Source organism: Collinsella sp. CLA-ER-H8, assembly GCF_040092335.1.
Lineage (GTDB): Bacteria > Actinomycetota > Coriobacteriia > Coriobacteriales > Coriobacteriaceae > Collinsella.
The window spans coordinates 1-57,671 of record NZ_JBBNLU010000004.1 but is presented as its reverse complement, the minus strand read 5'-3'; the positions used below and the strand labels follow the sequence as shown (position 1 = coordinate 57,671).

General features: G+C 57.1%; 52 protein-coding genes and 6 tRNA genes (1 of these 58 running past the window's edge). 48 read left to right on the top strand and 10 right to left on the bottom strand.

Features of this window, described 5'->3' with window-relative positions; genetic code table 11:
- The 5 genes from glgA to glgB all read right to left on the bottom strand — a co-directional run.
- A protein-coding gene (gene glgA / locus AAAX72_RS03705) for a glycogen synthase GlgA (RefSeq protein ID WP_349129093.1) crosses the window boundary here: on the bottom strand, positions 1-496 show its 5' portion. 1,838 nt of this gene lie to the left of the window's left edge; only the first 496 of its 2,334 coding nucleotides appear in the window; the start codon lies at positions 494-496; its stop codon lies off the left edge, out of view.
- A gap of 90 nt (positions 497-586) precedes the next feature.
- Positions 587-1,714 carry a glucose-1-phosphate adenylyltransferase subunit GlgD gene (gene glgD, locus AAAX72_RS03700; RefSeq protein WP_349129091.1) on the bottom strand — a complete coding sequence of 376 codons (1,128 nt, stop codon included), beginning with the start codon at positions 1,712-1,714 and terminating at the stop codon, positions 587-589.
- 4 nt (positions 1,715-1,718) lie between these two features.
- Complete coding sequence (locus tag AAAX72_RS03695) at positions 1,719-2,867, bottom strand: glucose-1-phosphate adenylyltransferase (RefSeq protein ID WP_055310616.1); 1,149 nt, start codon at positions 2,865-2,867, stop codon at positions 1,719-1,721.
- A 108-nt stretch (positions 2,868-2,975) separates the two neighbouring features.
- Positions 2,976-5,402, bottom strand: coding sequence for a glycogen/starch/alpha-glucan phosphorylase (locus AAAX72_RS03690; RefSeq protein WP_349129089.1), 2,427 nt, complete (start codon positions 5,400-5,402; stop codon positions 2,976-2,978).
- A 94-nt stretch (positions 5,403-5,496) separates the two neighbouring features.
- A complete protein-coding gene (gene glgB / locus AAAX72_RS03685) occupies positions 5,497-7,758 on the bottom strand; it encodes a 1,4-alpha-glucan branching protein GlgB (protein WP_349129088.1) in 2,262 nt (753 codons plus the stop codon).
- Between the two features lie 332 nt (positions 7,759-8,090).
- Here glgB and AAAX72_RS03680 point away from each other — a divergent pair, with 332 nt between their 5' ends.
- From AAAX72_RS03680 to AAAX72_RS03450, 47 genes are all read left to right on the top strand, one after another.
- On the top strand, positions 8,091-8,780 hold the full coding sequence (locus tag AAAX72_RS03680; RefSeq protein WP_349129087.1) for an HAD family phosphatase: 690 nt from the start codon (positions 8,091-8,093) through the stop codon (positions 8,778-8,780).
- Between the two features lie 9 nt (positions 8,781-8,789).
- A complete protein-coding gene (locus AAAX72_RS03675) occupies positions 8,790-9,431 on the top strand; it encodes a thiamine diphosphokinase (protein WP_349129086.1) in 642 nt (213 codons plus the stop codon).
- Between the two features lie 159 nt (positions 9,432-9,590).
- Positions 9,591-9,666 (top strand) — tRNA-Ala (locus AAAX72_RS03670).
- Between the two features lie 766 nt (positions 9,667-10,432).
- The gene (gene loaP / locus AAAX72_RS03665) at positions 10,433-10,984 is read left to right on the top strand and encodes an antiterminator LoaP (RefSeq protein ID WP_349129084.1); all 552 of its coding nucleotides are present in this window, start codon (positions 10,433-10,435) and stop codon (positions 10,982-10,984) included.
- A gap of 66 nt (positions 10,985-11,050) precedes the next feature.
- Positions 11,051-11,800, top strand: a complete 750-nt coding sequence (locus tag AAAX72_RS03660; RefSeq protein WP_349129083.1) for a sugar transferase — start codon at positions 11,051-11,053, stop codon at positions 11,798-11,800.
- On the top strand, positions 11,801-12,268 hold the full coding sequence (gene pssD, locus AAAX72_RS03655) for a PssD/Cps14F family polysaccharide biosynthesis glycosyltransferase (RefSeq protein ID WP_055310622.1): 468 nt from the start codon (positions 11,801-11,803) through the stop codon (positions 12,266-12,268).
- Positions 12,269-12,279: 11 nt separating this feature from the next.
- On the top strand, positions 12,280-12,765 hold the full coding sequence (locus AAAX72_RS03650) for a glycosyltransferase (protein WP_349129082.1): 486 nt from the start codon (positions 12,280-12,282) through the stop codon (positions 12,763-12,765).
- 4 nt (positions 12,766-12,769) lie between these two features.
- Entirely contained in the window at positions 12,770-13,513 is a 744-nt protein-coding gene (locus AAAX72_RS03645; RefSeq protein ID WP_055310624.1) for a glycosyltransferase, read from the top strand.
- Positions 13,513-14,409, top strand: coding sequence for a glycosyltransferase family 2 protein (locus AAAX72_RS03640; protein WP_349129081.1), 897 nt, complete (start codon positions 13,513-13,515; stop codon positions 14,407-14,409). Before AAAX72_RS03645 ends, AAAX72_RS03640 begins: the two co-directional genes overlap by 1 nt.
- Complete coding sequence (locus AAAX72_RS03635; RefSeq protein ID WP_349129079.1) at positions 14,406-15,548, top strand: hypothetical protein; 1,143 nt, start codon at positions 14,406-14,408, stop codon at positions 15,546-15,548. The genes AAAX72_RS03640 and AAAX72_RS03635 overlap by 4 nt, the downstream gene beginning before the upstream one ends.
- A 75-nt stretch (positions 15,549-15,623) precedes the next feature.
- Positions 15,624-16,706, top strand: a complete 1,083-nt coding sequence (locus AAAX72_RS03630) for a hypothetical protein (RefSeq protein ID WP_349129077.1) — start codon at positions 15,624-15,626, stop codon at positions 16,704-16,706.
- Entirely contained in the window at positions 16,696-18,165 is a 1,470-nt protein-coding gene (locus AAAX72_RS03625) for a lipopolysaccharide biosynthesis protein (protein WP_349129075.1), read from the top strand. Before AAAX72_RS03630 ends, AAAX72_RS03625 begins: the two co-directional genes overlap by 11 nt.
- A 75-nt stretch (positions 18,166-18,240) precedes the next feature.
- Complete coding sequence (locus AAAX72_RS03620; protein WP_349129074.1) at positions 18,241-19,380, top strand: DegT/DnrJ/EryC1/StrS family aminotransferase; 1,140 nt, start codon at positions 18,241-18,243, stop codon at positions 19,378-19,380.
- Positions 19,377-20,588: an ATP-grasp domain-containing protein gene (locus tag AAAX72_RS03615; RefSeq protein WP_349129072.1), complete on the top strand. Its 1,212-nt coding sequence runs from the start codon at positions 19,377-19,379 to the stop codon at positions 20,586-20,588. Before AAAX72_RS03620 ends, AAAX72_RS03615 begins: the two co-directional genes overlap by 4 nt.
- A 2-nt stretch (positions 20,589-20,590) precedes the next feature.
- Complete coding sequence (locus AAAX72_RS03610) at positions 20,591-21,589, top strand: NAD(P)-dependent oxidoreductase (RefSeq protein ID WP_349129071.1); 999 nt, start codon at positions 20,591-20,593, stop codon at positions 21,587-21,589.
- 178 nt (positions 21,590-21,767) lie between these two features.
- Positions 21,768-22,655, top strand: coding sequence for a glucose-1-phosphate thymidylyltransferase RfbA (rfbA, locus tag AAAX72_RS03605; protein ID WP_349129237.1), 888 nt, complete (start codon positions 21,768-21,770; stop codon positions 22,653-22,655).
- 2 nt (positions 22,656-22,657) lie between these two features.
- Positions 22,658-23,677, top strand: a complete 1,020-nt coding sequence (rfbB, locus tag AAAX72_RS03600) for a dTDP-glucose 4,6-dehydratase (RefSeq protein WP_349129069.1) — start codon at positions 22,658-22,660, stop codon at positions 23,675-23,677.
- Complete coding sequence (locus AAAX72_RS03595) at positions 23,623-23,931, top strand: hypothetical protein (RefSeq protein WP_349129242.1); 309 nt, start codon at positions 23,623-23,625, stop codon at positions 23,929-23,931. Before rfbB ends, AAAX72_RS03595 begins: the two co-directional genes overlap by 55 nt.
- Positions 23,932-24,696: 765 nt before the next feature.
- Entirely contained in the window at positions 24,697-25,935 is a 1,239-nt protein-coding gene (locus tag AAAX72_RS03590; RefSeq protein WP_349129068.1) for a hypothetical protein, read from the top strand.
- A gap of 243 nt (positions 25,936-26,178) precedes the next feature.
- Entirely contained in the window at positions 26,179-27,006 is an 828-nt protein-coding gene (locus AAAX72_RS03585; RefSeq protein WP_349129067.1) for a DUF2971 domain-containing protein, read from the top strand.
- A gap of 325 nt (positions 27,007-27,331) precedes the next feature.
- The gene (locus AAAX72_RS03580) at positions 27,332-28,435 is read left to right on the top strand and encodes a hypothetical protein (RefSeq protein WP_349129066.1); all 1,104 of its coding nucleotides are present in this window, start codon (positions 27,332-27,334) and stop codon (positions 28,433-28,435) included.
- A gap of 269 nt (positions 28,436-28,704) precedes the next feature.
- Positions 28,705-29,214, top strand: coding sequence for a type II toxin-antitoxin system antitoxin SocA domain-containing protein (locus tag AAAX72_RS03575; RefSeq protein WP_195361985.1), 510 nt, complete (start codon positions 28,705-28,707; stop codon positions 29,212-29,214).
- A complete protein-coding gene (locus AAAX72_RS03570; RefSeq protein WP_195361984.1) occupies positions 29,214-29,711 on the top strand; it encodes a Fic family protein in 498 nt (165 codons plus the stop codon). Before AAAX72_RS03575 ends, AAAX72_RS03570 begins: the two co-directional genes overlap by 1 nt.
- A 522-nt stretch (positions 29,712-30,233) precedes the next feature.
- A tRNA-Val gene (locus tag AAAX72_RS03565) sits at positions 30,234-30,308 on the top strand.
- A 379-nt stretch (positions 30,309-30,687) separates the two neighbouring features.
- The gene (locus AAAX72_RS03560) at positions 30,688-31,845 is read left to right on the top strand and encodes a hypothetical protein (protein WP_349129065.1); all 1,158 of its coding nucleotides are present in this window, start codon (positions 30,688-30,690) and stop codon (positions 31,843-31,845) included.
- A 419-nt stretch (positions 31,846-32,264) separates the two neighbouring features.
- Positions 32,265-32,337, top strand: a tRNA-Ala gene (locus AAAX72_RS03555).
- Between the two features lie 198 nt (positions 32,338-32,535).
- Positions 32,536-32,611 (top strand) — tRNA-Ile (locus AAAX72_RS03550).
- A 491-nt stretch (positions 32,612-33,102) separates the two neighbouring features.
- Positions 33,103-33,175 (top strand) — tRNA-Ala (locus AAAX72_RS03545).
- Positions 33,176-33,250: 75 nt separating this feature from the next.
- A complete protein-coding gene (locus tag AAAX72_RS03540) occupies positions 33,251-35,284 on the top strand; it encodes an ABC-F family ATP-binding cassette domain-containing protein (RefSeq protein ID WP_349129063.1) in 2,034 nt (677 codons plus the stop codon).
- Positions 35,271-35,567, top strand: a complete 297-nt coding sequence (locus AAAX72_RS03535) for a hypothetical protein (protein WP_349129062.1) — start codon at positions 35,271-35,273, stop codon at positions 35,565-35,567. The genes AAAX72_RS03540 and AAAX72_RS03535 overlap by 14 nt, the downstream gene beginning before the upstream one ends.
- A gap of 9 nt (positions 35,568-35,576) precedes the next feature.
- Positions 35,577-36,260 (top strand): site-2 protease family protein, encoded by a 684-nt coding sequence (locus tag AAAX72_RS03530; protein ID WP_349129061.1) that lies wholly within the window; start codon positions 35,577-35,579, stop codon positions 36,258-36,260.
- Positions 36,261-36,344: 84 nt separating this feature from the next.
- A complete protein-coding gene (locus AAAX72_RS03525) occupies positions 36,345-37,157 on the top strand; it encodes a segregation/condensation protein A (RefSeq protein WP_349129060.1) in 813 nt (270 codons plus the stop codon).
- Positions 37,158-37,168: 11 nt separating this feature from the next.
- Entirely contained in the window at positions 37,169-37,888 is a 720-nt protein-coding gene (scpB, locus tag AAAX72_RS03520) for an SMC-Scp complex subunit ScpB (RefSeq protein ID WP_227790822.1), read from the top strand.
- Complete coding sequence (locus AAAX72_RS03515) at positions 37,875-38,849, top strand: pseudouridine synthase (protein WP_349129058.1); 975 nt, start codon at positions 37,875-37,877, stop codon at positions 38,847-38,849. Before scpB ends, AAAX72_RS03515 begins: the two co-directional genes overlap by 14 nt.
- A gap of 67 nt (positions 38,850-38,916) precedes the next feature.
- Entirely contained in the window at positions 38,917-39,603 is a 687-nt protein-coding gene (gene cmk / locus AAAX72_RS03510; RefSeq protein ID WP_349129057.1) for a (d)CMP kinase, read from the top strand.
- A 3-nt stretch (positions 39,604-39,606) separates the two neighbouring features.
- Positions 39,607-40,335, top strand: coding sequence for a lysophospholipid acyltransferase family protein (locus tag AAAX72_RS03505; RefSeq protein ID WP_349129056.1), 729 nt, complete (start codon positions 39,607-39,609; stop codon positions 40,333-40,335).
- A gap of 2 nt (positions 40,336-40,337) precedes the next feature.
- Positions 40,338-41,237 (top strand): 4-hydroxy-3-methylbut-2-enyl diphosphate reductase, encoded by a 900-nt coding sequence (locus AAAX72_RS03500; protein ID WP_349129055.1) that lies wholly within the window; start codon positions 40,338-40,340, stop codon positions 41,235-41,237.
- Positions 41,238-41,239: 2 nt separating this feature from the next.
- Positions 41,240-42,682, top strand: coding sequence for a DUF512 domain-containing protein (locus AAAX72_RS03495; protein WP_349129054.1), 1,443 nt, complete (start codon positions 41,240-41,242; stop codon positions 42,680-42,682).
- A 10-nt stretch (positions 42,683-42,692) separates the two neighbouring features.
- Positions 42,693-44,027, top strand: a complete 1,335-nt coding sequence (gene der / locus AAAX72_RS03490) for a ribosome biogenesis GTPase Der (RefSeq protein ID WP_349129053.1) — start codon at positions 42,693-42,695, stop codon at positions 44,025-44,027.
- Positions 44,020-44,703: a glycerol-3-phosphate 1-O-acyltransferase PlsY gene (gene plsY / locus AAAX72_RS03485; RefSeq protein WP_349129051.1), complete on the top strand. Its 684-nt coding sequence runs from the start codon at positions 44,020-44,022 to the stop codon at positions 44,701-44,703. Before der ends, plsY begins: the two co-directional genes overlap by 8 nt.
- Positions 44,704-44,712: 9 nt before the next feature.
- A complete protein-coding gene (locus AAAX72_RS03480) occupies positions 44,713-45,720 on the top strand; it encodes an NAD(P)H-dependent glycerol-3-phosphate dehydrogenase (RefSeq protein ID WP_271747758.1) in 1,008 nt (335 codons plus the stop codon).
- A gap of 18 nt (positions 45,721-45,738) precedes the next feature.
- Positions 45,739-46,410, top strand: coding sequence for a ribulose-phosphate 3-epimerase (rpe, locus tag AAAX72_RS03475; protein WP_195246682.1), 672 nt, complete (start codon positions 45,739-45,741; stop codon positions 46,408-46,410).
- A 6-nt stretch (positions 46,411-46,416) separates the two neighbouring features.
- Positions 46,417-47,595, top strand: coding sequence for a cysteine desulfurase family protein (locus AAAX72_RS03470; protein ID WP_217108097.1), 1,179 nt, complete (start codon positions 46,417-46,419; stop codon positions 47,593-47,595).
- On the top strand, positions 47,592-48,401 hold the full coding sequence (locus tag AAAX72_RS03465; RefSeq protein ID WP_152068190.1) for a Nif3-like dinuclear metal center hexameric protein: 810 nt from the start codon (positions 47,592-47,594) through the stop codon (positions 48,399-48,401). The genes AAAX72_RS03470 and AAAX72_RS03465 overlap by 4 nt, the downstream gene beginning before the upstream one ends.
- Positions 48,398-49,117 (top strand): zinc ribbon domain family, encoded by a 720-nt coding sequence (locus AAAX72_RS03460; RefSeq protein WP_022095087.1) that lies wholly within the window; start codon positions 48,398-48,400, stop codon positions 49,115-49,117. Before AAAX72_RS03465 ends, AAAX72_RS03460 begins: the two co-directional genes overlap by 4 nt.
- 2 nt (positions 49,118-49,119) lie before the next feature.
- On the top strand, positions 49,120-50,334 hold the full coding sequence (coaBC, locus tag AAAX72_RS03455) for a bifunctional phosphopantothenoylcysteine decarboxylase/phosphopantothenate--cysteine ligase CoaBC (RefSeq protein ID WP_349129050.1): 1,215 nt from the start codon (positions 49,120-49,122) through the stop codon (positions 50,332-50,334).
- An 80-nt stretch (positions 50,335-50,414) separates the two neighbouring features.
- Positions 50,415-50,491 (top strand) — tRNA-Pro (locus AAAX72_RS03450).
- A gap of 510 nt (positions 50,492-51,001) precedes the next feature.
- Here AAAX72_RS03450 and AAAX72_RS03445 read toward each other — a convergent pair.
- The 4 genes from AAAX72_RS03445 to AAAX72_RS03430 all read right to left on the bottom strand — a co-directional run bounded on the left by AAAX72_RS03445 (position 51,002) and on the right by AAAX72_RS03430 (position 54,841).
- The gene (locus AAAX72_RS03445) at positions 51,002-51,952 is read right to left on the bottom strand and encodes a DUF6273 domain-containing protein (RefSeq protein WP_349129048.1); all 951 of its coding nucleotides are present in this window, start codon (positions 51,950-51,952) and stop codon (positions 51,002-51,004) included.
- A 287-nt stretch (positions 51,953-52,239) separates the two neighbouring features.
- Positions 52,240-52,491: a DUF6290 family protein gene (locus AAAX72_RS03440; RefSeq protein ID WP_349088406.1), complete on the bottom strand. Its 252-nt coding sequence runs from the start codon at positions 52,489-52,491 to the stop codon at positions 52,240-52,242.
- Positions 52,492-52,728: 237 nt separating this feature from the next.
- Entirely contained in the window at positions 52,729-53,346 is a 618-nt protein-coding gene (locus AAAX72_RS03435) for a DUF6273 domain-containing protein (RefSeq protein ID WP_349129047.1), read from the bottom strand.
- 529 nt (positions 53,347-53,875) lie between these two features.
- Positions 53,876-54,841, bottom strand: a complete 966-nt coding sequence (locus AAAX72_RS03430) for a BspA family leucine-rich repeat surface protein (protein WP_349129046.1) — start codon at positions 54,839-54,841, stop codon at positions 53,876-53,878.
- A 188-nt stretch (positions 54,842-55,029) separates the two neighbouring features.
- Here AAAX72_RS03430 and AAAX72_RS03425 point away from each other — a divergent pair, with 188 nt between their 5' ends.
- Positions 55,030-55,656, top strand: coding sequence for a DUF1648 domain-containing protein (locus AAAX72_RS03425; RefSeq protein WP_349129045.1), 627 nt, complete (start codon positions 55,030-55,032; stop codon positions 55,654-55,656).
- A gap of 1,029 nt (positions 55,657-56,685) precedes the next feature.
- Here AAAX72_RS03425 and AAAX72_RS03420 read toward each other — a convergent pair.
- A complete protein-coding gene (locus AAAX72_RS03420; protein ID WP_349129043.1) occupies positions 56,686-57,087 on the bottom strand; it encodes a hypothetical protein in 402 nt (133 codons plus the stop codon).
- Positions 57,088-57,671 lie beyond the last annotated feature (584 nt).

Below are 57,671 nucleotides of genomic sequence, written 5' to 3'. Positions count from 1 at the left end.
TGACGCGGTCGTATAGCGGCAGGCCCTGGTAGAACTCGCGCAGGAACACGGGCGCCAGTGCCGTCTGCCAGTCATTGCAGTGCAGGATGTCGCACTCAAAATCGGCCGGCAGGTGCTGCAGGCTCTCGGTGATGGCCTTGGAGAAGAACGCAAAGCGCTCGCCGTCATCAAAGAAGCCATACGGATAGTCGCGCGCAAAGTAGCGCTCGTTGTCGATGAACATATAGGTGACGCCGTCGTGCTCGAGCTTCTCCAGCCCGCAGTACTCGTTGCGCCAGGCTAGGCTCACGTAAAAGTCGGCAAAGTGCTCCATCTGCGCCTTGTACTCGTCTTTGATGGTTGCGTACTTGGGCACCATCACGATGACTTCGGCGCCGGCGCGCACAAGCGCCGCAGGCAGCGAGCCCGCCACGTCGCCCAGGCCACCGGTCTTCACAAACGGTGCGCACTCGGCCGAGGCAAACACGATCTGCATCTTTTTGCTGGAATCAGCCATATTGTCTCCCATGTTGTTATTCGAGAATAGCCGCCTGGCGCAAACCGGGCGGCTATTCTGCATGCTACGAGCGATGTTGCGGTGCCAACGTTAACGTACGATGGTGGTATCGGAAGTTAACGGAGCCTTGCCCAGCACCAGGATGTTCTCGGGCGTGCCGCGAAGCTCGGTGTTGGTGGGAACCATGTTGTTCTTGTCCAGGATGGCGTTCTCAACGCGTGCGCCGCTCTTGATGATGCAGCTCTGGTTGATGATCGAGTTGGTCACCGAGGCGCCTTCCTCGACCACAACGCCGCGCGACAGGATCGAGTTGCGCACGGTGCCCTTGATGATGCAGCCGGCCGAGATGATCGAGTTGCACGCGTGGCTGCCGGTCGCGTAACGCGAAGGCGGCACGTCGTGAGCCTTGGTCAGGATCGGACGCTCGGGGTCGAAGAGCTGGTCGGCCACGGTCTGGTCTAGCAGGTCCATGCTGCGGCGATACAGCGACTTCTCGCTAAAAACGCCCACGACCTCGCCCTTGTACTCGTAGCTGCACACGTCGATGTTGCCAAAGTCGCCCTGGAGTGCCTCGAGCAGGTCCAGATAGTCGGCGGCCTGGTAGTGGTCGATGATCTCGAGTAGCGTCTCGCGGTTGACGATGCAGCAGTCCATAGAGGCGTTGTCGCCGTACACGACGCCGGCGCTCACGCCCGTCAGGCGGCCGTTCTCGTTGATCTGCAGCTTGGTCTCGTCATCGACGTTGCGCGTGGCCTTGCAGTACACCACGGTCATCTGGGCACCGGAGTTCTCGTGCGCGTCGATGATAGTATTGAGGTCCATGTTAAAGATGATGTTGGTGCCCATCATCACAACGTAGGGCTTGTCCGAGCGCTGGAACAACGTCTTGTTGGAGATGATGTCGCGCAGCAGGAAGCGCATGCCGCCCTTGGTGGTGCCATACGCGTTGCCGGGCACCATGAACAGGCCGCCCTTCTTGCGGTCCAGGCCCCAGTCCTTGCCCGAGCCCACGTGGTCGATCAGCGAGCGGTAGTTGCCCGGCATGACAACGCCGACGGTCTTAATACCGGCATTCATCATGTTGGACAGCGGGAAGTCGATCAGGCGGTAGCGGCCCAAAAACGGAACGGACGCGATGGGGCGATCCTTGAGCAGAACGCTGCCGTAGGTCGAAGAGTAGTTAGCGGTGATATAACCGATGGCCTTGCGATTGATCATCGGATCATTCCCCCTTCCCGATAACGACGTCATTTCCAACGACGGCCGTATCCTTGGTGGTATCGACAGAGCCGAGCTTCACGCCCTCTTCGACCGTGGAGTTCTCGCCCAAAATAGCGCGGCAGATGTGCGCTCCGCTCTTAACGTGCGCACCCGGCAGCAGCACGGAGTCCTCGACCACGGCGCGCTCCTCGATAATGACATCGGTCGAAAGGATCGAGTGGCGAGCGGTGCCGTAGATCTTGCAGCCGTTGGAGACCAGGCAGTCGTCCAGGCGGCCGTCCGGGCCAATGTAGTGCGGCGGTCGCGTGGTGATGTTGGACATGATGGGGAAGTGCTTGTCGAACAGATCGAACTCGGGGTTGTTGCCCAGCAGGTCCATCGAGGTCTCGTGGAAACTGGCGATGGTGCCAACATCCTTCCAAAAGCCGTGGAACTCGTAGCTGTACAGGCGCTTGTTCTCGCCGAGCAGCTTGGGGATGATGTCCTTGCCAAAGTCGTGGCTCGAGCGCTGGTCCAGAGCGTCCTCCTCGAGCGCCTCGATCAGCACGTCGGCCGAGAAGATGTAGATGCCCATGGACGCGAGGTTCGAATCGGGCTTATCGGGCTTCTCGGTGAACTTGGTGATGCGGCCGTCCTCGGGGTCGGTGGTCAGGATGCCGAAGCGGCTGGCCTCCTCCCACGGCACGGGCATAACGCTTACCGTGAGGTCGGCGTTGTTCTCAATGTGCGTCTTGAGCATCTTGCGGTAGTCCATGCGATACAGGTGATCGCCCGAAAGAATCAGGACGTACTTGGGGTCGTTGGCCTTGATGTAGTCGAGGTTCTGCGTAATGGCGTCGGCCGTGCCCGCATACCAGGCGCCGCCGGTCTGCGTCTCGTACGGCGGCAGGATCGATACGCCGCCGTCGCGGCTGTCCAGATCCCACGCCTCGCCGGAGCCCACGTAGGCATGCAGCAGGTAGGGGCGATACTGCGTCAGAACGCCCACCGTGTCGATGCCCGAGTTGGAGCAGTTGGAGAGCGAGAAGTCGATAATGCGGAACTTGCCACCAAAGCTAACCGCCGGCTTGGCGATCTTTTGGGTGAGTGCCCCCAATCGGCTGCCCTGTCCTCCTGCGAGGAGCATCGCGATGCATTCTTTCTTACTCATCGATTTCTCCTTCTGTCATCGATGTTCTTAAACCCATTAGCGACGGGCGCGGCGCAACGTCACGCCCGTCGAGTAACGCCGTGCGGCAAAGAAGGGAACTCGCGGCCTTTACGCGTGCCAGATCTCGTCGCGGTACTCGCGAATGGTGCGGTCGCTCGAGAACCAGCCGCTCGAGGCGGTGTTGAGCAGCGCCTTGCGGTTCCAGGTCTCCTGGTCGCCATAGCTGCCGGTGAGCTTCTCCCACGCATCCACATAGCTGCGGAAGTCTGCCATGACCAGGTCGGGGTCGTTGTTGTTCATGAGCTCGTTGTAGATGCTCTCAAAGTTGCCCGAGAGACCGGCAAACGTGTTGTCCTTGAGCTCGTCCATCACGCGGCCCAGACGGTCGCGATCGTTGTTGAGCGTATCCCACGCAAAGTAGTTGTTTGACGCCCAGAGCTGCTCGACCTCGGGAGCGGTCAGGCCAAAGATGACCTCGTTCTCGCGGCCGGCCAGATCGGCGATCTCGATGTTGGCGCCGTCGAGGGTGCCCAGCGTAATGGCACCGTTCATCATGAGCTTCATGTTGGACGTGCCCGAGGCCTCCTTGCCGGCCGTGGAGATCTGCTCCGAGATCTCGGCGGCGGGGTAGATGAGCTGGGCGTTGCTCACGCGGAAGTTGGGGATAAAGCAGACCTTCATGACCTCGTTGACGCGCGGGTCGTTGTTGATGACTTCGGCAACCGAGTTGATCAGGCGGATGGTCTCTTTGGCAAAGGTGTAGCTCGAGGCCGCCTTGCCGCTAAAGATGAAGGTCGTCGGCGTCACGTGGAAGTTGGGATCCGCGATGCGACGGTTGTAGATGTCCATCACCTTCATGATGTTCATGAGCTGGCGCTTATAGGCATGGAAGCGCTTCACCTGAACATCGAAGACGGTATTGGGGTCAATGACCAGACCGGTCTCGGCCTTAACGTAGGCGGCCAGACGCTCCTTGTTGGCGCGCTTGGAGGCGCCCACGGCCTTCAGGAACTCGGTGTCGTCCTTAAACTCCTTGAGTTTCTCCAGCTCAAAGGCGTCCTTCAGCCAGCCATCGCCAATGGCCTCGGTCACGAGCTTGGCGTAGGTGGGGTTGGCCTCGGCAAAGAAGCGACGGTGCGAGATGCCGTTGGTCTTGTTGTTGAACTTCTCGGGCGTCAGGGCATAGAAGTCCTTGAGCACGATGTTCTTGATGATGTCAGAGTGGATCTTGGCCACGCCGTTGACGCTGTGGCTGCAGATCACGGACAGGTTGGCCATGCGAATCTCGCCGTCCCACAGGATGGCGGTCTGACGCAGACGCTCCTGCCAGCCCTCCTGCGTGGTGTCGAACGACTCGTGCCAACGACGGCTGATCTCGTCGATGATCTGGTACACGCGGGGGAGGAGCTTGGAGAACGTGCCGATGGGCCACTTCTCCAGAGCCTCGGGCAGGATCGTGTGGTTGGTGTAGCTCACGACCTGCGTCACGATGTTCCAGGCGTCGTCCCACTCGAGCTTCTTCTCGTCGATCAGGAAGCGCATGAGCTCAGGTCCGCACATGGCGGGGTGCGTGTCGTTGGTGTGGATGGCCACAAACTGCGGCAGCAGCTCCCAGTTAGAGCCGTGCTCCTTCTCAAAGGTGTCGAGCAGGCTGTAGATACCTGCCGATACAAAGAGGTACTCCTGCTTCAGGCGCAGAAGACGGCCGTGCTCGCCGGCGTCATTGGGGTAGAGGATGGCGCTGATGGCCTCGGCCTCGGCGCGCTCGGCGTCTGCCAGGGCGTAGTCGCCGCGGTTGAAGGCCTCCAGATCGAAGTGCTCCTCGACCGGCTCGGCGGCCCATACACGCAGCTTGTTGACGGTCTCGCCGGCATAGCCCACGACGGGGATGTCATAAGGGACGGCCAGGATATCCTGCGTGTCCACCGTGCGGTAGAACGTGCGGCCGTTCTCCTCAAAGCCCTCGACGCGGCCACCAAACTTAATGGTCACGGCCTTGTCCTGACGACGGACCTCCCAAGGATAGCCGTGGGTGAGCCACTCGTCGGTGGCCTCGACCTGGCTGCCGTTGACAATCTCCTGCTTAAACAGGCCGTAGCGGTAGCGCATGCCGTTGCCGTAGCCGGCAATGCCCTCGGCTGCCATGGAATCCAGGAAGCATGCGGCCAGACGGCCCAGGCCACCGTTGCCCAGAGCCGGATCGGGCTCCTGGTTCTCGATGACGGACAGGTCGAAGCCCATGTCGTCAAGCGCCTCGGCGACCATGTCGCGCACGCCAAAGTTGAGCAGGTAGTTGTCGAGCAGGCGACCGATCAAAAACTCGATCGAGAAGTAGTACACGCGCTTCTTGCCCTCGGAGACCGCACGGGCGTCGCTCTTGGTGGCAACGGTGCGTGCCTTCTCGGCCACGAGCTTGGCCAGGGCGTTAAAGCGGTCGAGGTCGCTGGCGGCCTCGACGCTCTTGCCGCTAATGCTCATGACGGCATCACGATAGAGCTCGGTAAACTCCTGCTTGTTGTCGAAGATCTTATTCATACGTTCCTTTCCCCCGGGGATGTTTCTCCCGGAACGGTTATGACTTGTATCCTACGCCCCCGCGGGGCGGGTAATTACAGTGGTAACACCTTTGTTACGCTTTCTTGGCGGGAGCCTTAACAGCAGCTGCCTTGGCCTTGGGAGCAGCCTTTTTGGTGGCTGCCTTTTTGGCCGTGCTGGACTTGGCCGAAGCCTTGGCAGCGGGCTTGGCAGCCTTTGCCTTAGCCGGAGCCTTCTTAGCAGCCGCGGCCTTGGGCTTCACCGAGGACGCACGCTTCCGCGTCGCCTTCTTGGGCTCCTCGACCACGGGCGGCTTATAGCTGCTGGGACCGCGGCGCTTAAGCACCACGCCTGCCAGGCCAGGCACCTTAATCTCGATGGAGTCCATCTGCCCGTTCCAGGGATAGGGCTCGCTCGAGCAGGTGTAAGGCTCTTCGCCGGCATAGCCGCTGCCGCCAAACTCGGGACGGTCGGAATCAAAGATGACCTCCCAGTCACCCTCGCGCGGCACACCCACACGGAAGCTCTCGTAGCTCGCAGGGTCAAAGTTAATCAGGATTACCAGGTCGTCATCGATGTCCTCGCCCTGACGCACAAAGCTCACGATCGACTGCTTGGAGTTATCCGCATCGATCCATGTAAAGCCGTCGTCGGTGTAGCCGCGCTCGTACAGGGCGGGCTCGGCGGTGTACAGGTGGTTGAGCGCCTTGATAAACGCCTGATGATGCTTGTGGGTCTCGTACTCCTCGGTCAAGAACCACTGGATGGATTCGTAGTAGCGCCACTCAATAAACTGGCCGATCTCGTTGCCCATAAAGTTGAGCTTGGCACCGGGATGCGTCATCTGGTAGAAGGCGAGCGTGCGCAGGCCGGCAAACTGGCGCCACCAGTCGCCCGGCATGCGGCCGATCAGCGAGCACTTGCCGTGCACGACCTCGTCGTGGCTCAGCGGACAGATAAAGTTCTCGGTAAAGGCGTACATGATGGAGAACGTGAGCAGCCCGTGGTTGCCGGGGCGCCACGGAAAATCGGTCTGCATGTAGTGCAGGGTGTCGTTCATCCAGCCCATGTCCCACTTGTAGTGGAAACCCAGGCCGCCGTCCTGCGGCGGATAGGTCACAAGCGGCCACGCGGTGGACTCCTCGGCCATCATCATCACGTCGGGGAAGTGAGCCTCCACGGCGCAGTTGACCTGGCGGATAAACGCGCTGGCGTCCAGGTCCTCCTCGGTACCGTACTTGTTGAACTTCTTTTGCCCCGGATCGTCGATGCCAAAGTTGAGATACAGCATGCTGGAAACGCCGTCCATGCGAATGCCGTCCACGTGGAAGTTCTCGAGCCAGTACAGCACGTTGGAGACCAAGAAGGAGCGGACCTCGCCGCGGGCGAAGTCAAACTTGTGCGTGCCCCAGTTGGGGTGAATCTCGTGCTCAAACAGCATGTGGCCGTTAAAGGTGGCAAGGCCGTGTGAGTCGGCGCAAAAACCGCCGGGCACCCAGTCCATGATCACGCCGATGCCCGCCTCGTGGCACGCATCGATAAAGTGCATAAGCTGCTGCGGGTTGCCGTAGCGCGACGTGGCGGCATAGTAGCCTGTCGTCTGGTAGCCCCAGGAGCCATCGAAGGGATGCTCCATAAGCGGCATGACTTCGATATGCGTGTAGCCCATGTCGCGCACGTAGTCCACGAGCTCCACCGACAGGTCGTCGTAGGTGTAGAACTCGCCGCGCTGCGCGGGGAAGGGATCCATGGGGCCGGGGTAGTTGCCGTACTCGTCGGGCTCACCCTGCGGCGCGTCGCCATGGCGCTTCCACGAGCCAATATGCACCTCGTAGATGTTGAGCGGCTGCGACATGTGGTTGTGATCGGCGCGGCGCTTGAGCCACGCGGCGTCGTTCCACTTGTAGCCATCGAGGGTCCACAGCACGCTCGCGGTGCCCGGGGGGCACTCGGCCTTAAAGGCATACGGATCGGCCTTGTAGAGCTTCTCGCCCTCGTTGGTCTCGATGAGATATTTATAGAGCTGGCCCTGCTCGGCGCCAGGAATAAAGCCTTCCCAGATAGCGCTCGTATGCACGGGCACCAGCGGGTTGGCTTCCTCATCCCAGTCGTTAAATTCGCCTATGACATGGACACTCTTTACGTCAGGCGCCCAAACGCAAAAGCGCCAGCCGCGCGTGCGCTGCTGTGTGTCGGGATGTGCGCCCATCTTTTCCCAGCTGCGCTCCCACATTCCAATGCCAAACAGGTAGACATCGTCCTTGGAGAGCTCCGGTGCGTGCGGAGCCGGTTTGCGGGTAGCGGGCTTTTTAGCCGTTGGCTTTAGCTTTGTATCGCTCACGTTTGATCCCATCATGACGCGGCAGCGTGTTGCCTTGGTGACTAGATGCGAAAGGTCCAAGGCTGCACGAATCGAAGGGACGGCGAAGTTTCTATGATTCGTTCCACCTCGCGTGCTCGGTGGAACTTTCGGCAGAAACTACGATAACACCTGTGCGTTAGTTTTTATGGACGAAAGCGGATTTGCGGGGGCGTTTAATCGGTAAGCGACATGTTTATACCACTGGCAGAATTGCCGTGGTAAAACTCTTGACAGTTTTACCAATTTGGGTTTCAAAATTGTTTGGCTGACGTTTGGTAAAACGTTTTTAGCAGGATGTTTACCATTTGATATCGAAAGGTTCGTTTATGTCCCATACCGCCGCTCCCAAGGTTACTTTTATTTTCGATTGCGACGGCACGCTGGTTAATAGCACCCCCGTTTGGGCTTATGCTCAGCCAGAGTTATTGCACCGTCACGGGATTGACGTGACGGTCGACGATTTTACCCAATTTGAGCACCTATCGCTGGAGGACGAATGCCAGGCCTACCACGACACGTGGGGCATTGGTGCGAATGGCGAGGAATTGTATCGCGAGCTGAGCAATATTCTGATTAATGGGTACTCCAAGGTGCCGCCGCGCGAGGGGCTCCTGGCATTTTTGGAGCAGGCGAAGGCGGCGGGCATTGCCATGTGCGTTGCCACGTCCACGCCGGCCGAGCTGGTGCAGTCCGCGCTCGCTGGTGCCGGGCTCGACGCTTACATGGAGTCTGTTACCACGACGGGCGAGGCGGGACGCTCCAAACAGTTCCCCGATGTGTACGAGCTGGCGCTGCGCCGCCTGGAAGAGCGCCACGGGTGCAAGTTTGAGCGTGCATGGGTGTTTGAGGACGCTGTCTTTGGCCTTAAGAGCTCTGGCACCGCTGGCTTTAAGCGCGTGGGCATCTATGACCCGCACGGTCGTATGAAGCGCGATGAGGTACGCGCCAACTGCGATATCTTTATCGACAGCTATGAAGACCTGGATCTGGCCCGCGTGCTTTCGTTTGAGGGTTAGGAGAGGGCTGTGGCTTGCAAGGTATTAGTGGTCTGCGGCTCGCCCGTGGTGGCGAGTGCGGATCTGTTGCGTAGGCTTGCAGGGGAGTGCGACCACGTTGTCGCCGTGGACCGCGGCCTCGACGCGCTGCTGGGCGCGGGACTGGGCTGTGACGTATATGTGGGGGATGCCGACACGGTAAGCGAAGCCGGTCGTGCTCTTGTTGATGCCGCTGAGGACTTTGAAGTTGAGCGCCACGACCCGTACAAGGACTATACCGATCTGGCGCTGGCGCTCGAGTCCGTCCGCCGTCGCTGGCCGTGCGCCGAAGTGGTTACGACCTGCGCCACCGGTGGGCGCCCCGACATGGCTCTGTCTGTGTTAGGGCTACTGGCAGGCTATGCGGACGCCCCCGTCTGGATCGAAGAAAACGAAGTGACGGCCAGAATCCTGCACCAGAACGAGATCTGGACCATCGAAAACGCCGAGGGCAAAACCTTCTCCATCATCGCCATTGCCCCCAACACAAAGGTAAGCGAACACGGCCTAGAGTGGGAGCTAGACCACAGCCCCCTGGGCTTGTTGGCCGACACGGGCATTAGCAACGTCGTCAGGTCAACAGCCACGATCCAAGTCCATACCGGCACCGCCATCGCTTACCTCTACAAGTAAGGCCTATCGCATTAGGGTTTTATCGGGACGGTGGATTGAAATAAGCGCTCGAAGAGTGATTATTTCTGCCCCGTCCCAGGAAAACCCGCAAGTAAGAGATTCAACCCAAAAAAGTCCTTGCATCAAAGAAAGTCTTCCCCTATAGTATCTCCTCGTCACGGGGGCGTAGCTCAGCTGGGAGAGCGCTTGACTGGCAGTCAAGAGGTCAGGGGTTCGATTCCCCTCGTCTCCACCATCGTGAATGCAAGGGCCTTCGGTTTTCCGAAGGCCTTTTTTCATGCCAAAATACCTTGCGCCGCAAACCCCTCCTACGCCAACAAAAAGTTGCACAATTTATTTCACATGTCTGTACATAGTTTGTTAGACAAACGCGATTAACAGTGCATCTCTCTGCTCCGTCTGGGCTTCAGGAACGCTCCCAATCACCGCCAATACTTCATTAACCTGCATCAACGTGAACAACATCCCAAAACAACCTCCTTAAGCACGCTAAATGAACGATATGTTGTCCACCATAAGCCAAATCAGTTTCGCTACCAGCTTGTGCTAGAATACCTAACGTTACATGAGTTCAACTGTGCTCACGGCACCAGCAAGCCATAAAGCGCAGGGTCGATCAGCATCCGGCCGTAACGGCGGTGCCAGAAACACCACGAGCTCCAATAAAGAAGTCATGCAACGTTATTTATTTGTATTGGGTAATTCCATGATGCAATTAATAGCTTGCATGACAATAAGAAGCAGTTTTACAGCTGTTTGCGTGCGGTCCAGTTTTGTTCCCGCTTGACTGGTTCGCACGCAGCCAGCTGGAGACGCGGTCTTTTTGCGATACACGGCCGCATCTCTAGCAACTGCGCTTATACATACCGTTCACGGTGGGGCAGAGCCACGTGCTTGTCTGACTGGGCTCAGGGTTTGAATATGGAGCGCCTTCGCGCATAAGCGCCCTGGCGAAGCCATATCCAAACCCCGTGAGCCACACGTAAGACAGCAAGGGGGTGGTGCTCGTGTGGTATGTGATTCAGGTCATTAACGGTCGCGAAGACGTAATGCGCGAGCGCATCGAGCGTGTGGTGCCAGCGGGCGCCATGCAGGAGCTCTTTTATCCCCAATTTCAAACCGAGATCAAGGTACACGGCGAATGGGTCAATACGACCAAGCCGCTTTTTCCCGGATATCTTATCTGCGATACGGCAGATCCCCGCACCGTGCAACAGTATCTGCTGCGCATGGACGACTTTGCCCGGGTGCTTGCCCAGGACGGTCAGTTTGTGCCGCTGGCAAAAGAAGAGATCCAGCTTATTGGAGGCTTTACGCATAGGGGAGACCGCGTAGTGCCCATGAGCGAGGCCCTAAAAGACGGAGACCAGGTCATTGTGACGGGCGGTCCGCTGTTGGGCCACGAAGGCCTTATCAAAACCATTAACAGACGCAAGAGCACTGCTTATCTGGAGCTCGACCTATGCGGCCGACGCGTAACTACGCGCGTTGGCCTTGCTGTGCTTTCGGCCGAGCAGCGCGTAATGCGAAACCTTAAAAAGGCGATCGCCTAGCTGTTGGCGACCGCTACACAGAACAGGGAGGATCCCCGACCCGGGGACGAAGTCATGGAAGAAAACGTGTCGGATAAAACTCAATTTGCAACGGATGCGCCTGCGGGGGCAGCGCTCATTGCTCAGGCCATGGACCGGCGTGAGGGCGCCGCCAGCTACAGGGCCATGCAATCCATCATGGACTGGGACAACTCGCGCCTGGCCTACCGGGCCATAAAGCGCACGTTTGATATCGTTTTCAGCGGTGTTGTACTCGTCCTCATCGCGATCCCCGGTCTGGTGTTGGCCGCCGCCATCCGCCTGGAGAGCGAGGGCAACCCGTTCTACAGCCAGATCCGCGTGGGCCAGACCCGCCCCGACGGCAGCCTGTCCACCTTCCGCATGTGGAAGTTCCGCTCCATGTACAGGGACGCCGACGAGCGCCTCGCCGAGCTCAGGGAGCAGAACGAGATCGCCGGCGCCATGTTCAAGATGAAGAATGACCCGCGCGTCACCAAGATCGGGAAGTTCATCCGCAAGCACTCCATCGACGAGTTCCCGCAGTTCCTGAACGTGTTCATGGGTCAGATGTCCGTCGTCGGCCCGCGCCCGCCGCTGCCCAACGAGGTTGCGGAGTATACCGAGTACGACCTGCAGCGCCTGGCCGTGAAGCCGGGAATTACCGGCTGGTGGCAGGTTACGGAGCGCAACTCGACCGGATTCGACGGGATGGTTCGTCGCGACCTGGAATACATTGCGCGACGCGGGCTCCTCACCGATTTGAGAATTATCGCCCTCACCATCATCGAAGTGATCACGGGAAAGGGTGCGTGCTAGATGGATCTTTCAAAAGCCAAAGTGTGTATCCCGAGTTCAAGTGGAGGACATCTGACTCATATGTGGCTCTTGAGGCCATTTTGGTCACAAGCTGCCGATAGGTTCTGGGTGACCTTCGACAAGGAGGACGCGAATTCTCTTCTGGAAGGGGAGCGCGTCTACCATTGCCACTATCCGACGAACCGCAACATCCCGAACCTGCTGAAGAACACGGTTCTCGCCTGGAAGGTGCTCCGCAAGGAGCGTCCTAACCTAATTATCTCGTCTGGAGCTGCCGTGGCAGTTCCTTTCTTCGTACTGGGCAAGCTGCTGGGTGCCAAATGCGTTTACGTAGAGGTGTTCGACCGCGTGGATAAGCCGACCATGACAGGTCGGATGCTCAACGGGATCGCTGACCTGTTCGTTGTCCAGTGGCCGGAGCAACTGGAAGTATACAAGCACGCCGTGAACCTCGGCTCGATTTTCTAAGAAGTGGTCGAATGATTTTCGTTACCGTGGGCACCCACGAGCAGCAGTTCAATCGCTTGGTCAAGGCTGTCGACGAACTCAGGGCGGACGGGATACTTACGGAACCGGTTTTCATTCAGACAGGCTATTCAACATATGAGCCTATCCATTGTGATCACTCGCGTTTTGTGCCGTTCCATCAGATGAAGAATTATATGGAAGTTGCGGATGTGGTGATTACGCATGGTGGCCCTTCGAGCTTCATTGAGGCGATGGCGGCCGGGAAGGTCCCTGTTGTTGTTCCGCGTCGAGGGGACCTTGGCGAACACGTGAATGATCATCAAGCGGATTTCGTTCGCATTGTGGCGAAGCGCCAGGGCGGTATCGTGCCTATTTATGACGTTAAAGAGCTGCCTCAAGCAATAGAACGAGCCCGTGAACTTTCATGCGGAACCTATTTTAAGAGCCATAACTTAGAGTTCTGTAAGGAGCTCTGTGGTTTGATTGAGGAGCTTTAACCCCATGATACCCAAGAAGATTCATTACATTTGGTTTGGCGGTAATCCGCTTCCCCCTCTAGCTGAACGCTGCATTGCTTCATGGGAAAAATATATGCCAGGCTACGAGATCGTTCGTTGGGACGAGTCAAACTTTGATACTGATTGCTGTGATTATGTTCGCGAAGCTATAAGCGTAAAGAAATGGGCATTTGCAAGCGACTATGCGCGATTCAAGATTTTGTATGAGCATGGAGGGGTCTACTTAGATACTGATGTCGAGCTTTTGAAGCCTCTCGATGAAATTATTCAAAGGGGCCCTTTTATGGGTTTTGAACAGGATTTCAGCTCTGGTGCTGCCGGCGCTGTCGCTCCGGGGCTTGGCCTTGCGGCCAATCCGGGGCTTGGCCTCTACAAGACTATCCTCGATTCCTATGAGTCTGATCACTTTATAAAGACTGGTGGTGTCTACGACCAGACCACTGTCGTTGTTCGTACAACTGATATTCTTAAAGGTCTTGGACTTGAAGATAAACCTGGCATCCAAGAAGTTGCTGGGATAACTATTTATCCAAGTGAATATTTTTGCCCAAAGGATTTCCTTACGCATGAGATTAACGTAACTGAAAATACGTATGCCATTCATCATTTCGACGGATCATGGGCTGGACCGGCGACGCATTTTAAGCATAAAGTTATGAGAGCGGTTGGCCCTAGAGGGGTTATTCTTTTCAAGGCGTTTAAGAACATAATTAAGGGTGTTCGTTAATGGGCAACGCATTATTAACGATATTTACACCGACCTATAATCGTATTAATGAGCTTGAGCGCCTGTATTCATCACTAATATCTCAGACCGACTTTCGATTCGAATGGCTCATTGTGGATGATGGATCGACTGACGATACTGAGAACATGGTTATCTCTTGGTTAGACACGGCGCCCTTTCCTATTCGATATATCAAACAGCCGAACTCTGGAAAACACGTTGCACATAATCTTGGTGCTGCTGAGGCATCTGGAGAGTATTTTATTTGCGTTGACTCGGACGACTGGCTTGAGCCCAACGCTGTGGAGACTATCTTGCACGACATAACAGCTTTGGATACGGAAGAAGGTCTTCTGTATCCAAAGCTGTTTGCTGCGCAAACGGCTTTGGATACATGGTTTCCCGATGGTGCTGACAAGATTGAGCTTGCCGATATGCGCATGAAATACGGTCTCGTCATCGAGACGGCGATTGTCTTTAACACTGATGTTTTAAGGCGGCATCCATTTCCCGTTGTTCAGGGCGAGCGTTTCATTCCTGAAGGCTCGGCTTACTACGACTTCGTTGCTCCCGAGCTGTTTTGCGTGCACAACGAACCCTTCTACAGATGTGAATACCTCGAGGAAGGTCTCACCAAAAACATCTGGAAGAATTGGCTGGGCAGCCCGGTGGGTACGCGCATGGCACTTGTCAAGCGACATGAATCTGCCAGGCGGTACTCGAGCGTCCGAGCGCTGAGGGAAAGAATTTCGGCCCTCGTCGGAATCGAGTCCCTGAACATGGCGGTCGCTGAGCCCGTCTTCTCCGGAATCGATTCTAATAGGGTATTGGCCCTCCTTGTATTCCCCTTGTCTGTGCTGGTCGAAAGGAGACGTTTTGGAAGGAAAGTATCTTGATTAAGCGCAAGGCTGCCATAAAGCAATACACCGACATGAATGCGGGGAACGTTTCCTCCATGAGAGTCGTGGACCTTCTGTACTGCGCGTATCTTTTCTCGGTCGTGTTTATGAGCACGCTTGGCCTGAGCGCTGGTGACGATATTTATGTCGCCTGCGTCGGGCTCGGTGCCGCATTCGCGGTTATTAGGTTTCTTGCTTTGGACTTTGATCCGCGCTTCTTCTTGATTGCAATGGGTCTTGCAGCCCTCGGCGTCATCGAGTTGATTGTTAGCAAACGGTTCACCCTGCTACTTACGGTCATGCTGTTGGTTGGCGCCAAGGACATTGATATCAAGAGGGTGCTACTTACATTTCTGACCGCGAAAATCGTAGGACTTCTTTTCGTAGTGCTGTTTGCCGCTACGGGTATTTATGAAGTTGAATTTTACCAGTATTATAAAATGGCGACAGACACATACATTCAGCGAGTCCTTGTAAACGGCTCCTCTACCAACGTCATGCACTTGTCTTTTCTCACGGTCGTCTTCTTGACGCTCTATATGAAAAGGGGAAATTGCGGAATTATCGTCTACCTCGTGTTTGCCGTTTTGAACATCTTGTGTGAATACATCACGGGCAGTTACATCGGCCTGTTCCTCGGCATGGGTGGTCTGCTCCTGTTCTATGTACTTCAGCATTCAGGGAAGATAAGGGAACTGTTCGTCAGGTTCTCAACGGCCGTGCTCCCGCTTCTTATCGCATTTTCGTTCGGCACTGCGTTGCTCTATGGGAGAAACGGTTTTGTCGGCGTTCTCGATAGGATTTTTCAGGGTCGTATTTATTACAACAACTTCTTTCTCAGTAACTACACGGCGAGCCCATTCGGTCATGGCATGCTGACCTCAGAGGGTAATTTTGACAATAGCTACGTCTTCGTCTTCGTTGCCTACGGATTAATTGCCTTCATTTTGCTATTCGGATCAATGCAGTTAATTGTTAAACGGCTTAAAGAAACACGCGATTGGGCATCTCTTGCATTTGTGGTTATTTACATGATTGCAGCTCTGAGTGAAAGTTTTTACCCGGCTGCTGCTGTCAATCCATCCTTATTTCTGCTTGTTCCATTACTTAGCTTTAATGGGCATTTTGATATGTGAAGCAGGGCTGCGTCCTGAATAAACAATCTACTTTATAAAACCTTGAAACCTTGTTCGTGATGGGAATAGCTTACCATGTCACAAGAAATATCGTATTCATCTAGCGAAGGCAGCTTTGCACCAGTTGCAATTACAACGTTGAGTAGAATCGAGTGCCTAAAAACAACGATTGATTCTCTCGGTAGATGCCATTGTGCCGAGTACACTGACGTCTATATTTCAGTCGATTATCCTCCGAATACAAAATATAAGTCTGGTTATGTGGAAGTCTGTAATTATCTGAACACAATTCATGACGACCATCCGTTTAAATCGCTAAATCTATATTTTCATAAGGCTAATTTAGGCCCGTTTGAAAACTATCTTTGGCTCGTACGTCTAATCCTCTCAAAACATGATTCGATTATCATTTTGGAAGATGATAACGAGCCTGCTCCTTGTTTCTTAGATTTTTGCAATAAGGCGCTTCAAATTTACGCTACCGATAACGATGTTGTTGTAATTAATCCTTCTGATTACGTTTGGTGTGGAGATGGATACACTCCATTACTTAGAAGCATAAACATTGATGATTGCAATACCGAGAAACGACAAATGTTATGGCATGGCATGGCATCCTGGAGTGAATGTATCCTACCATATTACAACTTTGTTCTAGATCAATCAATCCTATCGATAGGCGATCATCCGTTAGCTTTATTAAAGCTATTCAAACGCTCCAAGTCCCTCTGCTACCAATATCTCAAGGACACATATAACACTAGAGTCAAAACGCCCTGGCACAATGGACGACTTTACTCTATTGATATGACATGGGATGTTGCCATGATTGTATTTGACAAGGTCGCCATTTGCCCTATCGAAAACTTGCAACGTGACTTAGGGGTCGTGGGCAACGGCCATAGCTTTACAAAAGCGTTCTCTAATTCAGCAGAACTACAGAATCGAAAACTAAAAGAAGAACCAGAATTTGACTTTGTGAACCCTCAAGACGCTGCCCTAAACATGGATGAGCTTATTCTTCACGACAAATTTCAGTCAAAACCTTGGGTGAAATGGGCATTCTTAATCACTGGTTATCTAGCGAAGTATTTACAGAGAAAGCTGACTGGAAAATCTCAAAAACTAATCAACCCATGGAGCGAATATGACAAGTAGACAGGAGCCATCACTTAAACAAGAGACACTTTCTTCTTTAATATGGAAACTATTTGAAAGGGGAGGAAATGCAGTTGTTCAACTCGCCGTACAGATTGTTATGGCGCGTCTGCTTGCCCCTGAAGAGTTCGGTGCCCTAGCAATTATTCATGTCTTCGTTAACATAGGCAATGCAATTGTTCAATCTGGCTTAAATACATCAATAGTTCAAGCTCAAACAGTTGAAGATTCCGATTTGTCGACAGTGTTCTGGTTGAGTTTTGGTACCTCGATTGTTCTGTGCTTGTTAGTCTATATTTCAGCACCAGCAATTGCGTCCTTTTACTCCTTGGATTATCTAATCTGGCCCTTACGTGTTATGGGTTTTTTGCTATTGGTAACAGCCTTCAATTCTGTTCAGGTGGCAATAGTACAGCGGGACCTTAAACTACGTAAGGTGTTTAATGCAACAATTGCAGCTGTCATCGTCTCTGGAATAGCTGGTATTGTTGCAGCCACTGCAGGGGCCGGCCTTTGGGCTTTAGTTCTTCAGCAGTTAATTTATCAATTTAGCAACTGTCTTTTTTTGGGCCTCCAGGTTAAATGGTTTCCGAAGCCCATATTTAATAGGTCGAAAGCTCGCAAGCATTTTAGTTTTGGCTGGAAACTCCTCGTTTCTGGTTTATTAGATCAAGGCTATCAATCTCTTTCAGATTTAATTATAGGTAAGCAATTCAGCGCCTCAGACCTCGGCTTAGTTTCTCAGGGAAAAAAGTACCCCCAGGCTCTAGGGGGCATGTTGGATGGGGCAATTCAGCCTGTCATGCTATCAGCAATTTCGCGTGTTCAGGCTGATTCCGATCAGGTGAAGCGATTAGTGCGAAGGGCCCTAAAAACATCAACCTTTATTATTGTTCCAGCTATGACGCTATTTGCAGTAGCGGCTAAACCGATTGTTGTCTTATTACTAGGAGAGAAATGGCTGCTTTGTGTGCCGTTTCTGCAGATGTATTGCTTTATATACGCCCTATTACCAATACACACCACTAACCTACAGGCACTTAACGGCATGGGTCGTTCTGATCTGTTCCTGAAGCTTGAACTTATCAAAAAGGCCTATGGAATCTGCTTCATTTTGTTTGCTGCCTTTATATTAAAGGACGTTTACTTAATGGTTGCCATGTATATGATTACCGGCATCATCTCGACATTTGTTAACGCTTATCCCAACAAACGGGTTATCGGATACTCCTACTCTGAGCAAATACGCGATATCGCTCCTGCATTTGTGATTTCAGCAATAGCAGGAGGACTTGCGCTGTTTTGCGGGTCATTTGTCGCCTCGCCTGGACTTCAAATTTTTGTCGAAGTTGCCGTAATGGCAATTACCTATTTTGGTATCGCAGGCATTTTTAAGCTCGAAGCCTTTGAATACCTCATCAATACCGTTAGGGATTTCTTGGGTGCAAAACGTCGTTAAAGACGTTGCGTCAATACAGTATCCGTTTTAGTCATCGTTCTTTGAAAGCAGCATAGCGAAGGGAAGGTACCTGATATGGGTAACCGCATTCTTGTCACACGATCTTCCATGCCTCCTATGGAGGAATACTTTGAAGAGGTCGCACCTCTATGGGAAAGCCATTGGCTTACCAATATGGGTGTTGAGCATAAGAAGCTCGAGGCGGACCTCAAGGAGCGCTTGGGGATCGACAACCTTGCTCTGTTCACGAATGGTCACAATGCTCTAGAGTGCATCCTCGAGGCCTTGGCTCTTCCGACCGGTGGAGAGGTCATCACTACACCGTTCACCTTTGCCTCGACCACTCACGCTATCGTGCGAAAGGGACTTACTCCCGTATTTGCCGACGTGAATCCCGTAAATCTAACGTTGGATCCCGAGAGCATTAAACGATTAATCACCCCACGCACCTGCGCCATCGTGCCTGTGCATGTTTACGGCAATCTTTGCGATGTTGATGCCATCCAGGAGATCGCTGACCGTTACGGGCTGAAGGTCATCTATGATGCAGCCCACGCATTCGGCGTCGAGCGCGTGAACGAGAACGGAAGCAGCAATAGCGCGGCGGCATTCGGCGATGCGGCCATGTTCAGTTTCCATGCGACCAAGGTATTCAACACCATCGAAGGCGGTTGCGTCTGCTTCAAGGACGAAGATCTGTATCCGCTGCTCAACCAATGGAAGAATTTCGGCATTACAGGTCCCGAGGACGTCGAGTATGTCGGAGGCAATGCGAAGATGAATGAGTTCTGCGCGGCGATGGGTGTCTGCAATCTTCGTCACCTTGACGTCGAGATCGCTAAGCGCAAGGCTGTCGCGGAACGCTATTGGGATAACCTTGAAGGCACAGCCGGCGTGACCGTTTTCCGTCCCGCCAAGAACATCCGCCACAACTATGCGTACCTTCCCGTGCTGTTCGATCCGAGTGTCTTCGGCGCCACGCGCGATGACGTTTTCGATGCCCTGGACAAGGTTGGCGTCGGCGCGCGCAAATACTTCTATCCGCTGGTCAACGATTACGCATGCTACCGCAGCGTTTATTCCAGCGACCGGACCCCTGTAGCCAAGAAGGCAGCATCCGAGGTAATCACACTTCCCATGTATGCCGATTTGGCGTTGGAAGATGTTGACCGCATCTGCAATACGGTTCTGAATGCAGGAAAGGAAAACCGATGAGTAAGACGCTTCTCCTTCTTGGTGGTGCACGCTATGCGTTGCCAGTTATTAAGGCAGCGCACGAGTTGGGCGCGAAGGTCGTTACTTGCGATTATCTGCCGCATAACTATGCAGATGCCTTTTCGGATGACTACATCAATGCGAGCATTATTGATAACGAGGCTGTGCTTGCCGCTGCTAAACAATGCAAGGCGGACGGAATTATGTCGTTTGCCGCAGACCCGGGTGTGGTGTCCGCGTCATATGCTGCCGAGAAACTGGGGCTGCCGTTCCAGGGAAGCTATGAGGCGGTTAGCATTCTTCAAGATAAGGAGCGCTACCGCGCCTTCCTTCGTGATAATGGCTTTAATTGTCCCGAGCTTCATATCTATCACTCTGCCGACGAGGCCATGAAAGAAGCTGATTCGATTGCTTATCCCGTGATTGCCAAACCGGTTGATTCGGCTGGATCGAAGGGCTGCTCTCGTGTTGATGCCCCTGAAGATCTTAAGGCGGCGGTTGAGTACGCTCTCGAGTTTTCGCGTGATGGGCGCTGTATCGTCGAGCAGTTTTTGGAGAAGGAGGGAGATTCGTCCGATGCCGATGGATTCGTTAGCGGCGGAAAGTTCTCGTGTGTGAGCTTTACCTCGCAGTTGTTCGATCCCTCCGTTCCAAATCCCTACACGCCCGCTGCGTATGCAATGCCGGCATCATTGCCAGCATGGGCACAAAAAGAGCTTATCTCGGAATTGCAGCGATTGGCTGATCTGCTGGGCCTTCGTGACGGGGTTTTTAACATTGAGACCCGCGTGGCAACCGATGGCAGGGCCTACATTATGGAGAGCTCTCCGCGCGGCGGCGGTAATCGACTGTGCGAGATGCTCAAATATGCCACCGACGGCAAGACCGATCTTGTCATGGCGGCGGTGAAGGCCGCGCTCGGCGAACCCGTTGGCAATCTTTCGATGCCCGTTTACGACGGTTTCTGGTACCAACAGATGCTCCACTCTGATCACGACGGCGTATTTGCTGGTATGGAATATGCATCTGATTTCGCAGTCTCTCATCTTGCCGAAGAGCAGCTGTGGATTGAGCCGGGCGCCAAAGTCGAGGCGTTCACTGCAGCTAATCACGCATTTGGATCGGTATTCCTTAGGTTCGACACACAAGCCGAGCTTGATGCATTTCGCGCCGAGCCGAGTGAGTTCATGAGGGCGAAGGTGAACTAGCCGTGAAAAAGAGAATTGTAGTAATCGGCGCAACCGGCAACACTGGCGCATACCTTACCGAAGATCTAGTAAATCACCTGCCTGCAGATGAATATGAGGTGTTTGCCGCCGGCCATAGACAGACGAATTTTTTCGATCGCTATGGCATTAGTTATTCCAGTGTAGATATGTCCGATGCTTCTACTCTAGAGCAGCTCCCCCAAGAAGGCGTCCATGCGGTGATTCTTCTTGCCGGTTTACTGCCAGCATATATGAGCGGCTATAACCCTTCCGATTATATTGACGTAAACAGCCGTGGAGCCCTTAACGTACTCGAGTATTGCCGTAAGTCAGGTGCTGATCGCATTCTTTATGCTCAGACCATATCCGATGTGCTGGGTTCCGTTACTCCGGAAAACCCCGTAATTCATCCTTACGATGATCGCAATATTATTATGACTGGCGATCACACCGTCTATGCTCTTTCCAAATGCTTCGCCGTTGATTTGATCAAGCATTATCAGGCTGAGTACGGATTAAAAGGCTTTGTGTTCAGGCTTCCCACTGTCTACGCTTATACCCCTGACAAGACATACAACGTCGATGGCGTGCGCAGGACACTTGGGTATCGTTTGCTGATGGATCGAGCTATGGCAGGAGAAACGCTTGAAATCTGGGGCGACCCCGCTCGCGCCAAAGATGTTGTAAACGTCAAGGACTTCTGTCAGCTCTTACGTAAAGCCGTGACCGTAGAGAACGTTGACGGTGGCTTCTTTAATGTGGGTACAGGTATTGGAACTTCAAATGAGGACTGGATTCGCGGTATCGCGAAGGTATTCAATCCAGACGGCGTTGAATCAAAGATTGTCTACCGTCCGGAAATGCCGAGCGGTCCTTCTTATGTAATGGATATCGAAAACTGTCGTGAGCTATTAGGCTACGAGCCGAAATATGACTTCTTATACTTCCTTGAAGACTTCAAGGCTGAAATGGCTCTCAATAGGTTTAAAGAATTGCGATAGAACTAAAGCCATAACCAAAGCCAAATCTGAACCGAACGCTGAATCCAATCGAGGAAATTAGCAAGAACGGCATCAGACTCCTAAGAGATATACGACCAATATACTATTTGTTCAAGCAGCCATAAGTGACTTGAGCAGCAATGTGCATTTTATTTCGGCTGCCGCTGAAGGGAAAACGTTGAAAGGCATAATTCTTGCAGGTGGGTCTGGCACTCGACTGCATCCGATTACTAAAGCCATTAGCAAACAGCTTCTGCCAATTTACGATAAACCACTTGTGTACTACCCTTTGAGCGTTCTGATGCTCGCTGGAATCCGAGAGGTGCTTGTCATCTCGACACCACGTGACCTGCCGGCGTTCAAGGAACTTCTCGGGGACGGATCCGAGTTAGGCATGCGCCTAGAGTACGCAGAACAGGCTAAACCTCGCGGTCTAGCCGAAGCTTTTACCATCGGGCGCGATTTTCTTGCCGGCGAACCGTGTGCGCTGGTTCTGGGCGACAACATGTTCCATGGTCAAGACCTCACTCGTGTGCTTACACGCGCAAAGGAGAAGGTCGAATGCCATGGTGGGGCCGTTGTGTTTGGATACCCCGTGCAGGACGCTAGAGCCTTCGGTGTGGTGGAGTTCGACCAGAACCATCGTGTGGTTGGCATCGAGGAAAAGCCCGAGGTTCCAAAGTCGAACTATGCAGTACCAGGGCTGTACTTCTATGATGGACAGGTTTCCGACATCGCGGCAAACGTTAAACCAAGCGCGCGCGGAGAGCTCGAGATCACAAGCATCAACAATGCCTACCTAGATCAAGGCCAACTATCGGTTGAGCTGATGGGGCGAGGCATGGCGTGGCTAGATACGGGCACGCCCGAGGGTCTTTTGAAGGCCGCAGAATACGTAGAGGCCGTGCAAAGCCGCCAGGGGTATTACATTGCGTGCTTGGAAGAAATTGCTTATCGCCGCGGCTTCATCGGCTATGAGCAGTTACGCGAACTGGGCGAAACGCTGAAGAAGACTGCGTATGGTAAGTATCTTCTGAATGTCGCAAACGAGGCAAAGAGGGGGTAAATATGTCTGAGATTTTTGAACCCAAGAACATCATCGTCACGGGCGGCTGCGGCTTCATCGGCAGCAACTTCGTGCACTACGTGGTCGACAACCACCCCGAGGTCCACGTCACCGTCCTGGATAAGCTGACCTACGCCGGCAACCCCGAGAACATCGCCGGGCTGCCGGCAGACCGCGTGGAGCTCGTCGTGGGCGACATCTGCGACGCCGCGCTGCTGGACAGGCTGATGCCGGGCCACGACGCCATCGTGCACTACGCCGCCGAGAGCCACAACGACAACTCCATCGCAGACCCCGAGCCGTTCCTGCGCACCAACGTCGAGGGCACCTTCCGCCTGCTGGAGGCCGTCCGCAAATTCGGCGTCCGCTACCACCACGTGTCCACCGACGAGGTCTACGGCGACCTGGCGCTCGACGACCCGGCGAAATTCACCGAGGAGACGCCCTACAAGCCGTCCTCTCCCTACAGCTCCACTAAGGCGAGCTCCGACATGCTGGTCCGCGCCTGGACACGCACCTACGGCCTGCGCGCCACGATCTCCAACTGCTCCAACAACTACGGTCCCTACCAGCACGTGGAGAAGTTCATCCCCAGGCAGATCACCAACATCGTCGACGGCGTGCGCCCCAAGCTCTACGGGAAGGGCGAGAACGTCCGCGACTGGATCCACACCGAGGACCACTCCTCGGCCGTCTGGGACATCCTCACGAAGGGCCGCATGGGGGAGACCTACCTCATCGGCGCCGACGGCGAGAGGGACAACATCACGGTCCTGCGCATGATCCTGGAGGCCATGGGGCGCGACCCCGAGGACTTCGACTGGGTCGCCGACCGCCCCGGCCACGACCGCCGCTACGCCATCGACAGCACGAAGCTCCAGCGCGAGCTCGGCTGGAGGCCGGCCCACACCGACTTCGCCGGGGGGCTGAAGCAGACGATCGACTGGTACGTCGAGAACGAGTCCTGGTGGCGCCCGGCCAAGGAGGCCACCGAGGCGCGCTACAAGGCTCAGGGGCAGTAAGGAATAGCATCCTGGAGCTATCAATAATTGCGCCGTATATCGTTTCAATACTTGCCTCGATGATTTCCGGTATCAGCTCATATTTAGTTGCTCCCAATAAATCCGCCTCAGATATTCAAACGCTCAAAGAATCAAATGAGCATGAAATTGAAAAGCTTATGAAACAGCATGGAGTTGATTTAGACAACTTAAAGGAAACTCATAAGCTTGAGATGGAGAAGCTCGAAGCAGAGCATAAATATTCCTTTGACTAGCTAACTCCAATTCGCAGAATGAAATGACCACGCAGTTAATTGATTCAATGGTCGGCAATGTGATGTCAGCGCCACAGATGCGAGATTTCCTCGTAAATTCTCTTACAGATTCAATGAAGAAGGGCCAACAAGAGTAGCGACATATACGTTAGGATCATCTATCACCCCGCTTGCTAATGCTGACATTTTTGAGGACGGACTGCTTTGTTACTAGTAAACAAAGCAGTCCGTCCTTATTTGTACAGCTTCCAAGATCGCAGAAGAACGACTGTATGACGTCGAGTTGTACCTTCGGGACGATGATGTCGTCCTGGTAACATACTCGGAAGATTCGAACGAGGACGGCGGACCCCCATTCCAAAGGTTTTGCTTTGACATTGGGGGTGTTCGAGATGTCGCCCAGCTCTACATTGACGCCCTTTACGAGCTCGATCGTTACGTATCGAGATTGAGGAAGAAGGACTTCGAGTGAGGCGTTCGCCGTAATCTTGTGGTTGCTCTCGTCGAGGCTTATCCGGTTTTTGATTTTCGCCCGATGAATTATCATGCCGCTCACGCGGATTTACCGATTCGGCGATTGGCGAGGGGCTATCAAGGCGTCGCTTTGGGTATTGTTTATTAAATAAGGATGACAGCACGATTTCGAGGATGTTCGCGGGAGTAACGAGGAGATTTTATAACTCCCTTCTATAGCCTTTGCATCAGATTTAGTATCGATTGGTAAATTCTGATTCGTGCAATCAGTGAGGATGAATAGAGGTGCTTGTGGTTAAGAACTTCTTTGTCACTTGCGGAGTATGTGGATGCGTGCATCGTGTGCGCGTTCAGGCTGGATTTATTAATGACTATCCGGTTAGATACTTGTGTCCGCAGTGCCGGAACCGCATCGACGGAGCGGTTCACCTTGACCCGAGCTGCGCTTTGATTGATTTTAATCTCGATCCTGGCACGGTTGCCTCCATGGGTGGAAATTTAGATTGCGCCCGAGTTATGGTGGAGTTATCTGGTGAGCTTCCGTCATATAAAATATCTATGGAACATTGTGCCTGTATGACAAGCCCCTTTATCAGAGCCTCTGGGCTGATTCCGTTTGATGAACTCAGCGAGTACGTGAGCGATGTGGTTTATTGTCTTCATTATTACCGCGAAGACTGGCCTACCCTGAGGACCGCTCTTCAACTGTATTGCGATGGGCATGATGATTATGCGGATAAGGTTCTTTCGGAATTCGAATGGAAGCTGCTCGGCGAGGACAATCGACACTATCCCTTGCTGAACCGAATCGCGAGGATGTCTTGGCTCGGTCTCCCCATGATTGCAGGAAGCGACGCGCATGAGCGCGCTGTTGAATGTAAAAAACTCTTTTCGGGTCTAGAGACAGGGGCGCTTCTTAGCCTGGCAGGTTACTACCTCAAAACCGATATGACTGCCAAGTCGCTGCTTGCTGAAATCAACGAAGTTCTGGATTCCGTAGCCGAATCATATCCGGTTCTCCTCAACGGTTTTACCTTTCTTATGGCGGGAGACGCCTATGACTTGGAAAAGTACGGTACGTTCTGCTGCACTCCTAGTGATATTGAGAAGCTTTATTGTCGAGAATATGAGCTTATTGGCAGTCTGCTTGTTCTGTTTATCGGGCTCGACAACATCGAACGTAACGGGGCGTTCGATGTCATGCCCAAAGGCGTAGACCTAGGTGCAAAGTCGTTCGACAAACTTTCTGTAGCCCCTAAGGCAAAGCGATTCAACGCTGTTGGTACGGGCTCATTTACTGGCCTTATCAAGCAGTGTTGGAATCCGGTTCTGCGCAATGCATTTAGTCATAATCGGACGGATTTCGACTGCACGACTCAAGTCATTCGCACTTTGCGTGAGGATGGGACCAACGATGCTCGAGGCAACACCTATTTGCTTGAAATGGTTCGCGATTGCATTTTGATGGCTCGGGAAATTATGGTAATTCGTGATGTCATATTCCATTTCATTGGAAGAGGCCTGTGGTGACGATTGGGCTTAACGCTGATGTGCATGCACGGCGTAAATCGTGGTGCACATGTGCGTCAATCATCGTGCTGGGGGTGTGAAAGCGATATGCCAGCGACGGTCATCTCTGGCCATCTCCGCGTTTGCGCTCGCAAGGCAAGGATTAAGGTGTGCCGCCTAAATGGGCATTGGCGCGTCGACGATCGCGTCTATAAGTTTTGATGAACAGTGATATGGACTCATTGTTATAGCTAGGAGCCAAACATGGAAGCACCCGCCGTTCTCTATCATTATGCAAGCCTAGATACGCTGGCCTTGATTCTGCATAATCGAACTATCAGGTTCAGCCGGTTAGATAAGGTTGATGACCCACAAGAACAGCGTTCAGCAGACTCTCAAAATCTTGGAAAAATGAAGCTCGTAAGTTGTTGGACCTCTTCTGATGAGGAGAGCATTCCCATGTGGCGCGAGTATGCTGGAGCTGAATGTGGCGTAAGAATCCAGATGAAAAGCTATCCGTTTAAGCTGTACTCAGTTTCCACTGAGAGTCTAAGCAAACTATCTCCTGACGCACTTTTGAATGCTCTTGGTGGCTCATTTGAGGGTCTCCACCTACCGCTAGAGGACTTTTGGAATCGAAATTATCACTTCTTTGAGACGGCTCGTGATATCGAGATGCTTCACGAGGTCGAATACACAAATGATGAGACTCTTTTGTTTCCAAAGGTGATTAGCGCTTTTGAAAACGGCGGATTCGAGGCTAATTTGAATGCGCTTGGGGTTCACAAAACCATGGCATGGTCCTATCAAAAAGAATGGCGCTATATCTTGACAGCCGTTCCTATAGGTATCGATTCCATAATAAACGGTCGACTAGATCAGCTTCAGAGAGCGAATGATGTCATGCTCGATCAATGTGATCCAGGAATCCCGCCCTATTACGATCTTGTTATCTCCGATGAAGCTTTTTCGTCAATGAAGATTGTTTCTTCTCCAAAGATGACACCTGGAAACCGCGTGATTCTAGATGCGTTGATAGAGAAATACGCACCTGGTATTGAAGTTGTAGAGAGCTCGATTGAGCTTTCTTAAGATGACAACACGTATGGCCTAAAGAATGCACGCCGTGGTTCTCTATGGACATGCCATCTCGTTAATCATTGGGAGCTCTTTGCCATCCACACGTGTCATCCAATGCTTTTTAACCAGTCTGAATTAGCACGAGGATCTATGTACGGGCGATCGAGCCAGCCGACTTTTCCTTTCACCGACTGGCAAAACGATTTACACCTAATTATCGTCACTGTTCAGGGGTATTTCCTTTGTTTGTGCCTTGATCTCGCTAAACTAATAATAGCTGCTACCAGGGCATTTTCTGGTGCACATTCTATTGGCTCCTGCGAAGATCGGAGCGGGTATGTTTGCTGCAAAGTCCTACACCAGCCGTCATTACATTGCGATTGTTGCCATGGCCTGCATATGCGTTTTGCTGGGCGGGCCTTCTTATGCCGCGGGCGCGGAGAGCCTCATCATCGCGGGCGCGACGTACTACGAGCCGGGCGTGTCGGGCCCCGGCTGGGCCTGGACCGATGCCGACCACCTGGAGCTTAACGGCTACGCGGGCGAGGCCATCGGCGCCGAGGGCGACCTGGTGCTGACGCTTGCCGGGCAGAACTCCGTGACGGAGTCGCATGCGCCCGATGCGGACATCACGCTGTGCGGCATGGAGGTGTGGGGCAACCTGACGCTTCGCGGTACCGGGACCCTGACGGCGACGGGCTCGCAGCGCGGGATCCACGTCTCGCAGGCGCTCGTGGTAGACGAATGCACCGTCGACGCCCGGGCGGACGGGGCCGATATTACGGACGAGGCGGTTGCCGGCGTGATCGCAGGCGACATGGCCGTGTGCGGCGGCGGACGCGTCATTGCCGCGGGCGTCGGGTCCGGAGCGGGCGTGTGCGCCTACGGCGTGTATCTGCAGGATGCGGGCCTTGGCGCTGGTGCGGCCGGCTGCCGGCTTTCCGTCGACGCCTCGTGGCTTGATGTGACCGGTGCCAACGGCGGCGTTGCGTGCTTGGGCGGGTCGCTTGTGTCCGCTCGGTTTGTGACGCCTGCCGGTGGGGCTTTTGGGTCTGGTAGCGTGGTGGATGCCTTCGGTGCAGTGGCACCGCATGTGGTGATTGAGCCCGATGTGGCCACGCCTCCGGCGGGGGAGACCGACAGGGGCGAGGTACCGGGCGATAGCGCGGACAAGTCCCCCGCCGATGCTACCCCCGCTGCCGGAGAGCCCACCACGGGGCCCACGGCAAATCCCGCGCTGAAACCCGCGTCCGCGACAACCAAGACAACAACGACAGTAACCAAGACCACGGGCGCCAAAGTCTCCAAGCCCAAGACTGCCACCGCGACCACTGCGGCACTCCCCAAGACCGGCGACAACTGCTGGATTACAGCATCAATGACGCTTTTCCTTCTTGGCATAACGCTCCTAGGCGTCGCGAATCACTGCTATAACGTCTAATAAGGATTTTGCTGACAACGATTTGAATCTGAGCTTCGGCTGACTCTTAAAGCCAGCGCAAACGGTTAGCATCTGCTAAACCATTTTTGCTCTCGGTCTTTTGAGAAAGTACGCACGACGAATTCATGTCCGCGCGTTATGAAACAATTTGTCGTGTAGATTAGAAGAGAAATCATCGAGGCCCGACTCGACATATCCTTAAATTGGGTACATAATCAGCCCATTTAAGGTCTATAGGATAAGTTTTGCCAACTGAGGGGAGAGCGAAAATGGAAGCGCTGAACGTTGCGAATTACATCATTGATAACTGGAGCGACAAGTTCGAGATTACGAATCTCAAGCTGAATAAGCTCGTCTATTATTCGCAAGTCGAATCGTTGCGCAAATACAATCGTCCGCTTTTCGATGACATCGTTGAGGCTTGGCAGTACGGTCCAGTTGAACCTGTGGTCTATCATACGTTCTCCTCGTATGGCCGAAACTGCATCACCAAATCGAGTGACTTAGCGATACTAGACGGGACTTCTAAAAAACTCATTGATTCCGTGATGGATAAGCTTGGGATGCTCACTGCGTTTGATTTGGTCACCTTGTCGCATAAGCCAGATGGAGCATGGGCGAGCGTATATTCGCCGAACAGGGATAACCCCATCACTCCAGAGGCAATTCTTGCGTCTAATGATGGTTTAGACATTAACGACGTCGTAACAATCGATCAGGCCGTGCAATCAACAATTGCAGCCATGCCCAATGCGCTGAGGCTACTGGAGAACTCCTAATGTCTCTCATAATGGGGCAATCGGCCCCTATCGATCCCCTTGTATTTGATGATGAGGAAGCGATAGGGGCTCTTGCCTCTTCTGTAATGTATGCGCACGAACGCTTGCTTGCATCCGGAAAATGCTACACAACCTGTATGACGGGCGATAGAGCCGCCCTAATTCATGGTCGAATTGAATCTGTTCTATCAAACGCATTTTGCACTATCTTTGGGCAGTCCCCGATTGATAGGTTTTCGGACATCTTCGACCAGGCAAGCTATATTGCGGAACACATGGCAAAGGACCACATCTTTGAGGATGGAAACAAGAGGACTAGCCTAGTTATTGCCTTTGTCATTATTAGCTTGAGAAACGTATTGGTGGACTTTTCCGATAACCCAACTCCTGAAGATAACCCCTACTATGAATGGATTCAGGACCTGGTCTCCGGGAAACGCACGCGCGAAGAGCTCGCAAGCGAGTTGCGAAGGAACAGCAAGCCTATGAGGCCTTAGAATTATCTTGCGCTTGAGTTTTGGTTCCGTATATCGCTGCCGATACGCCAACTTTTTCGGAAGTGCGGGAAAACAGAATCCGTCGACCACAACCCGCCATTTACCAACAAAACCGCAGTTCGCAAAAGTACAAAACTGGGGTCCGATTGGTAGATCTTCATTTTTCCCCGCACTTGCGAAATTGCCTTCCAATAGGGACTAATCAACGTGCGTCGATTGTCTCCCATCAGTCAGTTGGCGAAATATGCCTGAGATTACGCATATCGATGCGACATTTGTCGTCTTTCGCGTGCCGCGTCGCTACGAGAACCCACGGGCGCTGACCTTGCCTACAACAACGCGCGACTTATCTGCCGTCCCGAGACCTCGTGGATTAAACGATAAAGGGTGGTTAAGCTGCGGTTTTGTTGGTTGACTGGGTTGAAACAGTGCGGTTTGCTCTCACGAATTTAAAATCGGGGGCAAAAAATTCTTGGAAAACCTCGCGCAGCTATGTTAGTATCTCTTTTGCCGAAAGGCGACGGGCGATTGGCTCAGGGGTAGAGCATATCCTTCACACGGATGGGGTCACAAGTTCGAATCTTGTATCGCCCACCATCTAAAGCACAGGTCAGAGGTGTTAAGCCTCTGACCTTTTTCTTTTTGACACCAAGCTTGACACCAAAATCGAATCGAAAAATTTAAACGCGTTTCTAGCTGATCTCTCCTGTGCTGACGTCATCGCGCGTTTTGCATAAAGCTCATGCGCTCTTTCATTGAATTTGCCATGGGATTCACGCACAAATGTGGAGATAGGGACCACGGCCCCAGAACGCCTGCCAGCAGATTTGTGCCACACGGCAATCTTTAGACGAAATGCGTCAATCTATTTGTCGGCATTTGGTCAGCTTCCGGTACTTACCGGCATGATGCCGCCATTGATAATCGGTCTACCTGCAAACATAACGGCACGCAGCCAAAGCTAGGGGAGGCCCATATGGACGAGATCGTCTGCGCAAACACCGCATTCCGCTACTGGCGCTGTCCACCGCAGGTCCGTGACCTCTACCCAAGACTGCCAAGCCCTGAAGACGGCTGGCGAGCCCTATCTCAATCGCCCTTTGTAGTCGACGTCCTCAAAACTCCGATTATTACCACAACATTGGCCGGTGGCGTTAACTACCATTCGGGATTACGGACAACAATCCACTGTGATGATGCTTCGGGGGTGGATAGCACGCTGGAAACCGCGATGAGCTTTAGGGTTACCAATCCACTTGCGACGCTATTTACCATGGCGCGCTTTGTGTCTCCAACCGATCTTGTCCTTGCCATGTACGAATTTTGCGGATGGTTCTCAGTCTTTGAGCCCACCGCTGCAGCAGAGGCGGAACTAGACAAAGCCAATGACGCTGCCGAGAATGCAACCACCGAATCCCTCTTTGACCTCGATGAAAGCCAAGACGAACCACAATGGAAACGCGTTTATGCGCGCAAAAAAGCCAAAGAACAGGTAAATACAAAGGGGCCCAACGGACAAAAGAAACCGAAGGAGGTCACAAGGCCAAAGGGCACTTCGCTCTGGATGAGGAAGCCGCTCATCGAATTACACGAGCTTCATGAGTACGCCAGAAGGATGAAAAGCCGCAAGTGGGGTGCGAAGTTTTACAACGCTGCACAGATGGTGACGGGTGTAGCAGCTTCTCCGCTTGAAGTTGCAGGAATTTTATTGCTATCGCTTCCTCGCTCGCGCGGCGGTGCCAGCTTTCGAAACGTTTATGTTAACGACCTTACGCCGCTTACCGCATCGGCGCAGAGCATTGCAGGGCAAAAAGTCTGCTACGGGGATATCGTGATCGCAAATCCAACCATAATGAAAGCAGGCATCGTGGAGATTCAGGGAGAGGTTATCCACGGATCAGGCGCCGTGCTCGACCACGATGCCAAACGCATGACGGCGCTGCAAAGTATGGGGTATGACGTCTTTCTGGTTACGCACGACATGCTTAACGATGCCGAGCAGCTTGATGCGATCGTGCGAAGTCTTTGCTCGCGCTTGGAATTGCGCTATAGGTGTAAAACTAAGGCGCAAAAGACGACGGAAATGGAGTTACGAGCCAACGTACTGTGCAACTGGCTGGAAATCGGTCGTTAGACGGGTGCCTTGCCCACTTCCGGGCGCCCTCGGCCGGCTGCCTGCGATGCCGCCGCCACGAAACCGGCCCATCTACTACGTTTAAGCCCGACCCCTCGACCATACCCCGTATTTCGCGAAAACCGCAGGCCGTCTACCTGCGATTTTATTTTTGCCCGAGGCGCCATGGTCGGGGGATGCCGGCCAAACGTAGTAGATGGGCCGGTTTCGTGGCGGGAGGCCCCGGGGGCGGGCGGAGCGGAGCCTGATGGGAGGGCGGCGGCAGCGCCGCCCTCCCGCGGGGCGCGCCCGCATCGACCCGCGGGCGCTGGTCTCCGCCGTCGCGGCCCCGCGGGACTCCGGCGCCCGCGCCTCCGGAAAGTTTTTCCAAAATTGTCCTTGCATCGCCGGGGGAGTTCCCGTATAGTACTTCTTCGCACGGGGGCGTAGCTCAGCTGGGAGAGCGCTTGACTGGCAGTCAAGAGGTCAGGGGTTCGATCCCCCTCGTCTCCACCCGAGCATTGAATGAGGCTCCAACGCAAGTTGGGGCCTTTTTTCATATAGGAACACAAGGTCAAAGGCGGCACCATGATCCTCCTGGTCGACAAGATCGTGCGTTGAACGGGTGCCGCGCGCATGGTAGTATTTCACATCGTGGTTCAAAGCGTTGGAGGCTGTTCTGCCACCCCAACTGCAAGTGTCACTTTATAAGGGCTCTTGGCGCAACGGTTAGCGCAGGGGACTCATAATCCCTGGGTTCTGGGTTCGAATCCCGGAGGGCCCACCAGGTTTTTCAACAGGTCAGACAATATGTCTGGCCTGTTTTCTTTTTCATGGCAGTAGTTTTCACTTGCGAATAGCCTGCTTGCTCACTTCCGGGCGCCCTCGGTCGGCTGCCTGCGATGGCGCCGCCACGAAACCGGCCCATCTACTACGTTTAAGCCCGACCCCTCGACCATACCCCGTATTTCACAAAAACCGCAGGCCGTCTACCTGCGGTTTCATTTTTGCCCGAGACGCCATGGTCGGGGGATGCCGGCCAAACGTAGTAGATGGGCCGGTTTCGTGGCGGGAGGCCCCGGGGGCGGGCGGAGTGGAGCCTGATGGGAGGGCGGCGGCAGCGCCGCCCTCCCGCGGGGCGCGCCCCGCGGGCTTAGTCGGGCATCGCGGGCCCATCGCTCTCGAGTCCGTCCGGCATCCGCGCCGCCGCCCCAGGAAAGTTTTTCCAAAATTCTCCTTGCATCGGCGGGGGAGTTCCCGTATAGTACTTCTTCGCACGGGGGCGTAGCTCAGCTGGGAGAGCGCTTGACTGGCAGTCAAGAGGTCAGGGGTTCGATCCCCCTCGTCTCCACCCGAGCATTGAATGAGGCTCCAACGCAAGTTGGGGCCTTTTTTCATATAGGAACACAAGGTCAAAGGCGGCACCATGATCCTCCTGGTCGACAAGATCGAAAAAAGCTTCGGCGCGCGCGTCCTCTTTAGCGGCGCGTCCTTCCAGATCAACCCCGGCGAGCGCTTCGCGCTCGTGGGCCCCAACGGCGCCGGCAAAACCACCATGCTCAAAATCATCATGGGCATCGACAGTCCCGATGCCGGCCAGGTCCAGTACGCCAAGGACTGCCAGGTAGGCTACCTAGAGCAAGAAACCAACCTGGAGCAAAAGAACACCACCATCCTCGCTGAGGTCATGGCCGCTGCCAAGGAAATCCGCCGCATGGGCGAGCGCGCCAACGAGCTGCAGGCTCAGATCACCGAGCTCTCCGAACAGGGAAAGGACGTCGACGCACTCCTCAACGAGTACGGCCAGGTCCAGGACCGCTTTGAGCATCTGGGCGGCTACGAGCTCGAGAGCAACGCCCGCAAGATCCTGTCCGGTCTGGGCTTTAAGGTCACCGACTTTGAGCGCCCGTGCTCCGAGTTCTCGGGCGGCTGGCAGATGCGCATCGCGCTGGCCAAGCTCTTCCTGCGCCACCCCGACCTGCTGCTTCTGGACGAGCCCACCAACCACCTGGACCTCGAAAGCGTCCAGTGGCTGCGTGGCTTTATCGCTAACTACGACGGCGCCGTCCTCATCGTCAGCCACGACCGCGCTTTCATGGACGCCTGCGTCGACCACGTCGCCGCGCTCGAGAACCGTCGCGTAACCACCTACACCGGCAACTACAGCAGCTACCTCAAGCAACGCGAGGACAACCTGGAGCAGATGCGCGCCAAGCGCGCCGCCCAGGAGCGCGACATCGCCCACATGCAGGTCTTCGTCGACAAGTTCCGCTACAAGCCCACCAAGGCTGCCCAGGCGCAGGAGCGCATCCGCAAGATTGAGCAGATCAAAAAGGAACTCGTCATCCTGCCCGAAGGTCACAAGCACATCGACTTTAAGTTCCCCGACCCGCCGCGCTCCGGCGACATGGTCGTGGGCCTCGAGGGTGTATCCAAGTCCTACGGCGACAAGCACATATACAGTGACATCGACCTCAAGCTCTACCGCGGCGAGCACGTGGCGCTCGTCGGCCCCAACGGCGCCGGCAAGTCCACGCTCATGAAGATCCTCGCCGGCCTGGAGCCGCCCACCACCGGTACACGCGACCTGGGCACCAACGTGGGCGTGGCCTACTACGCCCAGCACGCACTCGAGGGCATGACCGAGTCCAATACCGTCCTGCAAGAAATCGACACCGTCACGCCCAAGTGGACCGTGCCGCAGCAGCGCAGCCTGCTGGGCGCCTTCCTGTTTAGCGACAACGATTCCATCGAGAAGCAGGTCCGCGTCCTCTCCGGAGGCGAAAAGGCGCGACTGGCCCTGGCCAAAATGCTCGTGGCCCCCGAGGCGCTCCTGTGCCTGGACGAGCCCACCAACCACCTTGACATCGACTCGGTGGACATGCTCGAGAACGCCCTGCAAAACTTCCCCGGTACCATCGTGCTGATCAGCCACGACGAGCACCTGGTACGCGCTGTGGCCAACCGCATCATTGACATCCGCGATGGCAAGGTCACGGTCTACGACGGCGACTACGACTACTACCTCTACAAGCGCGAGGACCTCGCAGCCCGCGCCGCCGCCGAGGCGGCAGGGGAGAGTGCGCCGGCCACCGCCAAGTCCTCCAAGGTCACCGCGACCCAGCCCGATGCGCCCGCCGCCGCTTCCAAGCCTGCCGAGGGCAAAAAGACCAAGGAGCAGAAGCGCGCCGAGGCCCAGGCCCGCGCTGCGCTCAACAAAAAGCTTAAGGGCGTGCGCAATCAGCTCAAGAAGATCGAGGCAGAGCTTGACAAAAAGCGCGCCCGCTATGACGAGCTTATGGAATTGATGGCCAGCGAAGAGCTTTATGCCGATCAGGATAAGTTCAACGCCGCGCTGGGGGAATATAACGGCCTTAAGCAAGAGCTACCCAAGCTCGAGGACGAATGGCTGGAGCTTTCCACCCAGATCGAAGAGGAGACCGCGCGTGAACTCTCGTAAGGCCACTGCCGTGGCGATGAGCATCATCGCCATCGCGTGCCGTATCTGCGCCATCTTTATGAGCGCGATGACCGTACTGCTGTGCTTTAGCGGCCTGACCGCCAAGCTGCAGATCGTGGGCTTTGTCGTTGAGCTTTCGCGCGCGCTGCCGAGCGCCATCGCCGGCTACGGCGTCATCACCTCGCCCTTTGGCGGCGTCTTCCGCCTGGATTACGCTATCGTGGCCGTGATTCTGTTTGCGGCCGACCACCTGCTCACGCGCGCCTCGCGCCGCGTCCGCTAGGGGATCGACATGTCCAGCAGCTACTTCATGAACCTGCTCGCCAGCGCCGTTGCCGTCATCGTGGGTATCGTCATCCACGAGAGCGCGCACGCCGCCGCGGCCTGGGCGCTCGGCGACAAGACGGCCCGTTCGCGCGGCCGCGTCTCGCTCAACCCACTCAACCACATCGACCCGTTTGGCACCATTCTCCTGCCGCTGCTTTTGCTCGCGGCCGGCGGCCCGGTATTTGCCTTCGCCAAGCCCGTGCCCGTCTACCTCAATAACCTCAAGCACCCCAAGCGCGACGAGGTCCTGGTGAGCGCGGCCGGCCCCGCGTCGAATATTGCACTCGCGTGTCTCGCTGCAGCACTCATGCACGCGACATACGGCAACCTCTACACCAGCATGTCCTTTGCCGTGGCATCGCAGATCATGAACTTCGGCGCCACGTTTATCGTGGTCAACCTGTCACTCGCGTTCTTCAACCTCATCCCGATCCCGCCGCTCGACGGCTCGTCGATCGTCGTCCCGTTTCTCAAAGGCAAGGCGCTCGCCAACTACTACCGTCTGCAGCAATACGCCATGCCCATCCTCATCCTGGTGCTGTACCTATTGCCCATGTGGACCGGCATCGATGCGATCGGCCGCTATTTCGACGTTACCGTGTATCCGCTGGCCGAGCAGCTGCTCAACTTCGCAATCGCCGGCATCTAAGGTAAACTTACAGGTCGACCGTGCAAAGCGGTCGTAACATGCACCCAAACCGCGCCGCGAAGGCGCCGTCAAAGGAGGTCGAATATGTCGTATCGCGTGTCGACGCAGGTCTACAGCGGACCGTTCGACCTGCTGCTGCAGCTGGTAACCCGCCAAAAAGTTGATATCGGCGCCATCTCCATCAGCGAGGTAGCCGAGCAATACCTTGCCGAGGCCGAGCGCATCGAAGCACTGGACCTGGACGTGGCGAGCGATTTTTTGCTGGTCGCGGCAACCCTTTTGGACATCAAGGCTGCTTCTCTGGTGCCCCAGGAGGCCCCGCGCAAAGTCGATGACGACGATGACGAGTTCGACGAAGACCTTGAGGAGCTCAGCACGCTTGACGGCGACGCCCTGCGCGAGGTCCTGATCCAGCGCCTGATTGCCTACAAGCAGTTTAAAGGCGCGGCTGCAGCCCTCGGTGCCCGCATGCAGGCCGAAAGCCGCATGCACCCGCGTGTGGCCGGCCCCGACCCCGAGTTCCTAGGCCTTATGCCCGACTACCTTGCCGGCATCACGCTGCGCGGTCTCGCCGTCATCTGCGCCGACCTGGACGGGAAGCGACAGACCTTCTTGCTGGAGGCCGAGCACGTGGCACCCCATCGCGTTCCGCTCGACCTGACGGTGGCCTCAGTCGACCGCTTTACCATGGCGCACCAAACCTGCACCTTCCGCGAGCTACTGGACGGCGATGCCACCACCGAGCAGCTCGTCGTCACCTTCCTAGCTATGCTTGAGCTCGCCAAGCGCGGCTCGCTCACGCTGAGCCAGGACGAGATCTTTGGAACCATCCGTATCAACCGCTTCGAAGGCGCCGAGGCCTATGTGCCCGGCGAGGGCCCCGAGCTCACCGAATAGGAGCCGCAACCATGTCAACCCTTTCCACGCTGGAGGCAAACAGCCTCAAAGGCGCCCTCGAGGCGCTGCTGCTGGTGTCAAGCGACCCAGTGAGTGCGCCCGCGCTGGCCGGCGCACTGGATATCGCCCCCGGCGAGTGCGCGTCGCTGCTCGCCGAGCTCAAGGTTGAGTACGAGGAGGCCAACCGCGGCTTTCAGCTGCGCGAGGTCGCCGGCGGCTGGCGCCTGTTCACGCACCCCGCCTACCACGACGTGGTCGAGGCCTATGTGTTGAGCTGGGACACGCAAAAGCTGTCCCAGGCGGCGCTCGAAACCCTGGCCGTCATCGCATACCACCAGCCCGTAACGCGCGAGGTGGTCAAGGGCATCCGCGGCGTCAACTCAGACGGCGTCATCGCGTCGCTCGTGGACAAGGGTCTGGTGCGCGAGCTCGGCCGTGACCCCCAGCGCGGTCAGGCCATCATTTACGGCACGACCAACGCCTTCTTGGAAAAGTTCGGTCTGCGCTCCACCCGCGACCTGCCCGATCTGGAGCAGTTTGCCCCCGACGAGCAGTCGCGCCAGTTTATCCGCGAGCGCCTGAGCGGCCGCAGCATTCAGTCTACGCTCGAGGAACAGGCCGAAGATCTGGACGAAGAGCGCGAACTGATCGATACCGATGTTGAGGACACCGATGAAGAGGAGCTTCTGCTCACAGGTGCTACCTCGGAGGATATACATGACGAGGACTAACGAAGCAGGGGAGACGCGCGTCGCAAGCGCCACGGACACCGCAGCGCCCGTAGGCGACGCGGTGTCCGTCTACCCGCACACCATGCGCCTGCAGCGCTTTTTGGCACGCGCGGGCGTGGCGAGCCGTCGCGGCTCAGAGGACCTGATGACCGCTGGCCGCGTGACCGTCAACGGCCAGGTCGCGACCGAGCTGGGCACCAAGGTCGATGTCGACCACGATCACATTGAGGTCGACGGCATGCCCGTCAAGCTCGACCAGGGCGCCGTATACCTGATGCTCTACAAGCCGACCGGCTACCTCACCACCATGAGCGACCCGCAGGAGCGCCCTTGTGTGGCCGACCTGGTCCCGCGCGACCGCTTTCCGGGGCTCTTTCCGGTGGGCCGCCTGGACCGCGACACCACGGGACTGTTGCTCTTCACGACCGACGGCGACCTTTCGCAGGACCTGCTGCATCCCAGCAAGCATGTCTATAAGACCTACCAGGCACTCGTGGATGGCCAACTGACCGATCGAGACTTGGAACCACTCCGCCGCGGCATCGAGCTCGACGACGGCCCGTGCCAGCCGGCAATCTGTCGCATCATCAACGCGCGCGAGGCTGAAGCCGTGGCCCCGCAGGGTGTGAAGCCCGGTACCACCGCCGTGGAGGTCATCATCCGCGAAGGCCGCAAGAACCAGGTCAAGCGCATGCTGAGCAAGATCCACCACCCGGTGATCCGCCTGCACCGCTGCAACTTTGCCGGCCTGGAGCTCAAGGACGTGGCCAAGGGCTCGTGGCGCGAGCTCACCGACCGCGAGGTGCAGATCCTCAAGGCCGGCGGCATCCCGCCCAAGCAGGCGAGCTCCAAGCGCAACGGCGGCAAGCCCCAAGACACGCCTGCCAGCCGCACGCGTCACCACGGCAGCCATGGCTCAGCACCCAAGCGCAACACCTACCGCGAGCGCTACACGGGCTAGGCAAACCCGCCGCGCCCCAACGCCCGCGAACCATACCAGCACGTCAACCATCGAAAGGAAGCATTGCATGATCGTCGCCATCGACGGCCCCGCCGGATCCGGCAAGTCCACCATCGCCAAGGAGATCGCCCGTCAGCTTGGCTTTAACAAGCTCGACACGGGCGCCATGTATCGCGCCGTCACCTTCGCCGCGCTCGACCGCGGCATCGATCTGGATAACGAGGCGGCCATCGACGCTCTCGCCGAGCAGATTGAGATCCGCTTTACCAACGGCACCGGCGAGGACACGCGCCTGACCATCGACGGCCAAGACGCTTCGGCCGCCATCCGCACCCCGCAGGTCGACGCCAACGTGTCCAAGGTCTCGGCCTATCCGGGCGTGCGCGCCGCCATGCTCATCCACCAGCGCCGCGCCGCCGAGGACCGCGATATCGTGGCCGAGGGTCGCGACATCGGCACCGTCGTGTTCCCTAACGCGCAGGTCAAGGTCTTCCTGACCGCCGACCCGCGTGAGCGCGCCCGCCGCCGCGTGCTGCAGCGTCACCAAAACGACGCCCAGCCGCTCAGCACAGCGCAGCTCGAGGCCGAGGTCGACGAGACCCTCGACGCCCTCAAGCAACGCGATAAGCTCGACAGCAGCCGCGAGGTCGCGCCGCTCGTGCCCGCCGAGGACGCCGTGCACGTCGACTCCACCGCCCACACCATCGACGAGGTCGTCCGCATTATCGAGGACCTCATCAACCAAAGGAGGTAGCCCATGCGCCTGTTTAAGCAGACGCCCGAGGACTATTACAACGCCCCCTATGCAGAGTTCCCAGCGCTCATCCGCGGCACCGTCGTCGTAGTCATGGCCATCCTTTGGGCCTTCTCCAAACTCATGTGGCGCTGGAAGGTCGAGGACGCTGACCTGCTGTTTGAGCGCCAGGAAGGCCGCGGCAGCGTGGTCATCTGCAACCACACCTCGATGGCCGAGCTCCTGGCCGTTGAAACGGCGTTGTTCTTTGGGGGCCGCCGCATTCGTCCCATCTTTAAGTCCGAGTTCGCCAAGAGCAAGATTGTGCGCTGGGCCTTTAGCCGCGTTGGCGGCATCCCCGTGGAGCGTGGTACTGCCGATATGAAGTGCCTGCGCGCCGCTCAGCATGCGCTGCAGCGTGGCGAGGACGTCCTGATCTTCCCCGAGGGCACGCGCATCCGCTCGCGCGAGATCAAGCCCGAGGTCCACGGCGGTTTTGCGCTCATCGCCCAGATGGGCAAGGCGCCCGTCAACCCGCTCGCCATCTGTGGCTGGTCCGATATTACGCCTACGGGCAAAAAGCTCATGCGCCCTAAAAAGTGCTGGATCCGTGCCGGCAAGGCCATCTCGCTATCCGATGCACCGGCCGAGCTCAAGCGCAAGGAGCGCCTGGCATGGTTTGAGTCCGAGGCCATGAACCGCGTCTACGCTATGCGCGACGACCTGTGCGCCGAGCATCCGGGAAGGTTCTAACCATGAGCGAGGAAGTCATGAACACTGCCGAGCCTGCGCCTGGCAAGGCAGACGCTCCCACCATCGAAATCGCAGCCCACGCCGGCACCTGCTACGGCGTACAGCGTGCGCTCGATATGGCGCTGGCCGCCGCCCCGCAGGCAGGGGAGAGCACTCAGGTCCATACCTTGGGTCCGCTCATTCATAACCCCATCGTGGTACGCGAGCTCGCTGAGGCAGGCGTTGGCTTGGCCGAGAACCTGGATAATGCCGCAACCGGCACCGTGATCATCCGCGCCCACGGTGTGGTGCCGCAGGTCATCGATGCCGCTCGCGAGCGTGGCCTTAACGTCATCGACGCCACCTGCCCTTACGTCAAGAAGGTTCACGTGGCAGCCGAGCGCCTGGTGCGCGAGGGCTACCACGTGGTGGTCGTGGGTGAGCCGGGGCATCCCGAGGTCGAGGGCATTCTGGGTCACGCCGGCGACGATGCGCAGGTCGTGAGTTGCGCCGCTGATGCGGACGCGCTGCCGTTCAAGGGCAAGGTAGGCCTCGTCGTGCAGACCACCCAGACCGCGCAGAACCTCGCCGAGGTCGTGGCAGCTATCACCCCGCGTGTGCAGGAGCTGCGCGTGATCAACACCATCTGCGCCGCCACGAGTGAGCGTCAACAGGCAGCAGCCACACTTGCCAACCGCTGCGACTGCATGGTAGTCGTGGGCGGCAAAAACTCGGGCAACACCCGCCGCCTGGCGCAGATTTGCGCAGACGCCTGCGAGCGCACGCATCACATCGAGGAAGCTTCCGAGCTCCAGGCCGCGTGGTTTACCGACGCCCACCACATCGGCATCACCGCCGGAGCCTCCACCCCGCAAGAACACATCGAACGAGCCGTCGCTCGCATCAAGGAGCTTTACCACTAATCATGGACCAGACCGTACCCGCATACGCCGCCGAGGTGGCCGATTACGGGCGCAGCCGCGACCCCGAGCCGGGTGAGGGCGCGCTCGTAAAGAACGTGCGTCCCGAATCGCCCGCGTGGGATGTGGGTATCGAGCCGGGCATGCGCGTGCTCACGGTCAACGGTGAGCAGCTGACCGATATGATCGTGTGGCTCTGGGAGGCCGACGACGACACCGTCGAGCTGGAGGTATTCGACCCGCGCGACGGTACCGTCACCCCCGTCGAGCTCGACCGCTTTCCCGGCGAGGATTGGGGTTTGGAGTTCGATGGTCCCATCTTCGACGGCATGCGTACCTGCGTAAACGCCTGCGTGTTCTGCTTTATGACCATGCTGCCCAAGGGCGGCCGCTCAACGCTCTATATTCGCGACGACGACTACCGCCTGAGCTTTTTGCAGGGCAACTTCGTCACGCTCACGAACCTCACCGACGAGGACGTGCAAAACGTCATCGCCCGCAACATGAGCCCCATGAACGTGTCGGTCCATGCCGTGAGCCCCGACGTCCGCCGTCGTATGATGGGCCGCAACGCCCAGCGCGGCATGGACGTACTCGAGGCCATCATGGCCGCCGGCATCGAGATCCACGCCCAGATCGTACTGTGCCCTGGCATGAACGACGGCGAAGAGCTGGAAAAGACCCTGCGCTTTTGCGAGGAGCACGAGCAAATCACAAGCCTGGGCATTGTGCCGCTCGGTTTTACCAAGCATCAGAACCGTTTTAGCTGGTCCTACAGCGACAAGCCCGAGCTAGCGCGCGAGACCATTGCCATGATCCGTCCCTACCAGGATCGTGCCTACGAACGCTTTGGCCGCCACACCTTCCAGATGAGCGACGAGTTCTATCTGGACGCCGGCATCGATCCTCCCGAGGCAGACTTTTACGACGGGTACCCGCAGTACTACGACGGCATTGGCATGATCCGCTCGTATCTGGACGAGACCGACGACGTGCTGGCTACCGACGCCGAGCGTCTGGCCCGCGTCCGCGAGGCCGTCGCCGCCCGCAACCAGCGGCTTCTGTGTCTCTCGGGCGCCAGCGCACGCGACACGGTGGCCCGCTTTGTGGAGTCGCCCCGGGGACTCGCCGGCACTGTCACGGCCATAAAGAACCGCTACTTTGGCGGCAACGTGGACGTGACCGGCCTCATCGTCGCGTGTGACATTCTGGAGCAGCTGCCGCAGGATCTCTCTGGGGTTATGCTCTTTGTGCCTAAGCTCATGTTCAACGCTGACGGCATGACGCTTGACGAGTATCATCGTGACGATTTACTCGCAAGCCTTACCAGTCGCGGCGCCGAGGTTCATGTGGTGTCGACCATGCCGCATGAACTGCTCGATACCCTGGAGCACATCCTTGGCATTGTGCCCGCGGACTCTAACATTTCCACTGACCCTACCCATTAAAGGAGTGCAGATGAAACCTATCGTCGCCGTCGTCGGACGCCCCAACGTGGGCAAGTCCACGCTCGTCAACCGCCTGGCCCAGACCTCGGACGCCATCGTCCATGAGTCCCGCGGCGTCACGCGCGACCGCTCGTATCACACGGCCGACTGGAACGGCCGCGAGTTCACCATCGTCGACACGGGCGGTATCGAGCCGCTCAAGAGCGACGACGTCTTTGCCACGTCCATCCGCGACCAGGCGCTCGCCGCCGCCGAGGAAGCCGCCGTCATCCTGTTTGTGGTCGATGGCCGCACCGGCGTCACCGAGGAGGACGAGTCGGTCGCCCGCATGCTCAAGCGCCGCGACAAGCCGGTCTTTCTGCTGGTGAACAAGCTCGACAACCCCGATCGCGAAAACGACAGCATCTGGGAGTTCTATTCGCTCGGCATCGGCGAGCCCACGCCGCTCTCGGCCCTGCATGGCCACGGTACGGGCGACCTGCTCGATGACATCGTGGCCCTGCTTCCGGAGGAAGAGGACGAGGTCGCCGATGAGTTCCCCGACGCGCTGAACGTAGCCATCATCGGCCGCCCCAATGCCGGTAAGTCGTCGCTGTTCAATCGTATCCTAGGCGCCGACCGCTCTATCGTGTCCAACATTGCCGGCACGACGCGCGACGCCATCGACACCGTCGTGGAGCGCAACGGTAAGCACTACCGCATGGTCGATACCGCGGGCATCCGCAAGAAGAGCACTGTGTACGAGAACATCGAGTACTACTCCATGGTCCGCGGCCTGCGTGCCATCGACCGCGCCGACGTGGCGCTGCTCGTCGTCGATGCCTCCGTGGGCGTCACTGAGCAGGACCAGAAGGTCATGGGTCTTGCCATCGAGCGCGGCTGCGCCATCGTGGTGCTGCTCAACAAGTGGGATCTGCTCGACGACGACCGTAAGCGCGAGGCCTGCATGGAGACCATCGACCGCCGTCTGGGCGTTATGGCTCCCTGGGCCCAGTACCTGCGCATCTCTGCCCTGACCGGCCGCAGCGTCGAGAAGATCTGGGCAATGGTAGACGCCGCCGAGAAGACGCGCTCGCAAAAGATCAGCACCTCCCGCCTCAACACGTTCCTCACCGACCTGCGCGAGTTCGGTCATACCGTGGTGGACGGCAAGCGCCGCCTGCGCATGCACTACGTGACCCAGACGGGCGTCAACCCGCCGACGTTCACGTTCTTCGTCAACCACAGCGATCTGGTCAACGACACCTATCAGCGCTACGTCGAGAACCGCATGCGCTCGACCTTCGACTTTGCCGGCACACCCATTCGACTCTTCTTTAGGAAGAAGGAGCAAAAGGATGCATAATCCGATTCTGCTGACCGCCATCTGCGCCGTGGTCTCGTTCTTTATCGGGGCGATTCCGTTTGGCCTGATCTTGGGCCGCGTGTTCAACCACACGGACATTCGTAAGGCGGGCTCCGGCAACATCGGCACCACCAACGCCCTGCGCGTGGCCGGCCCCAAGGTGGCCGCGCTCACACTGCTGCTCGACTGCCTTAAGGGCGCCATCTGCGTCCTTATCGCGCGTCCGCTCATTGCCGACTTGGGCTATGGCTTCCCCGTGAGCATTATGGCCCCCGGTGCCGCCGGCGATTGGATGCTCGGCGTCATCTGCCTGGCGGCCGTATGGGGCCATATCTACTCGCCCTACCTCAACTTCCATGGCGGCAAGGGCATCGCGGTCGGTCTGGGCGTAATCCTCGCATGGTACTGGCCCATTGGGCTTTCGCTGCTGGGCATGTTTATCGTGGCCGTCGCCATCACCAAGTTTGTGTCGGTGGGCTCGCTTGCCGCCGCCATCGGTCTTCCCATCGCTGCCTGCGCGGTCTTTCCGTACAGCAGCCTGGGACTCAAGTTTTGCATGGCGATGATCGGCATCACCGTGGTGTGGGCCCATCGCGCGAACATTAAAAGGCTCATGACCGGTAAGGAGTCCAAGCTCTCGTTTACCAAGCGCGTCACCGAGCCCGACGATAAGTAGGAGAGAGTCATGAATGTTGCGCTAATTGGCTCTGGCTCCTGGGGAACCGCCGTGGCCGGCCTTGCCGCCGCGCGAGCCGAGCGCGTGACCATGTGGGCCCATGGCAAGCAGACGGCCGCCGGCATCAACGGCGAGCACCGCAACCCGCGCTATCTGGTGGACTACGTGCTGCCGGAAAACGTTGTCGCTACGACGGACCTGGCCCAGGCGCTTGACGGCGCCGAGGCCATCATCTTTGCCGTGCCCTCCACGCACCTTCGCAGCGTGTGCCACCAGGCCGCGCCCTTTATCGCCGCCGATACCCCGGTGCTCTGCCTCACAAAGGGCATTGAGCCCGAGTCCGGCCTGCTCATGAGCGAGGTCATCGCCAGCGAGATCGGCAACGAGGCACGTGTCGCGGCTCTTTCTGGCCCCAACCATGCCGAGGAAATCTGCCGCGGAGGTCTTTCTGCCGCCGTCATCGCCAGCGAAGATCCACAGATAGGGGAGACCTTTAAGGACCTGCTTCTGTCAACGGCCTTCCGCATCTACCTGTCGCAGGACATGACCGGTGTCGAGGTCTGCGGCGCCATGAAAAACGTAATCGCCATCGTGTGCGGCATCTCCGCCGGCACCGGTGCGGGCGACAACACGCTCGCCCTTATCATGACACGCGGCCTGGCGGAGATCAGCCGTCTGGTGCACGCCCGCGGCGGTCAAGCTATGACCTGCATGGGGCTTGCCGGCATGGGCGACCTCATTGCCACCTGTACCTCGGAGCATTCGCGTAACCGCACCTTTGGCTACGAGTTTGCCCACGGCGTGTCGCTCGACGAGTACCAGACGCGCACGCATATGGTTGTCGAGGGCGCCGTCGCGGCCCGCAGCGTCAGCGAACTTGCCCGTTCACTGGGCGTAGACATTCCGCTCACCTTTGCCGTGGAGCAAACGCTCTACAACGGTGTTACTTTGGATAGGGCGCTCGAGATTCTTACCGACCGCGTCCCTTCTCAAGAGTTCTACGGACTCACCGACTAGCGTAGAAAGGCTACTACCATGGGTTCCATCAAAATCGCTCCGTCCGTCCTTTCGGCCGACATGGCCAACCTCAAGGGAGAGCTCGACAAGATCGCCGGCGCCGACTACGTTCACTTTGACGTTATGGACGGCCACTTTACCGGCAACCTGACCTTTGGCGTTGACATCCTTAAGGCCGTCAAGCGCTCCACCAACGTGCCGGTCGATGCGCACCTCATGGTGTCGAACCCCGACGAGACCGTCGATTGGTACGCCGATGCCGGTGCCGACATGATCACCGTGCACTACGAGGCCTCCACGCACCTGCATCGCACGCTCACGCACCTGCAGCAGCGCGGCGTCAAGGCCGGCGTGGTGCTCAACCCCGCCACCCCCGTGTGCGTACTTGAGAGCATCATCGACGTCGTCGATATGGTGCTGCTGATGAGCGTGAACCCCGGCTTTGGCGGCCAGAGCTTTATCCCGGGCACTATCGCCAAACTGCACGAGCTCAAGGCCATGTGCGAGCGCCACGGCGTGTCGCCCATGATCGAGGTCGACGGCGGCATTTCTTCCAAGAACATTGCCGAGGTCGTCAAGGCTGGTGCCAACGTTCTCGTGGCCGGCTCCGCCGTATTTAAGTCCGAAGATCCCGCCGCCGAGGTTGCGCTGCTGCAGAAGCTGGGCAATGAGGCCGCACAGGAGGCATAAACCCTTATGACCGCAGGTCAAAACCGCATACCCGTGAATCTTGACTACGCCGCCTCGACGCCCATGCGCGCCGAGGCGCTCCTTGCGCAGCGCGAATATGACGACAGCGAGCTTGCCGGCGTCAACCCCAACTCGCTGCACTCGCTCGGCCGCAAGGCCGCCGCGCGCCTGGAGGTTGCCCGTCGCGAGATCGCCCATAGCTTTGGCGCACGCGTCCGCCCGTCCGAGATTGTTCTGACCAACGGCGGCACCGAAGCCAACCAGCTGGCGCTGCTCGGTCTTGCCGAGGGCGCTCGTCAGCGCGATCGCAAGCGCGATCGTGTAATCGTTTCGGCCATCGAGCACGATTCGATTCTGGACAACCTGCCGCTGCTGCGTGCCGCCGGCTTTACCGTCGACCTGGTGCAGCCCTGCCGCGCGGGCTACATTGAGCCTGCCACGCTGAGCGACTTGCTGAGCGACGACGTGTCGCTCGTGAGCATTATGGTCGCCAACAACGAGACCGGCGTGGTGCAGCCCATCCGCGAGCTTGCCTCGGCCGCTCATACCGTGGGCGCAGTGTTCCACACCGATGCTATCCAGGGCTATCTGCACATTCCACTCGATGTCACCGAGCTGGGCGTCGATGCTATGTCCGTCGCGGCCCACAAAATTGGCGGTCCTGTGGCATCCGGCGCGCTCTACGTTAAGACCCGCACGCCACTGCGCCCCCGCATCTTTGGCGGCGGACAGGAAGCCGGACGTCGCGCCGGCACGCAGGACCTGCGCACGCAGCTGGCCTTTGCCGCTGCTGCCCGCACGCTGGTGCCCCAAGTGGCTCAGGAGCGCGAAAAGCTGCAAGCCCTTTCCGACAAACTCTACGCCACGCTTACGGCCCATCCACGCATTCATGCCACCATGGGCGACTACGAGCAGGTCGACCGTCTGCCGGGTATGGTTTCGATCTACGTCGACGGCATGGACTCCGAGGAGCTCATCGTCAAGCTCGACGCCGCCGGCTTTGAGGTTTCGGCCGGCTCTGCCTGCTCGAGCGGCAGCATGGACCCGAGCCACGTTTTGAGCGCGATGGGCATCGGTCGCGAGCAGGCATTGGGAGCACTGCGCATTTCCTTTGATGACCGCGTGAATCCGAGCGATCTGGACGAGTTCGCCCGGACGCTGCTCTCGATCGTGGGTGCCGCATGATCGTCGCCGAGCTTGAGCGCGCGCTGCTGGCACGCTATCCCAAGGCGGACGCCGAGGGCTGGGATCACGTAGGACTCTCCGTTGGCGATCCGGCCGCGGAGATCACCGGCGTTGCCTGCGCACTCGATGCGACCGTGGCTAACGTTCGCCGCGCCCAAGAAGCCGGCGCCAACGTGCTGCTGACGCATCATCCCATATACATCAAGGCACCCGAGGCCTTTTGTCCGGCGGATGCCACACGACCCCAGTGCAGCGCGGCCCTCTACGAGGCTGCCCGCTGCGGTGTGAGCATTATTTCGCTCCACACCAATCTGGACCGCTCGCACGAGGCGCGTGCCTGCCTAAGTGAGCTGCTGGACGCCGTGCCCGTGAGCTCGCTGGAGCACGTAGACGACCCCGAGTCGACCGGCCTTGGCGCGCTTGCGACGCTCAACGACCCGTGCACGCTGCGCGATCTTGCCGCCCGTGCTGCCACGGCCTTCGGAAGCGACCCGCGTGTATGGGGCGATGCCGAGCGCTCGTGCCGCACCGTCGCCATTCTGGGCGGCTCCCTCGGTGACTTTGGCGAACTTGCCATCGCCGCCGGTGCGGATGTTGTCGTGACGGGCGAGGCAGGCTATCACGTGGCGCAGGACCTTGCCTTGCGTGGGCTACCGGTGATCTTGCTCGGCCACGACCGCTCCGAGGAGCCGTTCGTTGATATATTGATGAACTCTGCAGTTGACGCCGGGGTCGACCCCCGTCATGCGATTAAAATACTGAACCCTTGCCAATGGTGGACTGTGACAAAAGGAGAGAACTTATGAGCGCCGGCGCTACGCTACTCAAGCTGCAACAGATCGATTTGGAGCTCGCCCGCAACAAGAGTGAACTTGCCAATATGCCGGAGCTCAAGGAGCTCGCTTCCAAGCGCAAGACCTATGTGAAGCTCAAGTCCGAGATGACCAAGCTCTACGCCCAGCGCAAGGATCTGGACATTGAGCTCGACGATCTCAATACCACCGAGATTCAGACCAACAACGCCATCGAGGCTGCCAAGAAGCGCCACGTCGACGGCTCCGACTACCGCGAGGTTCAGGACCTGGAAAACGAGCTCGCCACCCTGGCCAAGCGTCTGGACAAGATTGAGCACACCCGCAAGGACGTCGTCATCGCCCATAAGGAGGCGCTCGACCGCGAGGCTCGCGCACAGGCCATCATCGCCAAGTTCGAGGAGGGCGTAAAGGCCGACACCAAGGCCGCCCGAGCCAAGGCTGCCGACCTGCAGGCTCAGATTGACGCCGCCACGAAGGAGCGCACCGCGCTTGCTGCCACGCTGCCGGCCGACGTGCTCACCGACTACGAGCGCCTCCTCAAGCAGTTCCGCGGCCTGGCCGTTGAGACCATCCAGGGCAACATCCCCACGGTCTGCCACACCGCGCTGCAGGCATCGTCCATGAGCGACCTCAACCACGACGGTAGCGAGATTACGCACTGCCCGTACTGCCACCGCCTCCTGGTACTCCCGAGCAAGGAAGCCTAGCGATGACGGCGGCATCCAACAATTCAATGCAACTTGAGGGAAAAACGATCCTGCTGGGCATTACCGGCGGGATCGCCGCCTATAAGTCGTGCAATATCGTGCGCCTGCTGCAAAAGCGCGGCGCACGCGTCAAGGTCGTCATGAGCGAGCATGCCACCGAGTTTGTGGGCCCGCTCACCTTTCGTGCGCTCACCAACGAGCCCGTTGCCGTGGGCCTATTCGACGATCCCTCCGACCCCATCCACCACATCTCGCTCGCACAGGAGCCCGACCTGGTGGTCGTGGCGCCCGCGACGGCCAATATCATCGCCAAGATGGCCAACGGCATCGCAGACGACCTCATCTCCACCACGCTGCTGGCAACGCCACGACTCATCGTGATCGCGCCGGCCATGAACAATGGCATGTGGAAAGCGCCGGCTACACAGACCAACATGGCCACGTTGCGCGAGCGCGGTGTCCATGTGGTGGGTCCGGGCAGCGGCTACCTTGCCTGCGGCGACGTGGACACGGGACGCATGAGCGAGCCCGAGGACATCGTCGAGGCTGTCTGTGAGGTGCTCAACCCCGTGCCGCAAGACCTGGCGGGCAAGCGCATCGTCATCACTGCCGGCCCCACACACGAACCGATCGACCCGGTGCGCTTCATTGGCAACCGCTCATCAGGCAAGATGGGCGTCGCCCTTGCAGGGGAGGCCGCACGCCGCGGTGGCGAGGTCACGCTCGTGTTGGGACCGACATCGCTCGATGTTCCCCGCGGCGTGGAGTGCGTGCGCGTGCAAACCGCCGCAGAGATGCTCCAGGCGGCCCTGAGCGCCTTCCAGACGGCCGATGCGGCAATTTGTGCGGCCGCCGTCGCCGACTATACCCCCGCCACCCCTGCGGACCATAAGCTCAAAAAGTCCAACGAACGCTTGGATCGCATCGAGCTTGTCGAAACGGTCGATATCTTGGCCGAGCTTTCGCGCCAAAAGGGGGAACGGTGCGTGATCGGCTTTGCGGCCGAGACCGATAACCTTGTCGAGTACGCCGAGCGCAAATTGGCCCGCAAGGGTTGCGATGCCATTATCGCCAACGATGTCTCGCGCGCCGATTCGGGCTTTGGGACCGACACCAACAAGGCCTGGATTGTGAGCACAACAGGTGCGCAAGAGCTTCCCGTGCTAACAAAACCCCAGCTCGCAAATACAATTTTGGACTTGCTTCAAAATTTATAAAAAAGTTCTTGCACAAGGCTAAAGTTTCGGGTTAATATACTCCCTGTTGCGAGCGAGAGCAGAGCAACAGACAAAAGCTTCGGGACGTGGCGCAGCTTGGTAGCGCACTTGACTGGGGGTCAAGGGGTCGCTGGTTCGAATCCAGTCGTCCCGACCAGAAGTTTGCAGGTCAGGCACCTAGTGTCTGACCTTTTTTGTTTTAAGCAATTGCTTAATTTTGATTAAGCAACAGGGTGCCAAAAATCTACCTGCGCGATAATCGCTTTTTGCGGTTACTTGCGCGTTTTGCACGCGCTTGAGCCGATTTATTAACGCGACATGAATCTACATACGCGTAGCTGGTATACAGACGAGTACAGGCTGTATTTATCGCGGCGATTTACGCAGATATGGCGACTGTAACGAACTAGTGTGTCGCTGTATTTATTCCAGCAGTTCACTTGATCTGTGGACAAGTGAGCGGTTACAACAAAACGCCAACCAGGATGGACTCCATACGAGGATGCCGCAAAGGTAATGGCGGGGAAGTGCGGCAGGCGCTCTGAGAGCCGCTGTATGACCCCATTTCTCCTCAACCCGATTACCTGTACAATGAACCTCGAATTGTTTGAGTAATCGCCAAAAGAAAAGCCCTCGCAGGATTGCGAGGGCTTTGCGATGAAAGAGATCAGAAGCAGAAAGCGGGGAGGACATAAAACGAGTCCGTCGCGCTGCAGCTGTAGCAAATACCGCCGCTTTGAACATAGCGAAAGGATGTGGAGCTGCGCGGTCTCACGGAACGAGTCCAGTGGCTATAGCCTGATGCACCGGAATAGTTCGACCCCGTCACGCCCTTGGATTTGTAGCACTCGTACTGGATGCCGTCAGATTGCATATCCCCGTATACTTCGGTTGCCGAGAGCAGAAAAACCTTGTCGGTCGTCGCCGAGGGGGCACCGCCCCCGTTACCGCCAACGTTATCGGTTGTCTTTGTGACGGGTTTCACCTTTGACTGGAGCTCGCTGGGCAGGAGCAACCAGAGGTCACCGCTGTTGAGGCGGGTACGGAGCTCGGACTTATCCCAACCACCGGCATTGGTGTCCGTAGCGTTCATTCTCTGGCTACCCAAGGCAGAGTTGGTCGCCTCGAACGTCAAGCCTGCCATGCCGCTACCATCGGCCAAGTCGTCGTGGTTGATGCCGATGATACGGTACTCGAGCGTCTTGCCATTGGTCAGCTTCATCGAGAACTTGGTGCCGGCATCCATGGCGGCCTTGGCCTTGGCGTAGGCGATAGACGATGTACCGTTCTTGGCAATGTCTTTGGCAACCGCCTCCTGCTCGTCGAGGGTCCAGTCCTTCGCGTCCTTGGCGATGGCCACCTGGACGGCCGCGGAATCGGCGCCTGCGGAGCCGCCACCGGACGCGCCTCCCTCGACGCCGCCGACCGTCCCATTGTTCACCGTGTTGCCGACCAGGTTGAACTGGTTTCGGATGGCTCCGGCCACGCCGGGTCCCGCGAACACGATGACCAGGCTGATGACGGCAATGATCAGGACGTACTCGATAATTGATTGCCCTCGGAAGCGGGTCGTTTCAGGAGCGACCCCCCCCCGAAGGTTAATTGCCGCTGCATGCATATACGGCTCCCTTCACTCGGGGTTTGCAATACGAGCCGAGCGTAGGGCTATTCCAAGTATTTGCAACGGTCTTGCCGCTGCGGCAACGATGACGGCAGGGGAGAAAGTCATGCGCTATTAGCGCGGCTATAACGTCCGCTTCGAATGCCGACCGTATTCATATCGAGGCAGCCATTTCATACCTTCAGAAAGACAACTGAAAGCCGCAAAAAAGCGGGACCCGGCTATAAGCCGAACCCCGCCCAAGAGAAGCCTTTAGAGCCGAGACAGACAACGCGTGTGGACAATCACTCAGCCTCCACCGCCATGCGCACGACCTCTTCCATCGGGTAGCGAGTGCCGCCGTCCCCGTCCAAAGCCTCGTTGTAGGCCTCGATGTCCGCCATGTCCTCAGCCTTCTCGAACGCGGCCCTTCTCACGAACTCGGAAAAGGTCATGCCCGTGGCGTCCGCATGGCCCTGAATCAAGGCCATTTCGCCCTCATCGAACTTGACCGCGATCTCGCGCATCGCCATGGTCGCTCCCGTCAACGCCGTCATCGAAGTGAATCCATTATCCACCCACCGTATACGCCCCGAACTCGAAACACCAAGCAGGATGGACTCTATACGAGGACGCAGCAGAGGTAATGGCGGGGGGTGCGGCAGGCGCTCTGAGAGCCGCTGTATGACCCCATTTCTCTTCAATCCGACTACCCGTGCCATGAACCTGAAGCCGTTCGTTCGGTCGCCAAAAGAAAGCACGCGCGGGGTAACGCGGGCTTTGCGCTAGACAAGCTAGAAGCACCAGGCGGGGGAGACGCAAAACCAGCCCGGCGCGGAGTTGCTGTCCGACGGATTGCCGCTGCTGTCGACATGGAGGAAGCCCTTCGAGGCGTTCGGAAACATCGAACGTTCCCACCAACCGCTGCCAATGGCAATGGCAGAGTTGGGATTACAGTTCTCCGTCACCTTGCCTTTGAAGGCCTCGTACTGGGTGCCCTCGGAGGAAGTCCAGGGATAGGATGCCCAATAGGAGGTGGGGGCGATCTCAGAGTAGCTGAGCAGGAACAGCTTGTCCGAGGTAGCCGTCACGGCGGCGTTCTTGTTCTCATCACCGCCCCCGACATTGTTCGATAGCTTTTTGACGGCCTTCACCTTGGACTGGAAATCGGAGGGCATCAGATTCCAGATCTTGCCGGAGTTCATTTTCTGACGGAGTTCAGACTTCTCCCAACCGCCGGCGTTGGTGTCAATCGCGTTCATGGGGGACCAAATGCCCGTCGTGGTGGTGAGGAACGTGAGGCCCGCCTTGCCGGATCCGCCTGCAGGGTCATCATGATTGATGCCGATAATGCGGTAAGTCAGCGTCTTGCCATCGGTGAGCTTCATCGAGAACTCGGTGCCGGCATCCATCGCGGCCTTCGCCTTGGCGTAGGCGGGCGACGCCTCGCCCTTGGCGGCGATGTCCTCGGCAACTGCCTTCTGCTCACCGAGGGTCCAGTCCTTCGCGTGTCCTTCGCGTCCTTGGCGAGCGCCGCCTGGACGGTCGCGGAACCCGCGCCGTTACCGCTGCCGGAACCGCTCGGTTCCCAAGTCCCACCTGCTGTCCCGTTTACCAATACTCCCGCCACCGTGTTGAACTGGTTCCTGATTGCCGACGAGACCCAAGGGCCGGCTATCATCACAACCAGGACGATAATCGCGATGACCAGAACGTACTCGATGGCTCCTTGGCCTCGGAGGCGGGTATTCCTAGGAGATACCCACCCCCTGAAGGTTAATTGCCGCTGCATGCATATGCGACACTCCCTTCGCATGGGGATTGATATTGCATGCAGAGGGTACGTTAAAGCGAACCGACTAGCCCGTAGCGTGCCGCTGAGGCAACGGCGGCACGGGTGCCCGCGCCACATAAACTGCTTGCCGTTTTGTTTCTTCTGACCTACTGCCACGCCTTCGGGAGGATAACGCCGGGGGCGCAGTGATTTAAGTCACTATGATTGGCATAGGTTGGGACATTCCAATCGGAACAGTCGAGGTTTAGATTTTTGCAATAGCTAAACATGCCGAGCATATCCATAACATCTGAGGTCTTCCACCCTGGTCCAAATTTCACGCTTTTCAGCGAACTGTCGGTGGAAAAAAGGAGACGTAAATCGCCGGCTTTCCGCGTCGACCATCCGGAGATGTCAATCTCCTCGACCTTGTAAAGGTTTTTGAGCGCCGAGTCGAATTCGACGACCGAGGACGTATCCCAGCTTGAAATACTGAAGGAAGTCGCATTGCCGCAATACGCGAATGCGTGCTGCAGATTTGTGCAGTTCGACATGTCGAACTTTGCCAGATCAAAGCTCTTACAGTTCTCCATGTACTGAAAGCAAAATGCCAACGAGTGGATTTCTATGCCATCGTCAATGGCCTTTACGGCCACGATATTATTTCTGTTAGGCCACCAGGGGGCAGTCGTCTTGCCGTCGTTTCCCACGGTCGCGGTGGCGTATCCATTTTCGAACCCCGTATACACCGCCGTCACGCGGCGGCTGTTGAGCATGTCACCGACTCTGGGGACCCCGCGGCGCTTGTAGAACATGAGGCTGTGGTCGTCCTCCGAGTACACGGCGAACGCTATCCCGTGAACGGAGTCCACGATGTCGGCGTCGGTCAACGACCCGTTGCCGCCGCCCGTGCCGCCCGACTCCCAGCTCCCCTTTGAGATTCCGTTGCCGAGCGTCCCCGCCACCGTGTTGAACTGGTTTGTGATCGCCGACGAGACCCACGGTCCCGCGATCAGCACCACCAGGACGATGATCGCGATGATCAGTACGTACTCGACTGTCGACTGCCCCTTAGGGCGGCGGGTAAATCTGGGAGATACCCCCCCCCCGAAAGGAATTTCCGCTGCATGCATGTGCGGCTCCTCTCGGATTGCTTTGGCTGATGCTGCAGAGGATAGACGCGATTACTAAGGATGAGTCAACAATGCCGCAGCGGCATTCACACTAAGAGGGTAAGGCGTTCGGAGTGACATCCCGTTCCAAAACGTATACTTGATTTAAGGCGGAGTGGAATGTGGGCGCGCAAGGAGATGCGGAATCGATGAGAGCCTCAAAAAAAATTACTGCAGTGTTATCATCTTTCATCCTCTCTATTCTTCCATTTCTGATTCTATGGACGGCTTGGTCAGTCCTCCCTGATACAATTCCCGCTCATTGGAGTGGGGGTATGGTTGATCGATGGGGTAATAAGCTTGAATTGCTGGTTGTTCCGCTGTTTTCTCTGATTGGTTCTATTGCAATTTCTGTGTACCTTATTGTTTCCACGCGGCGAAGAGAGTTTGCGGATTTCTCTGCTCGAATGCGACGGGACTTTGTTGCGTGCTATATTTCTAGTCTTCTTTTATCGACAACCTGCTCAGTGATAATTGCCGTTTGGGTTCAGTTGATTCTTACGCAAAACACTGCGGTTGATGGGGGGCTTGGACTATCGATCCTGTATTCCCTTCCCGGGATATATGTGATCTTGTGCGCTTTGCCGCCTTTTTATGCGAGCGGCGAGAGCAAAAAGGCAGAGCGCCTGATAACAGTTCTTATTGGCGGCGCGGAGATTGTTCTTTGTGGAATAGTGCTTGAAGGTTCGGCTGCCTCTTATACGATGATTGGACTGATGATTCTGTTCTGTGCGTTTGAGATTGTGTCACAGGTAAGGGATAGCCGGTCCTTATGAGTTGAATTACGCGCGTGCGGATATAAAGGTTGGCATGTTAAGCTGGTCGTTTTCTCGTTCTGGGACATTTGCAGTAGGATGAGTGGGACTAGGCGCGCTGCGGTGTGATGGTGACGGTTGAGACTTGTATCGCTGCAAATCCGCTGATGCACATTTTGCTATTGGGCTTGAAGGTGGGACCTACAGGCCTTTGTTTGGGATGTTCCGGTCGTCCAACACGTGTTGCACGGCTTTATATTGTTACGCTCGTTCGGCGCTCCGTTGGAGCATTTCCGGGTTTGTCGGCATCATGACTTGGCCAAGTGACACGCTTGCCGGGACGGTTGTAACGCCGCGCCGGTTCCGTGTGCTCCTTCGTTGTTGGCCTGTCCAGCCGGGGGCGGATTCGGCCTCATGTTGTGGCGCACGGCCTTCAGGGGCTTCCCCCTGGCGAGTTATGTTCGTCCGTATGGGTAAGGGTCGGGTTGAGCTGACAATCCCGTGTCGGAAGGGGCTTGCACCATGCGCGCGATGACAGAGATTGAGTGGCTGGACGGCCGTGTGACGAAGGTGCCGGAGCTCGCCCTGGGCGATGCGCTCGGCGAGAGCGTCCAGGCGGAGCTCGATTTCGGGTTCGACGACGTGTTGGAGGGCCTTTGGGTTGAGGTGCGCCATCATGAGCCGGATGAGGACTCGGACGGCGACCCGCGCGGGAGGGGCTGCGCACTGTACGCGGACTGCCGGTACAGCCTGGTCGAACCGTCGGACCTCGACCGTGTCTTCTGCATCCTTTACGAGGGGCAGCCGAGGGTCCAGCCGCGTCGCGGAGGAGCTCGTGAACCTTTCGCGGGCCTGCGCGTTGTCCTGCCTCATGCTCGGATCTCCCTACCCGCCAGGCGCCCTCGAGGCCCTGGCCGCGTGCGCTCGATACCTCTGCGGTCCGGCTTTCACGTCCGACCTCGCCGCCCGCGTCCGCGCGCGGATCCCATCCGGCCTCACGCGCTTGAATATCGAGCTGAGCCCAAACGATGACCCACACCCCATCGGTCTTCATGATGATGCCTCGATGAGCCAGCTCGCCCAGAGCTTTCGATTCAGTCGGTTGAGTCGAACAGACTTTTTTTCGAGCTTGTCCTGACGCATGAAAAGACCTTTTGTAAGTTCTTTTCCGTTGGCATCCTTCCTATTAGGCCCTTTGGACGTCTGGAAGGAGCAAATCATGATCAGAATCGCAAGCTGGACGCGATTCTTCGCGACCGCAAATAATGAATCGTAGGATGGCCTGTTGATTCCACTCAGGATCTCGCTCTTTGCAATCTCATCCTGTCGAACGTCAAGCGCCGCCTCCATCTCGCTAGGCGTCTCGGCCTGATCGGCAACCGATGGAGCGTCCGTGTCTAAAGGCCACGGGAGGCCACGGCCTTTTTGCGGTTTGTAGCTACTTGTACTCATGTTGATTCCTCCGGTGCGAGGCTATCCAACCCAATTGCCGACTGTGCCCATAATATGGTTGATTTCCGATCTCAGCCGAACACATTGAGCGGATAGGCCGTTCCCGCAGTTAGCCGAACGCCCCCGAGGCCCCATTCAGGCCACGGGGGCGTCGTTTTCCCAGTTGAAGGAACGGTGGAGATGTGTTTCGATGGGTCCGGTGGCCATGCTCCGCCTGCCGCCCGGCACCTCTTCCCAGACTCAGCCGGACGGTCGGTCCGTCTATTCCGTTTTCGCCCTTAGGCTAGGCCAGCGGGGCATCGCCCCTCTCTGCGCGCGCCCTCTCGGCGGGGCCGGCGGGGCCGACCTGTCGGTCTACGACGGGTTCCTGAAGGGGGCGGTCGCCGATGGCAGCTAGCGAGGAGCTGGCCCGCAGGGTCGTGGAGGGCGGGCGGTCGTGCTCGCTCACCACCGCCGTCTGTTAGCGTCAATATAATTTTCACCATTTCCACCAACGCATTTTCGCCAATCGCGCCAACGCGGATACGCCGGATTCGCCAACGCGGATGTGCCGCTTTCGGCGCCTAGGCGCCCTCCTCCTTCCC

Coding starts and splice junctions, on each gene's coding strand:
- AAAX72_RS03515 (WP_349129058.1), top strand. CDS start 37,875: ATGACGAGGACTAACGAAGCAGGGGAGACGCGCGTCGCAAGCGCCACG.
- AAAX72_RS03570 (WP_195361984.1), top strand. CDS start 29,214: ATGTCTCTCATAATGGGGCAATCGGCCCCTATCGATCCCCTTGTATTT.
- AAAX72_RS03470 (WP_217108097.1), top strand. CDS start 46,417: ATGACCGCAGGTCAAAACCGCATACCCGTGAATCTTGACTACGCCGCC.
- scpB (WP_227790822.1), top strand. CDS start 37,169: ATGTCAACCCTTTCCACGCTGGAGGCAAACAGCCTCAAAGGCGCCCTC.
- AAAX72_RS03425 (WP_349129045.1), top strand. CDS start 55,030: ATGAGAGCCTCAAAAAAAATTACTGCAGTGTTATCATCTTTCATCCTC.
- der (WP_349129053.1), top strand. CDS start 42,693: ATGAAACCTATCGTCGCCGTCGTCGGACGCCCCAACGTGGGCAAGTCC.
- AAAX72_RS03575 (WP_195361985.1), top strand. CDS start 28,705: ATGGAAGCGCTGAACGTTGCGAATTACATCATTGATAACTGGAGCGAC.
- AAAX72_RS03630 (WP_349129077.1), top strand. CDS start 15,624: ATGTCACAAGAAATATCGTATTCATCTAGCGAAGGCAGCTTTGCACCA.
- AAAX72_RS03440 (WP_349088406.1), bottom strand. CDS start 52,491: ATGACGGCGTTGACGGGAGCGACCATGGCGATGCGCGAGATCGCGGTC.
- AAAX72_RS03530 (WP_349129061.1), top strand. CDS start 35,577: ATGTCCAGCAGCTACTTCATGAACCTGCTCGCCAGCGCCGTTGCCGTC.
- AAAX72_RS03625 (WP_349129075.1), top strand. CDS start 16,696: ATGACAAGTAGACAGGAGCCATCACTTAAACAAGAGACACTTTCTTCT.
- AAAX72_RS03650 (WP_349129082.1), top strand. CDS start 12,280: ATGATTTTCGTTACCGTGGGCACCCACGAGCAGCAGTTCAATCGCTTG.
- AAAX72_RS03620 (WP_349129074.1), top strand. CDS start 18,241: ATGGGTAACCGCATTCTTGTCACACGATCTTCCATGCCTCCTATGGAG.
- rfbB (WP_349129069.1), top strand. CDS start 22,658: ATGTCTGAGATTTTTGAACCCAAGAACATCATCGTCACGGGCGGCTGC.
- AAAX72_RS03615 (WP_349129072.1), top strand. CDS start 19,377: ATGAGTAAGACGCTTCTCCTTCTTGGTGGTGCACGCTATGCGTTGCCA.
- AAAX72_RS03445 (WP_349129048.1), bottom strand. CDS start 51,952: ATGCATGCAGCGGCAATTAACCTTCGGGGGGGGGTCGCTCCTGAAACG.
- glgB (WP_349129088.1), bottom strand. CDS start 7,758: ATGATGGGATCAAACGTGAGCGATACAAAGCTAAAGCCAACGGCTAAA.
- AAAX72_RS03460 (WP_022095087.1), top strand. CDS start 48,398: ATGAGCGCCGGCGCTACGCTACTCAAGCTGCAACAGATCGATTTGGAG.
- AAAX72_RS03640 (WP_349129081.1), top strand. CDS start 13,513: ATGGGCAACGCATTATTAACGATATTTACACCGACCTATAATCGTATT.
- coaBC (WP_349129050.1), top strand. CDS start 49,120: ATGACGGCGGCATCCAACAATTCAATGCAACTTGAGGGAAAAACGATC.
- AAAX72_RS03525 (WP_349129060.1), top strand. CDS start 36,345: ATGTCGTATCGCGTGTCGACGCAGGTCTACAGCGGACCGTTCGACCTG.
- AAAX72_RS03430 (WP_349129046.1), bottom strand. CDS start 54,841: ATGCATGCAGCGGAAATTCCTTTCGGGGGGGGGGTATCTCCCAGATTT.
- pssD (WP_055310622.1), top strand. CDS start 11,801: ATGGATCTTTCAAAAGCCAAAGTGTGTATCCCGAGTTCAAGTGGAGGA.
- rpe (WP_195246682.1), top strand. CDS start 45,739: ATGGGTTCCATCAAAATCGCTCCGTCCGTCCTTTCGGCCGACATGGCC.
- AAAX72_RS03680 (WP_349129087.1), top strand. CDS start 8,091: ATGTCCCATACCGCCGCTCCCAAGGTTACTTTTATTTTCGATTGCGAC.
- AAAX72_RS03580 (WP_349129066.1), top strand. CDS start 27,332: ATGTTTGCTGCAAAGTCCTACACCAGCCGTCATTACATTGCGATTGTT.
- plsY (WP_349129051.1), top strand. CDS start 44,020: ATGCATAATCCGATTCTGCTGACCGCCATCTGCGCCGTGGTCTCGTTC.
- AAAX72_RS03465 (WP_152068190.1), top strand. CDS start 47,592: ATGATCGTCGCCGAGCTTGAGCGCGCGCTGCTGGCACGCTATCCCAAG.
- AAAX72_RS03420 (WP_349129043.1), bottom strand. CDS start 57,087: ATGAGTACAAGTAGCTACAAACCGCAAAAAGGCCGTGGCCTCCCGTGG.
- AAAX72_RS03480 (WP_271747758.1), top strand. CDS start 44,713: ATGAATGTTGCGCTAATTGGCTCTGGCTCCTGGGGAACCGCCGTGGCC.
- AAAX72_RS03505 (WP_349129056.1), top strand. CDS start 39,607: ATGCGCCTGTTTAAGCAGACGCCCGAGGACTATTACAACGCCCCCTAT.
- cmk (WP_349129057.1), top strand. CDS start 38,917: ATGATCGTCGCCATCGACGGCCCCGCCGGATCCGGCAAGTCCACCATC.
- AAAX72_RS03690 (WP_349129089.1), bottom strand. CDS start 5,402: ATGAATAAGATCTTCGACAACAAGCAGGAGTTTACCGAGCTCTATCGT.
- AAAX72_RS03435 (WP_349129047.1), bottom strand. CDS start 53,346: ATGGATGCCGGCACCGAGTTCTCGATGAAGCTCACCGATGGCAAGACG.
- AAAX72_RS03585 (WP_349129067.1), top strand. CDS start 26,179: ATGGAAGCACCCGCCGTTCTCTATCATTATGCAAGCCTAGATACGCTG.
- AAAX72_RS03560 (WP_349129065.1), top strand. CDS start 30,688: ATGGACGAGATCGTCTGCGCAAACACCGCATTCCGCTACTGGCGCTGT.
- AAAX72_RS03645 (WP_055310624.1), top strand. CDS start 12,770: ATGATACCCAAGAAGATTCATTACATTTGGTTTGGCGGTAATCCGCTT.
- AAAX72_RS03495 (WP_349129054.1), top strand. CDS start 41,240: ATGGACCAGACCGTACCCGCATACGCCGCCGAGGTGGCCGATTACGGG.
- AAAX72_RS03500 (WP_349129055.1), top strand. CDS start 40,338: ATGAGCGAGGAAGTCATGAACACTGCCGAGCCTGCGCCTGGCAAGGCA.
- glgD (WP_349129091.1), bottom strand. CDS start 1,714: ATGATCAATCGCAAGGCCATCGGTTATATCACCGCTAACTACTCTTCG.
- AAAX72_RS03695 (WP_055310616.1), bottom strand. CDS start 2,867: ATGAGTAAGAAAGAATGCATCGCGATGCTCCTCGCAGGAGGACAGGGC.
- AAAX72_RS03540 (WP_349129063.1), top strand. CDS start 33,251: ATGATCCTCCTGGTCGACAAGATCGAAAAAAGCTTCGGCGCGCGCGTC.